The organism is Marivivens donghaensis, from assembly GCF_011806565.1.
Taxonomy (GTDB): Bacteria; Pseudomonadota; Alphaproteobacteria; order Rhodobacterales; family Rhodobacteraceae; genus Marivivens; species Marivivens donghaensis_A.
In genome coordinates, this window is sequence record NZ_JAATOP010000011.1 from 1 (window position 1) to 55,242 (window position 55,242).

At 60.0% G+C, this 55,242-nt stretch carries 57 protein-coding genes (1 of these 57 only partly in view); 28 read left to right on the forward strand and 29 right to left on the reverse strand.

Annotated elements, in window-relative coordinates; genetic code table 11:
* A partial coding sequence (locus HCZ30_RS16535; protein ID WP_217703057.1) for a hypothetical protein occupies positions 1 to 398 on the forward strand: 398 nt, incomplete at its 5' end.
* A gap of 216 nt (positions 399 to 614) precedes the next feature.
* Here HCZ30_RS16535 and HCZ30_RS13905 read toward each other — a convergent pair.
* The 8 genes from HCZ30_RS13905 to HCZ30_RS13940 all read right to left on the reverse strand — a co-directional run bounded on the left by HCZ30_RS13905 (position 615) and on the right by HCZ30_RS13940 (position 9,541).
* Complete coding sequence (locus HCZ30_RS13905; RefSeq protein ID WP_167638909.1) at positions 615 to 2,123, reverse strand: sulfatase family protein; 1,509 nt, start codon at positions 2,121 to 2,123, stop codon at positions 615 to 617.
* Positions 2,120 to 3,502 carry a sulfatase-like hydrolase/transferase gene (locus HCZ30_RS13910; protein WP_167638910.1) on the reverse strand — a complete coding sequence of 461 codons (1,383 nt, stop codon included), beginning with the start codon at positions 3,500 to 3,502 and terminating at the stop codon, positions 2,120 to 2,122. The genes HCZ30_RS13905 and HCZ30_RS13910 overlap by 4 nt, the downstream gene beginning before the upstream one ends.
* A gap of 9 nt (positions 3,503 to 3,511) precedes the next feature.
* Entirely contained in the window at positions 3,512 to 4,264 is a 753-nt protein-coding gene (locus tag HCZ30_RS13915; RefSeq protein ID WP_167638911.1) for a ThuA domain-containing protein, read from the reverse strand.
* A gap of 9 nt (positions 4,265 to 4,273) precedes the next feature.
* Positions 4,274 to 5,278 (reverse strand): Gfo/Idh/MocA family protein, encoded by a 1,005-nt coding sequence (locus tag HCZ30_RS13920; protein WP_167638912.1) that lies wholly within the window; start codon positions 5,276 to 5,278, stop codon positions 4,274 to 4,276.
* An 18-nt stretch (positions 5,279 to 5,296) separates the two neighbouring features.
* Complete coding sequence (locus HCZ30_RS13925) at positions 5,297 to 6,385, reverse strand: ABC transporter ATP-binding protein (RefSeq protein WP_167638913.1); 1,089 nt, start codon at positions 6,383 to 6,385, stop codon at positions 5,297 to 5,299.
* 3 nt (positions 6,386 to 6,388) lie between these two features.
* On the reverse strand, positions 6,389 to 7,288 hold the full coding sequence (locus HCZ30_RS13930; RefSeq protein ID WP_167638914.1) for a carbohydrate ABC transporter permease: 900 nt from the start codon (positions 7,286 to 7,288) through the stop codon (positions 6,389 to 6,391).
* Positions 7,288 to 8,130: a carbohydrate ABC transporter permease gene (locus tag HCZ30_RS13935; protein ID WP_217703058.1), complete on the reverse strand. Its 843-nt coding sequence runs from the start codon at positions 8,128 to 8,130 to the stop codon at positions 7,288 to 7,290. The genes HCZ30_RS13930 and HCZ30_RS13935 overlap by 1 nt, the downstream gene beginning before the upstream one ends.
* A gap of 121 nt (positions 8,131 to 8,251) precedes the next feature.
* Positions 8,252 to 9,541, reverse strand: coding sequence for an ABC transporter substrate-binding protein (locus HCZ30_RS13940; RefSeq protein WP_167638916.1), 1,290 nt, complete (start codon positions 9,539 to 9,541; stop codon positions 8,252 to 8,254).
* A gap of 137 nt (positions 9,542 to 9,678) precedes the next feature.
* On the opposite strand from HCZ30_RS13940, the gene HCZ30_RS13945 reads away from it, so the two are divergent.
* Positions 9,679 to 10,566, forward strand: a complete 888-nt coding sequence (locus HCZ30_RS13945; RefSeq protein WP_167638917.1) for a helix-turn-helix transcriptional regulator — start codon at positions 9,679 to 9,681, stop codon at positions 10,564 to 10,566.
* A 27-nt stretch (positions 10,567 to 10,593) separates the two neighbouring features.
* On the opposite strand, the gene HCZ30_RS13950 is transcribed toward HCZ30_RS13945, so the two are convergent.
* From HCZ30_RS13950 to HCZ30_RS13970, 5 genes are all read right to left on the reverse strand, one after another.
* Complete coding sequence (locus HCZ30_RS13950) at positions 10,594 to 11,607, reverse strand: quaternary amine ABC transporter ATP-binding protein (protein ID WP_167638918.1); 1,014 nt, start codon at positions 11,605 to 11,607, stop codon at positions 10,594 to 10,596.
* Entirely contained in the window at positions 11,600 to 12,490 is an 891-nt protein-coding gene (locus HCZ30_RS13955; protein WP_167638919.1) for an ABC transporter permease, read from the reverse strand. Before HCZ30_RS13955 ends, HCZ30_RS13950 begins: the two co-directional genes overlap by 8 nt.
* Before the next feature lie 84 nt (positions 12,491 to 12,574).
* On the reverse strand, positions 12,575 to 13,588 hold the full coding sequence (locus tag HCZ30_RS13960; RefSeq protein WP_432442770.1) for a glycine betaine ABC transporter substrate-binding protein: 1,014 nt from the start codon (positions 13,586 to 13,588) through the stop codon (positions 12,575 to 12,577).
* 361 nt (positions 13,589 to 13,949) lie between these two features.
* Positions 13,950 to 14,360 carry a homoprotocatechuate degradation operon regulator HpaR gene (hpaR, locus tag HCZ30_RS13965; RefSeq protein WP_246212845.1) on the reverse strand — a complete coding sequence of 137 codons (411 nt, stop codon included), beginning with the start codon at positions 14,358 to 14,360 and terminating at the stop codon, positions 13,950 to 13,952.
* Between the two features lie 569 nt (positions 14,361 to 14,929).
* Positions 14,930 to 15,712: an IclR family transcriptional regulator gene (locus tag HCZ30_RS13970; protein WP_167638921.1), complete on the reverse strand. Its 783-nt coding sequence runs from the start codon at positions 15,710 to 15,712 to the stop codon at positions 14,930 to 14,932.
* Between the two features lie 93 nt (positions 15,713 to 15,805).
* On the opposite strand from HCZ30_RS13970, the gene HCZ30_RS13975 reads away from it, so the two are divergent.
* From HCZ30_RS13975 to yddG, 16 genes are all read left to right on the forward strand, one after another.
* A complete protein-coding gene (locus HCZ30_RS13975; RefSeq protein ID WP_167638922.1) occupies positions 15,806 to 17,926 on the forward strand; it encodes a malate synthase G in 2,121 nt (706 codons plus the stop codon).
* Positions 17,927 to 17,995: 69 nt separating this feature from the next.
* Complete coding sequence (locus tag HCZ30_RS13980) at positions 17,996 to 19,192, forward strand: acyl-CoA dehydrogenase (RefSeq protein ID WP_167638923.1); 1,197 nt, start codon at positions 17,996 to 17,998, stop codon at positions 19,190 to 19,192.
* Positions 19,193 to 19,255: 63 nt separating this feature from the next.
* Positions 19,256 to 20,086 carry a tryptophan synthase subunit alpha gene (gene trpA, locus HCZ30_RS13985; RefSeq protein WP_167638924.1) on the forward strand — a complete coding sequence of 277 codons (831 nt, stop codon included), beginning with the start codon at positions 19,256 to 19,258 and terminating at the stop codon, positions 20,084 to 20,086.
* 99 nt (positions 20,087 to 20,185) lie between these two features.
* Positions 20,186 to 21,115 carry an ABC transporter ATP-binding protein gene (locus HCZ30_RS13990; RefSeq protein WP_167638925.1) on the forward strand — a complete coding sequence of 310 codons (930 nt, stop codon included), beginning with the start codon at positions 20,186 to 20,188 and terminating at the stop codon, positions 21,113 to 21,115.
* Positions 21,112 to 21,873 (forward strand): ABC transporter permease, encoded by a 762-nt coding sequence (locus HCZ30_RS13995; protein ID WP_167638926.1) that lies wholly within the window; start codon positions 21,112 to 21,114, stop codon positions 21,871 to 21,873. The genes HCZ30_RS13990 and HCZ30_RS13995 overlap by 4 nt, the downstream gene beginning before the upstream one ends.
* 42 nt (positions 21,874 to 21,915) lie before the next feature.
* Complete coding sequence (locus HCZ30_RS14000) at positions 21,916 to 22,704, forward strand: S49 family peptidase (protein ID WP_167638927.1); 789 nt, start codon at positions 21,916 to 21,918, stop codon at positions 22,702 to 22,704.
* 162 nt (positions 22,705 to 22,866) lie between these two features.
* Complete coding sequence (locus tag HCZ30_RS14005; protein ID WP_167638928.1) at positions 22,867 to 23,799, forward strand: calcium/sodium antiporter; 933 nt, start codon at positions 22,867 to 22,869, stop codon at positions 23,797 to 23,799.
* A gap of 14 nt (positions 23,800 to 23,813) precedes the next feature.
* Positions 23,814 to 24,593, forward strand: a complete 780-nt coding sequence (locus HCZ30_RS14010) for an SDR family oxidoreductase (protein WP_167638929.1) — start codon at positions 23,814 to 23,816, stop codon at positions 24,591 to 24,593.
* A 297-nt stretch (positions 24,594 to 24,890) separates the two neighbouring features.
* A complete protein-coding gene (gene uvrC, locus HCZ30_RS14015; RefSeq protein WP_167638930.1) occupies positions 24,891 to 26,753 on the forward strand; it encodes an excinuclease ABC subunit UvrC in 1,863 nt (620 codons plus the stop codon).
* Between the two features lie 55 nt (positions 26,754 to 26,808).
* Positions 26,809 to 27,396 carry a CDP-diacylglycerol--glycerol-3-phosphate 3-phosphatidyltransferase gene (gene pgsA / locus HCZ30_RS14020; protein ID WP_167638931.1) on the forward strand — a complete coding sequence of 196 codons (588 nt, stop codon included), beginning with the start codon at positions 26,809 to 26,811 and terminating at the stop codon, positions 27,394 to 27,396.
* A gap of 4 nt (positions 27,397 to 27,400) precedes the next feature.
* A complete protein-coding gene (gene moaD, locus HCZ30_RS14025) occupies positions 27,401 to 27,649 on the forward strand; it encodes a molybdopterin converting factor subunit 1 (protein WP_167638932.1) in 249 nt (82 codons plus the stop codon).
* Complete coding sequence (locus HCZ30_RS14030) at positions 27,649 to 28,089, forward strand: molybdenum cofactor biosynthesis protein MoaE (RefSeq protein WP_167638933.1); 441 nt, start codon at positions 27,649 to 27,651, stop codon at positions 28,087 to 28,089. Before moaD ends, HCZ30_RS14030 begins: the two co-directional genes overlap by 1 nt.
* An 87-nt stretch (positions 28,090 to 28,176) precedes the next feature.
* Positions 28,177 to 28,956, forward strand: a complete 780-nt coding sequence (locus HCZ30_RS14035; protein WP_167638934.1) for an EAL domain-containing protein — start codon at positions 28,177 to 28,179, stop codon at positions 28,954 to 28,956.
* A gap of 139 nt (positions 28,957 to 29,095) precedes the next feature.
* Positions 29,096 to 30,271, forward strand: a complete 1,176-nt coding sequence (locus tag HCZ30_RS14040) for an acetyl-CoA C-acetyltransferase (protein ID WP_167638935.1) — start codon at positions 29,096 to 29,098, stop codon at positions 30,269 to 30,271.
* Positions 30,272 to 30,406: 135 nt separating this feature from the next.
* Positions 30,407 to 31,132, forward strand: coding sequence for an acetoacetyl-CoA reductase (phbB, locus tag HCZ30_RS14045; RefSeq protein ID WP_167638936.1), 726 nt, complete (start codon positions 30,407 to 30,409; stop codon positions 31,130 to 31,132).
* Between the two features lie 60 nt (positions 31,133 to 31,192).
* Positions 31,193 to 32,053: an aromatic amino acid exporter YddG gene (yddG, locus tag HCZ30_RS14050; protein ID WP_167638937.1), complete on the forward strand. Its 861-nt coding sequence runs from the start codon at positions 31,193 to 31,195 to the stop codon at positions 32,051 to 32,053.
* 2 nt (positions 32,054 to 32,055) lie between these two features.
* Here yddG and HCZ30_RS14055 read toward each other — a convergent pair whose 3' ends face one another.
* The 3 genes from HCZ30_RS14055 to HCZ30_RS14065 form a co-directional block, all read right to left on the reverse strand.
* Complete coding sequence (locus HCZ30_RS14055) at positions 32,056 to 32,223, reverse strand: YdcH family protein (protein WP_167638938.1); 168 nt, start codon at positions 32,221 to 32,223, stop codon at positions 32,056 to 32,058.
* A gap of 118 nt (positions 32,224 to 32,341) precedes the next feature.
* Positions 32,342 to 33,106, reverse strand: coding sequence for a methyltransferase (locus HCZ30_RS14060; protein ID WP_167638939.1), 765 nt, complete (start codon positions 33,104 to 33,106; stop codon positions 32,342 to 32,344).
* Entirely contained in the window at positions 33,103 to 33,318 is a 216-nt protein-coding gene (locus tag HCZ30_RS14065; protein ID WP_167639013.1) for a DUF2007 domain-containing protein, read from the reverse strand. Before HCZ30_RS14065 ends, HCZ30_RS14060 begins: the two co-directional genes overlap by 4 nt.
* A 55-nt stretch (positions 33,319 to 33,373) precedes the next feature.
* On the opposite strand from HCZ30_RS14065, the gene HCZ30_RS14070 reads away from it, so the two are divergent.
* Positions 33,374 to 34,372, forward strand: coding sequence for a polyprenyl synthetase family protein (locus HCZ30_RS14070; protein ID WP_167638940.1), 999 nt, complete (start codon positions 33,374 to 33,376; stop codon positions 34,370 to 34,372).
* Here the strand turns inward: HCZ30_RS14070 and HCZ30_RS14075 are convergent.
* The 3 genes from HCZ30_RS14075 to HCZ30_RS14085 form a co-directional block, all read right to left on the reverse strand.
* Positions 34,365 to 35,234: a 4-(cytidine 5'-diphospho)-2-C-methyl-D-erythritol kinase gene (locus HCZ30_RS14075; protein WP_175581052.1), complete on the reverse strand. Its 870-nt coding sequence runs from the start codon at positions 35,232 to 35,234 to the stop codon at positions 34,365 to 34,367. The two genes, HCZ30_RS14070 and HCZ30_RS14075, sit on opposite strands and share 8 nt — an antisense overlap.
* Entirely contained in the window at positions 35,212 to 36,942 is a 1,731-nt protein-coding gene (locus tag HCZ30_RS14080) for a tetratricopeptide repeat protein (RefSeq protein WP_167638941.1), read from the reverse strand. Before HCZ30_RS14080 ends, HCZ30_RS14075 begins: the two co-directional genes overlap by 23 nt.
* 114 nt (positions 36,943 to 37,056) lie before the next feature.
* A complete protein-coding gene (locus HCZ30_RS14085; RefSeq protein WP_167638942.1) occupies positions 37,057 to 38,706 on the reverse strand; it encodes an electron transfer flavoprotein-ubiquinone oxidoreductase in 1,650 nt (549 codons plus the stop codon).
* A gap of 274 nt (positions 38,707 to 38,980) precedes the next feature.
* Between HCZ30_RS14085 and greA the strand changes: the two genes are divergently transcribed.
* The 4 genes from greA (at position 38,981) to HCZ30_RS14105 (ending at position 41,573) form a co-directional block, all read left to right on the forward strand.
* On the forward strand, positions 38,981 to 39,451 hold the full coding sequence (gene greA, locus HCZ30_RS14090) for a transcription elongation factor GreA (protein WP_167638943.1): 471 nt from the start codon (positions 38,981 to 38,983) through the stop codon (positions 39,449 to 39,451).
* Between the two features lie 23 nt (positions 39,452 to 39,474).
* The gene (locus HCZ30_RS14095; protein ID WP_167638944.1) at positions 39,475 to 40,464 is read left to right on the forward strand and encodes a hypothetical protein; all 990 of its coding nucleotides are present in this window, start codon (positions 39,475 to 39,477) and stop codon (positions 40,462 to 40,464) included.
* 78 nt (positions 40,465 to 40,542) lie between these two features.
* Positions 40,543 to 41,250, forward strand: coding sequence for an AzlC family ABC transporter permease (locus HCZ30_RS14100; RefSeq protein ID WP_167638945.1), 708 nt, complete (start codon positions 40,543 to 40,545; stop codon positions 41,248 to 41,250).
* Positions 41,247 to 41,573: an AzlD domain-containing protein gene (locus HCZ30_RS14105; protein ID WP_167638946.1), complete on the forward strand. Its 327-nt coding sequence runs from the start codon at positions 41,247 to 41,249 to the stop codon at positions 41,571 to 41,573. The genes HCZ30_RS14100 and HCZ30_RS14105 overlap by 4 nt, the downstream gene beginning before the upstream one ends.
* Here HCZ30_RS14105 and HCZ30_RS14110 read toward each other — a convergent pair.
* From HCZ30_RS14110 to HCZ30_RS14130, 5 genes are all read right to left on the reverse strand, one after another.
* Positions 41,570 to 42,178: a hypothetical protein gene (locus HCZ30_RS14110; RefSeq protein ID WP_167638947.1), complete on the reverse strand. Its 609-nt coding sequence runs from the start codon at positions 42,176 to 42,178 to the stop codon at positions 41,570 to 41,572. The genes HCZ30_RS14105 and HCZ30_RS14110 overlap by 4 nt on opposite strands.
* A gap of 26 nt (positions 42,179 to 42,204) precedes the next feature.
* On the reverse strand, positions 42,205 to 42,339 hold the full coding sequence (locus HCZ30_RS14115; protein ID WP_167638948.1) for an aa3-type cytochrome c oxidase subunit IV: 135 nt from the start codon (positions 42,337 to 42,339) through the stop codon (positions 42,205 to 42,207).
* 83 nt (positions 42,340 to 42,422) lie between these two features.
* A complete protein-coding gene (locus tag HCZ30_RS14120) occupies positions 42,423 to 42,872 on the reverse strand; it encodes a DUF6173 family protein (RefSeq protein WP_167638949.1) in 450 nt (149 codons plus the stop codon).
* A 44-nt stretch (positions 42,873 to 42,916) separates the two neighbouring features.
* Positions 42,917 to 43,951 carry an MBL fold metallo-hydrolase gene (locus HCZ30_RS14125; RefSeq protein ID WP_167638950.1) on the reverse strand — a complete coding sequence of 345 codons (1,035 nt, stop codon included), beginning with the start codon at positions 43,949 to 43,951 and terminating at the stop codon, positions 42,917 to 42,919.
* Complete coding sequence (locus HCZ30_RS14130; RefSeq protein WP_167638951.1) at positions 43,951 to 45,651, reverse strand: acyl-CoA dehydrogenase; 1,701 nt, start codon at positions 45,649 to 45,651, stop codon at positions 43,951 to 43,953. The genes HCZ30_RS14125 and HCZ30_RS14130 overlap by 1 nt, the downstream gene beginning before the upstream one ends.
* A gap of 109 nt (positions 45,652 to 45,760) precedes the next feature.
* On the opposite strand from HCZ30_RS14130, the gene HCZ30_RS14135 reads away from it, so the two are divergent.
* Positions 45,761 to 46,705 carry an L-threonylcarbamoyladenylate synthase gene (locus HCZ30_RS14135; RefSeq protein ID WP_167638952.1) on the forward strand — a complete coding sequence of 315 codons (945 nt, stop codon included), beginning with the start codon at positions 45,761 to 45,763 and terminating at the stop codon, positions 46,703 to 46,705.
* Here the strand turns inward: HCZ30_RS14135 and HCZ30_RS14140 are convergent, their stop codons facing one another.
* Genes HCZ30_RS14140 through ubiA form a run of 3 tightly spaced genes read right to left on the reverse strand, consistent with a single transcriptional unit; the run spans position 46,706 to position 49,954 of the window.
* Entirely contained in the window at positions 46,706 to 47,023 is a 318-nt protein-coding gene (locus HCZ30_RS14140) for a hypothetical protein (RefSeq protein WP_167638953.1), read from the reverse strand.
* Between the two features lie 11 nt (positions 47,024 to 47,034).
* Entirely contained in the window at positions 47,035 to 48,936 is a 1,902-nt protein-coding gene (locus tag HCZ30_RS14145) for an OmpA family protein (protein ID WP_167638954.1), read from the reverse strand.
* A 58-nt stretch (positions 48,937 to 48,994) separates the two neighbouring features.
* Entirely contained in the window at positions 48,995 to 49,954 is a 960-nt protein-coding gene (gene ubiA, locus HCZ30_RS14150) for a 4-hydroxybenzoate octaprenyltransferase (protein ID WP_167638955.1), read from the reverse strand.
* A gap of 123 nt (positions 49,955 to 50,077) precedes the next feature.
* Here ubiA and HCZ30_RS14155 point away from each other — a divergent pair, with 123 nt between their 5' ends.
* From HCZ30_RS14155 to HCZ30_RS14170, 4 genes are all read left to right on the forward strand, one after another.
* Positions 50,078 to 50,800 (forward strand): 16S rRNA (uracil(1498)-N(3))-methyltransferase, encoded by a 723-nt coding sequence (locus HCZ30_RS14155; RefSeq protein ID WP_167638956.1) that lies wholly within the window; start codon positions 50,078 to 50,080, stop codon positions 50,798 to 50,800.
* Entirely contained in the window at positions 50,797 to 51,615 is an 819-nt protein-coding gene (locus HCZ30_RS14160) for a GNAT family N-acetyltransferase (RefSeq protein WP_167638957.1), read from the forward strand. The genes HCZ30_RS14155 and HCZ30_RS14160 overlap by 4 nt, the downstream gene beginning before the upstream one ends.
* On the forward strand, positions 51,608 to 52,132 hold the full coding sequence (locus HCZ30_RS14165) for a hypothetical protein (protein ID WP_167638958.1): 525 nt from the start codon (positions 51,608 to 51,610) through the stop codon (positions 52,130 to 52,132). Before HCZ30_RS14160 ends, HCZ30_RS14165 begins: the two co-directional genes overlap by 8 nt.
* Before the next feature lie 78 nt (positions 52,133 to 52,210).
* The gene (locus tag HCZ30_RS14170; RefSeq protein ID WP_167638959.1) at positions 52,211 to 53,581 is read left to right on the forward strand and encodes a glutamate--cysteine ligase; all 1,371 of its coding nucleotides are present in this window, start codon (positions 52,211 to 52,213) and stop codon (positions 53,579 to 53,581) included.
* Between the two features lie 31 nt (positions 53,582 to 53,612).
* Here HCZ30_RS14170 and plsY read toward each other — a convergent pair whose 3' ends face one another.
* Both plsY and pyrC read right to left on the reverse strand, forming a co-directional pair.
* A complete protein-coding gene (gene plsY / locus HCZ30_RS14175) occupies positions 53,613 to 54,221 on the reverse strand; it encodes a glycerol-3-phosphate 1-O-acyltransferase PlsY (RefSeq protein ID WP_167638960.1) in 609 nt (202 codons plus the stop codon).
* A gap of 3 nt (positions 54,222 to 54,224) precedes the next feature.
* On the reverse strand, positions 54,225 to 55,242 hold the 3' portion of the coding sequence (gene pyrC / locus HCZ30_RS14180; RefSeq protein WP_167638961.1) for a dihydroorotase. 266 nt of this gene lie beyond the right edge of the window; 1,018 of the gene's 1,284 nt are visible here — the last part of the coding sequence; its start codon lies beyond the right edge, outside the window — the gene reads right to left on this strand; its stop codon occupies positions 54,225 to 54,227.

Genomic DNA, 55,242 nt, shown 5'->3' on the forward strand with positions numbered 1-55,242 from the left:
TCATCGTCATGCCAAGGTCGCGAAGGCCAACTGCGATGGAGTGGAATGTGAAGGCCATGGCTCCGAGTGCGCCATGGCAACGGTGCAATCGCCGCGGGATCGTCGCGCCGCTGGCCGAGTCTATGCGCCTTCAGCCACTCGAGCGAGATCCTACTGACTTCCTGCTCGTTCCACGTCAGGATAAGGTCGGCACCCTGGATCGCCGCCTGCTCTGGTGCGATGTCGAGCGAAACCGACGTCAGATCGAACGTCCGCTCGCCAGTCTACGGGTGAAACCCGCTCGGATCGGTGTCGCGAAGCCAGATGTATGGAAATTCGCCAAGTGTTTTGTCAGGCCAGCAAATTTGAAGGCCATCGTTAAGAGCGGTCAGTGTGGGCTGCATGTGTGCTCCAAATAAAGTCGTTGTCGTACGGTGACCTCATTCTGATTTGGGCGGAGGCCACCATTCGTGCACCTTCGCGTGCGGATGGCCGGGGCATCTTCCCAAAACGGTGCACACGATCGCTATCTCTGCTGTCAGGAACAGCAAGACACGGCGACTGCAAAGCTGGCAAGCGAATGATGAAGCTAACGCGAGATCCAAAAGTATCGGTCGCGCGGAAGACCGATACCATCAGTGAAGCGGCAGGTCGCCGATCTCTGCCATTTTTGCATCAAGAAGGGCCTTCATATCCACGAAAACATCACTGAATGCAGGGTTGTGCGCCTGATTGGTCAGCTCATGCGGGTCGTTCTCGCAGTCGAAGAGTTCCCACTCCGGTGGCTCGTCACCATCGTTCGCACCAATCTGGCCGAGCGCGTCGTTGTACCAGTAGATGAGTTTCCAGCGTGCAGTACGGATGCCGTAGTGGGCGAAAGCGTTGTGCACTTCGTCTTTGTGCATCCAATAGCGGTGATATGCCACGGTCTGCCAGTCTTTGGCAGTGTCATTGAACAGTGGGCGCAAAGACGTGCCCTGCATGTACGACGGGATCTGGATGCCTGCGAAGTCCAGAAAGGTCGGCGCAAAATCCACGTTCATTGCGATACGGTTCGACGTCGAGCCAGCTGCAATGCTCTTTGGGAACCGCACGAGGAATGGCATCTGAAGCGATTCTTCGTACATGAAGCGCTTGTCGAACCACCCATGGTCGCCAAGGAAGAACCCCTGATCCGAGGTGTAAATGACAATGGTGTTGTCCGTCAGCCCTTCGACATCCAGCCAGTCTAAAAGCCGACCGACGTTGTCGTCGATCCCCGCGATGGACCGTAGATATCGCTGCATGTAGCGCTGGTATTTAAATAGGTCGAGTTCGCGTTGGCTATCGAAGGTCAAGCGCTCTCCCGCCCGGCGATCAATCAGCACCAAGTCTTTGTAATCATGCGGAACCTTCCGGATTTCCTGATCGGGCCAGACGCGATCGCCGATGTTCCCGCCGCCCTCTGGCTGCACGAGGCCGAGGTCTTCGTAGAACATGTCCGCCCGTACTTTCATGTTGGCGGCAGACGCGGCAGCGGCGCGGTTCTCATAGTCGTCACCATAGGTGTCGGGGACCGGAAGCGGGTCGGTGTAGAGGTCATCATATCGCGGATGTGGGCCGAAGGGGCGATGCGGCGCCTTATGATGGCACATCAGGAAAAACGGCCGATCAGCGTTGCGGTGTTCAAGGAAGTCGATGCATTTGTCGGCAATCAAATCGCTGACATAACCTTTTTCGACAGACTGGCCCTTAGGGCCAATGAAGCGCGGATCGAAGTAGTCGCCTTGACCCGGCACGACTGACCATTCATCAAAACCGGTCGGCTCGTGCGCTTGGCCTTCGCCCAGATGCCACTTGCCGAAAATGGCGGTCTGATAGCCCGAAGCCTGCAAATGTTTAGCGACATTCGGCAGGCGGTTATCGAGGTGCGTATCCAGTGTCGTGACGCAGTTCACATGGTTATATGTTCCCGTCAGGATCGACGCGCGGCTCGGCGTGCAGATCGAATTTGTGACGTAGCACCGGTCGAGGCGCATCCCCTCATTGGCGATCCGGTCGATATTCGGCGTGTGCGCGACTTTCGAACTATAGGCCGAAATCGCACCGGCCGAGTGATCGTCGGACATGATGAACAGAATGTTGGGGCGGGCGTCTTTCGTCATTCTCCGGCACCTTTCAGGAATTCTCGGGTTCGCTCCGCCAATGGGTCGTTCACGGAACGCTGCCACGCGAAAAGGCTCTCAATAAGGTCCGAACGAACGTTTCGCAGATCCTGTTGTGCAATAAGGTTCGCCATCTCACACGGATCGGAATCGAGATCGAACAACTGCTCAGCGAAGCAGCCGCGGCTCGTCCGCCCGTTCGCAGACGGTCCCATGACCGGCTCGGGGTTCGGCAGGTAGGCGATGTATTTCCAACGCTCGGTGCGGACAGATCGCTGGCTGATCCCATGGACGCCGAACAGATGTTCGGTGTGTGTAGGGCCAATGAGGCTCGTGCCATCGGCCGCGTATTCGGACGGCACTCCTGCGATGTCGAGGATCGTCGCCGCGGTATCCGCGTGCCAGACGAGGTCTTCTCGGACAGTCGGCTTAAACCCGCGACCGTTGATCATCAACGGAACCTGAACCGAGTGCTGATACAGGTTCTGCTTGCCCATCAGCCCGTGCTGGCCAAGAGCGATGCCGTGGTCTGCGGTGTAGATGACCACAGTGTTTTCTCGCTGGCCCGTCTCATTAAGCGTATCGATAATTTTTCCGATCGCATGATCGAGGTGCTGCACCATGCCGTAGTAGTCGGCGATGTGCTGGCGGACGGCTTCAGGGTCGCGAGGGACGGCCTCTAGCAGTTCATCGCGTACCAGCATCTCTCCATTATCGAAGGAGTGCGCGGGAGCGAAGTTGGCGGGCAGCGTGACGGCTTTGGGCGACACCGCAACCTCGAGCGGCGGTGTGCGTGGATCGTGCGGCGCGGTGAACGCGACCTGCATGAAAAACGGCTGATCGTTGGCAGCCTCGCACAAGAATTCGTGAGCAGCCTCGCGGAACAGGTCGGTCGAGAAACCTTCGCCTATGACCGCGTTATTTTCGCTGTATTCACCCGTGGGGTCGAAGTCGTGCAGCGGTACGCGGTCATGGTCGCTCATCCCGCCGAACATGACCTTTGATGCGGACGAGAACGACCGCGCGAATGATGCGCGGTCGTTGTGCCATTTGCCGATAGCGTGCGTCCGGTAGCCTGCTTGCCGCAACAGCTGCGGCATGGTCTGCATATCCTCGGGGATCGCGAATGCTTTGCCGCCGAAATGCAGACCGCCGGGGTCCTGCGACGCGGCAAAGATGTTGCGTCCGGTGAGAAGCGATGCCCGTGACGGCGAACACACCGCCGGATGCATCCCGCCCTGACAATGCGCGCGCATGAAATGCGCGCCGCCGGCAGCCAAGGCATCGAGGTGCGGTGTCGCGATGCCTTCGCAGCCGCTGACCCCGAGCGTTTCAAACCTGTGGTCGTCGGCGATGAGCAGGATGATATTCGGACGCACGCTCGCCTCTTAGCTCTGGGGCGCGATGGTTTCGAGCGGCTCTTCGATGTGGCGATTTACCAGCCGGACACCATCCTCATGGCGCGTGACGCACCAGTGCGCGGCGTTTGCCAGCACCTGCCGGACTTCGGGCATGTAGTATATCGGGAATGCCTCATGGCCCGAGCCGAAGTAGAAGATGCGCCCGCGTCCACGGTGATAGCAACAACCCGAACGGAAGACTTCGCCGCCTTCGAACCAGCTGACAAAGACGAGATGGTCGGGCTGGGGAATGTCGAAGGGTTCGCCGTACATCTCTGATTGCGGGATGAGGATCGACGAGGGCACGCCCTGCGCAATCGGGTGGGCGGGGTCGATGGCCCAGATGCGCTCGCGCTCGCCGCCCGGATGTTCGCGCCAAGACAGGTTGGCATTGGTGCCCATCAGGCGTTTGAAAATCTTGGAGTGGTGGCCGGAATGCAGGACAACCAGCCCCATCCCGTCGAGAACGCGCGCTTGGATGCGGTCAACCAATTCGTCGGGGACCAGTTTGTGAATGCAGTGGCCCCACCAGAACAGCACGTCGGTATTGTCGAGGATGTCGCCACCAAGTCCGTGGTCGTCATCATCGTAAAACGTCGCGGTGCGGATTTCGAAGTCGTCGTTTTCAATCCCGTCGGCGATCACCTGATGGATGCCCGTCGGGTAGACCTCGCGGATGTGTGGGTGCTCACGCTCGTGGTGGCCTTCGTTCCAGATGGTAATGCGGATTTTGTCAGACATTTTCGTCCCTTAAATGCTTGAGGTCAGCGCCAACGCTGCGCTGTTCTGTTCGCTGGATTGTTTGGCGAGGTCCCAAAGTTCGGCGAGGTGAAGGCTTTGTTCGGCAGACGACGGGTTAGGTGCGCCGCCGATTACTTTGATGAAGCTGTCGAGCACAGCGCCGTCGGCCTCGCCGCCCGCATTGCGGATGGTCTGGTTGCCTTGGCGCAGTTCGGCCCACTTGCCCCAGATGTCGATCTTCACGATGGCGTTCTCGAAATAGAGCGTCAGCGCAGACTCGCAGCCTTGGGTCGTGTCACCGCAAAAGCTAAGCGTGACGGGAATATCGCCGTCGAGGCGGGCAAGAACGCCGCCGACGAGTTCGTAGTTTTTCCCGCGATTTCCGAGGTTGGCAGCCACCTGCGTGTAGCTGCGGCTGGTCGCTTGAAGAACGGCGTTGAAAAGGTGCGAGCCGGTGTCACAGATGAACCCGCCACCGGACAGTTCCGGCACCTGCTTCCAATTTCCGACGTAGCGCTCCTGCCAGTGTTCCCAGACCTCGCCGCTGACGGAGAGCAACTCACCGAACTCCCCCGCCGCGATGCGCTGGCGGTAGCTGTCGATGAGCGGGGAGAGCGACGATTGATAGGCCACGACGACGGTCCGACCAGACGCATCACGCGCGGTAAGGATTTCGCGCGCCTCGTCGGCAGTCAGCGCCATGGGCTTTTCCAGCAGGACGTGGAGGCCAGCCGCGAGCGCGGCCTTAGCATATGTCTGGTGGTAGATGTGCGGGGTCGAAATATAGACCGCGTCGATGTTGTCTTTCTCGGCGGCCAGCAGCGCCTCGGCGGTTTCATAGACCTTCGGTGCGTCCGCGCCGGACTGCACGACGATATCGCTGTAGCGCTTGATCGACGACGCGCTGGTGTCGGTCAGGGCCACGATCTGCGGCGCGTCGGCGCTGCCGGTCCACGTGCGGGCATAGCTGGCGGCCTTCAGACCGCAGCCGATAATACCAAGTCTAATGGACATGGTTTTCCTTTCAGTATGTCAGGCGGATTGCGAACGGATCGCCCTGCCGTCGTTATCGAAAATGTGGCAGGCCGACGGGTCCACGGCCAAACGGATGGGCGTGCCAGAGGGCAGCGAATGGTCCCCCGGAACCCGGGCAATGCCGGGCTCGCCGCCCGTTTCGAACGAGATGTACGTTTCCATGCCGAGCCGTTCGGACAGGACCGTGCGTGTCTCGATCTCAGCGGGTTCATGCGGCGCGGCGAGGGTGAGGCTTTCGGGGCGGATGCCAAGCTGCACAGGGCCAGCCCGAAGGCCCTCGATTGCAGGCAAGTCGATTGGCCATCCAGCGTCGGTGCGAATGCGGACAACATCGCCCGCAACGCTCTCAACCTTTGCAGGGAAAAGGTTCATCTTCGGCGAGCCGATGAACTGCGCGACGAACGTGTTTTCGGGCTCTTTATAGAGGCCGATGGGATCGTTGGTCTGCATGACCTGACCGTCTTTGAGAACGACGATCTGATCGGCGAGCGTCATGGCCTCCACCTGATCGTGGGTGACGTAGATGATCGTGGCGCCGGTGGAGCGGTGAAGCTCCTGAAGCTCGGCGCGCATCTGCACACGCAGCGCTGCGTCGAGGTTCGAAAGGGGTTCGTCGAACAGGATGACCGAAGGCTCCTTGATGATCGCGCGGCCAATGGCGACACGCTGGCGCTGGCCGCCGGAAAGGGCGCTTGGCTTGCGGTTCAGGTAGGGCGTCAGTTGCAGGCGCTCGGCGATCTCTCCGACGCGGCGTTTGATTTCAGCCTTGGGGGTCTTCTTCAGATCGAGAGAGAAGCCGATGTTCTCTGCCACCGTCATGTGCGGGTAGAGCGCGTAGGACTGGAACACCATCGCGATGTTCCGCTGCTCCGGCGACACGTCGTTCATGACCTTGCCGTCGAGTAGGAACTCCCCTCCCGAAATGTCCTCCAGCCCCGCGATCATCCGCAGGAGCGTGGACTTCCCGCAACCCGAAGGGCCAACGAAAACAGCGAATTGGCCGTCTTCGATCCGGATGTCCGCACCCTTTATGACCTCGTGGCCGCCGAAGGATTTGCGGACCTGATTGAGTACGATTGTGCCCATGATTTATCCTTTCAAACCGCCGCCGAACGTCTGGACAAGGAACCGGCGCGCGAGCACGAAAGCGATGATGGCGGGCGCGGTGTAGACGATGGCGATGGCGGCCAAGAGGCCGTAGTCGATCTCGTTTGCCCGAAGGAATGCGCTGAAAATACCGATCGGCAGCATCCGCAGTTCGGGCGAGGAAACGAAGGTGAGGGGAACGAGGAAATCGTCCCAGCAAGCGATGAAAGCAAAGAGCCCCGAGGCTGCCAGACCAGGCATCGCGAGCGGCAGAAGCACGCGGCGCAAGCGCTGGCCGAAGGTGGCACCGTCCATGACAGCGGCCTCTTCATACTCGGGCGAAACGCTGTCGAAGTAGGTCTTCATGATCCACAGCGCGAGCGGCAGGTGCATCGTAGCAAGCAGCAGGATGAGGCCCAGATACCCGTCGATGAAGCCGACGATCTGCATCACGTCGCGCATATGTTCACGCGGAACGACCTGAAGCACCAGCCAGCGCATCCCGTTGTTGAGCGCGAGCATGACTTGATACAGCGGCACGATCAGCGCGGGCGGCGGGATGACGCGGATCAGGATGATCGAGTAGAGAAACGGCCGCTTCCACCATGCGTTCGTCCGCGACAGGGCGTAGCCACCGAAGCCGGAGAGCAGCATGACGATCAGCGTCGCACCGCCGCAGACGATCAGTGAGTTGATCAGCCAGCGCAGCCCGTCCTCTTCGGCGAAGACTCGGTAAAAGTTGTTGAGCGATACGCTGTCAGGCGTTTCGAGGAAAAGCCCTGCATTAGTGTCGAATGCCGCGACCAGAAGCCAGACAAACGGCATCAGGCAGTAGATCGACAGGACGATCAGGACGCCGTAGCGGCCTGCCTCTGCTTTCGTGGATGTTTTCGAGAGAGCCATCAGACTTCCACCTTCAATGCGCGGACGTAGAACGTGCCGATGATGAGTGAGAAGATCAGCAGCACCACCGCAATCGCGGAGCCGTAGCCGAGCTGATATGAGCCGAACGACTGGTTATAGATGTAGATGCCCACGATCTCGGTCGCGCCGGCGGGGCCGCCGCGGGTGAGGGCGTAGATCAGAGCGAAGATCGCGATGGTCGTGACGGTCGATACCAGCAGGTAGAGGAAGATCGTCGGGACCAGCAGCGGCAGCGTGATCTTGCGGAATGCCTGCCATGTGGTCGCGCCGTCCATGCGGGCGGCTTCGTAAAGCTCTTCGGAAATCGCTGAAAGGCCGGAGTTCATCAGGATCATCGCAAAGCCGATGCCCCGCCAGATGTTGACCACGATGATCATCGACAGCGGGAACGTGACGAGCCAGCGCTGCGGATCGACGCCGAACCAAGCAACGATCTTGTTCAGTGTCCCATACTCGCCCGACGCCAACATCGAGGACCACATCAGCGCCGCCACTACGCCGGGAACGGCGTTCGGCATCAGGATGATCGCGTTGAAGAACGGGCGGAGTGCGAACTGCCGTTTCAGCAGGATGGCCGACAACAGACCTAGTACTAACTGGCCGATGATGGCCGAGAAAAGTACGAACCAGAAGGTGATGACGAGCGAGCGCCAGAATGTGTGGTCGGAGAAAAGCTTGGTGTAATTGTCGAACCCGATGAAGCGCGGGTTGAGCGCCGCCGGACCAGTGAGCGACAGGTTCGTCATGCTCGTGTAGATCGCGACGCCTGACGGATAGAGCACGAAGGCAAAGAGAAGGATCGCCGAGGGAAGCACGAGCATGCGGTTCCTCAACATCTCCCGACGTTGGTAGGTCGAAGGCATTCTTGGGAAGTCCCTGCGAGCGGAGAAGGGGGAGCGGCGCACGCGGCGCCGCTCTGTTGCTTGCGAGTGGGAGGGGGCGTTACTCGACCATGTCCTCGCCGAGAATGTTGCTCACATAATCAACGAGGATCTGCTGCGCGCCTGCCGCGTCGGCATTGCCGAGCAGGAGCGCTTCGGACCCGCGTCCGATACCTTCCATCACAGTCGAGAAACCGGGCGCAGTTGCGACCGAGCGGCCATCTTCGAGCTGGTCGAGCAGCGGGACGAGGGCGGTCAGTTGCTGGAAGCCGTCGGATTCGATCGCGTCGGCACGCGACGGCAGGTTGCCCGACTTCTGCGCGTAACTGGTCATCAGTTCGATCGAACCCATCGCAGCGAGCACTTTCTTCGACGCTTCGATGTCGACCGCAGAAGAGCTGACCATCCACGGGTGGTTCAGGTTGACCAGAACCGACGGCGCATCGCCGTTCACGTTGGGCACTTTCCACGTACCGACAGCGTTTTCGATATCGGGGATCGGGTTCTTGGACTCGGGGCCCCAGTCAAAGATGTAGCACCACGAGCCGCAGGTGGTCATGAGCAGCTCGCCAGCGGGGAACATCTCGTACTTGGGGATGACCCACGGATCGGGGCCGAGCAGCGGATCGACGGGGACGACTTCGGCTTCGATCATTTTCTGATAGAATTCGAAGACTTCGCGCACGCCATCGCTGGTCAGGTTGAATGTACCGTTTTCGGTGACCAGCTCGGGGGTCGAACTGTTGGCGAGCAGCAGGCGGAAGCTTTCGATATAGGTGCCGCCGCCCCACGTCACGCCCATCGGCATGAGCAGGGAATATTCGCCGGTCTTTTCCTTGGCTTCGATAGCGCGGTTGATCAGCGCATCCCAGTCGGCGGGCTGGTCGGTCGAAACGCCGGCTTCGGTGAGCACGTCATTGCGGAAATAGAACTGCTGCATCGCGAGCATGGTCGGCATCGTGTAGATAACGCCGTCGGTCTCGGCCAGCTCGCGGGCGATCGGGAACATGTTGTCCCAAGCGTCGGAGCCTTTCACCTCTGCGGTGACGTCGACCAGATAGCCTGCGGTCGAGAAGTCCACGATCTCGCCCGACGAGGGAAGAGAGAAGACGTCCGGACCAGTGCCTGCGCGCAGTTCGGTCAGCAGCTTGGAAATGTATTCTTTGTCGGGGCCGGGGTATTCGATGACTTCGATATCGATGCCGGTCTGCTCTTCGATCATCGGCACAACAGCGTTGAGCGCGTCGATACGGGCCTGTCGGTGTTCCGCGATCCGGACGGTATCCGCCCAGACGTTGGTTGCACCGAAGGATGCCAGTGCAATCGCACTGACCATCAATTTGGTCTTCATGATATTCCTCCCTTGAATGATGCCAAACGACTGGCGCCTCCACGCCACCCTTCAATCAAGGGGATGCTTCGCTTGACATTGCTCAATCAGGATATGCACGCTCGCCATGACGTGTCTTGGGAGGTGTTGATACGTTTATGGGTTTATTTGATCTGCCTGAGATTCCGGTCGTCACGCTCGAAGCGGAGATGGGGCCGTATAATTCGTTCCACATCAGCCGCCCGCTCGTGAAAAGCTCGCCGCCCGCGCTGCCGCATAAGCACGAATTCTACGAAGTCTTCTGGATCGCGACCGGCTGCTGCATCCACTTCATCAACAACCACCGCATCGATCTATCCGCTGGAGAATTGGTGTTCATCCGCCCTGACGACGTCCATGCCTTCCAAAATCGCGAAAAAACGCCCTGCCGGATGATCAACGTGGCCTTTTCCAGCCAGACCGCCGATCACCTGCTGGAACGGTATGGAGCCGAATTTCAGGGCCGGTACTTCTGGTCGAACGCTGAAATGCCCGTATCGGTCTCGCTGAACCAGCAGGGGCTGGACGAACTGGCACGGCTCGAAGCGGCGCTTGACCAAGGCGCGCGGTCACTCGCGCGGATCGAAGGTTTTTTGCTAAATTTGACGACCGGCTTGCTGCCGACGGAAAACAACGTGCCCTCCGCGACGCCGCAATGGCTTGCCCGTGCTTGCGAGGGCATGCGCGATCCAGACGCGCTGCGCGAGGGGGTTCCGCTGATGATCAAACGAACGGGGCGGAGCCATGAACATGTCTCCCGCACCTTCAAACGCGTCTTCGGTCAGACGCCGTCGTCGTGGGTCAACGGGCTGCGGATGGAGCTGGCAGCGCGGATGCTGGTCAGCGAGGATTGGCAAATTCCAGAGGTCGCGCTGGCCTGCGGAATCGAGGACCTCAGCCATTTCTATCGCCTCTTCCGCCAGACTTATGGCGTCAGTCCGATGAAGTATCGCAAGCGGGAAAAGGTTGATCTGGTCCACCCACTCCGCAGTCAGAAGCGGGCATGAAAAAGGGCGCTCGCGGCGCCCTTTTCGTTATCCATGGAGTGCTTCGATGGCTTCGGTCAAACTGACCACTCCGCCGAGGCTGCCATCCCGTTTCGTCACGCCAATCGTCTGGTCCGGCGCTTGGGCGAGCGGCTTCAGCGCGTCCTCCAGAACAGTCTCACCGTCGAGCGTCGGCCCTGCAAAGGATTCGACCGGACGGGCCAGCGCGCGGAGTTCGATGACCTTGGCGCGGTTGATGTCCTTGGTGAAGTCGGCGATGTAATCGTCGGCCGGCTGCATGACGATCTGCTGGGCATCGCCCTGCTGGATCATTGCACCGTCGCGCAGGATCGCGATGTTGTCGCCTAGGCGCAGCGCTTCGTCGAGGTCGTGCGTGATGAAGATGATCGTCTTGTTCAGCTCGTCCTGAAGCTGGAGCAGGATCGACTGCATATCAAAACGGATCAGCGGGTCGAGTGCCGAGAAAGCTTCGTCCATCAAGAGGATTTCAGGATCGGTCGCCAGAGCACGGGCAAGGCCCACACGCTGCTGCATCCCGCCCGAAAGCTGGCCCGGATAATGCTCTTCGTAGCCCGACAGACCAACGCGTTCGATCCAGTAGTTCGCGCGCTCACGTGCCTTTGCATCGTCGACGCCCTGAATTGACAGACCGTAGGCGACATTCTCGTGCACACGGCGGTGCGGCAACAGGCCGAATTTCTGGAACACCATCGCGGTCTTGGTGCGGCGCACCTGACGAAGTTGCTTTTCGTCCATCTTCAGGACGTTTTCGCCGTCGATCAGGATTTCGCCGTCCGTCGGCTCGATCAGGCGGTTGATGTGACGGATGAGGGTCGATTTGCCCGAACCCGACAGGCCCATAACCACCTGTATCTGCTTTTCGGGGATGTCGAGCGAAACGTTCTCGATCCCCAGAACATGCCCGTGTTGATCCAGAAGATCAGGCTTCGACATGCCGTTCTTGACCAGAGGCAGAACCTTTTGCGGGTTCTTGCCGAAGATCTTGTAGAGGTTTTTGATTTGTACCTTAGCGTCAGTCATTGCCGTGCCCTTTACGATAGGCTTGCAGACGCTTGCCGTAAGTTTGCGATACGCGGTCGAAGATGATGGCGAGCGCCACAATGGCGAGACCGTTCATCAGACCAAGTGCGAGGTACTGGTTCGAAATCGCGCGGAGCACCGGAACGCCAAGACCCTTCACGCCGATCATCGACGCGATAACAACCATCGACAGAGCCATCATGATGGTCTGGTTGATGCCCGCAAAGATGTTCGGCAGCGCCAGCGGGATCTGAACGCCGAGCATCTTCTGCTTCGGGCTCGCACCAAACGCATCGGCCGCTTCTAGGATATCCTTGTCGACGAGGCGAATGCCAAGGTTTGTCAGGCGTACGATCGGCGGGATGGCATAGATACAGACAGCCAGAAGGCCTGGGACTTTACCGATACCCAGCAGCATCACGACGGGGATCAGGTAAACGAAGGACGGGATCGTCTGCATGACGTCGAGCACGGGCGTAATGATGGCCTGCGCGCGGTCGGAGCGGGACATGAAAATCCCAATCGGAATGCCCAAGACGATACAAAGCAGTGTCGCGACAGAGATAATCGCGAGCGTTGCCATCGTGTCTTCCCACATACCGAGGTAGCCGATGGCGATAAAAGCGAGAACAGAACCAACGGTGATCTTGACCGAACGCGAACCGAGCCACGCCAGACCACCAACAATGATGAGAATAATCGGCCACGGGGTGGCAATCAGAAGCTTCTCGAACCAGACCAGAAACTTGAGCAGCGGGTCAAAGAAGTTTTCGAGTGCCTCACCGTAGGCGCGAGAGAAACCTTTGAAGGCTTCGTCGATCGTTTGTTTAAATTCGCTGAGAGGGCGGCGCCCAAGCGCGGGAAATTCTTCAAACATTTCCATTCATTTTCCGTTCGTAGTGACCGTGCGGCCGATGTGAAACGGGGGGCGCAAACGGCCCCCCGTAACATTGTGTCGATCGAATTCTTACAGTTCGCCGTTGATGGCTTCTGCTGCTTCGTCCGATACCCATTCGGTCCAGATTTCCGGATAGGTTTCGAGGAAGTGCCATGCAGCATCTTCACCGGTTGCCTGGTTGTCGTTCATGTAAACGAGCATCGTGTTCATGAGCGAACCCGGGAATACGCGGTTGCCGAGGTAGTCAACAGCAACGCCACCTTCGTTCATCAGGCGGTCGGTGATGACCGTGTGAACTTCGGACTCGGTGTACGAGGTCGGCTGCGGGTCGAGGCAGTCCTGCTCGGCAAGTGCGATACAGCCATCCCAGTTTTCCGAGCCGCCCCATTCGGACTCCCACTCGAGCAGTTCAAGGTCGTACTTGCCGATCAGTGCAGTCGGAGCCCAGTAGTAGCCGAACCATGCTTCGTCACGCTCGGACGCTTTGGCGATTGCGCCGTCCAGACCGGCAGCCGAACCCGGATCAACCAGAACCCAGCCTTTTTCTTCCATGTCGAAGGCGCGGAAGAGGTTGGCGTTGGTCAGCTGACAACCCCAGCCCGCCGGACAGCCCATGAACGCGCCTTTGGATTCGTCTTCGACATAGGGGAACAATTCCGGATGCTCGATCAGCTTTTCAACCGTGTCGAGATCGGGGTGATCTTCCGCAAACTTGCGGGTAACCCACCAGCCTTCGCCGAGGTCGGTGATCGGGCCCGCGATGACCGAATGCAGGCGACCTTCGTCCATTGCCTTTTCGAGCGGCTCACGAACAGCATTGATCCAGAGTTCGCCAGCAACGTCAGGCTCTGCCTTTTCGTTCATCGAAGCGAAGGTGGTGGTCGTTGCGCCGGGGATTAGTTCGACATCGCAGCCGTAGCCTTCTTCGAGAATGATCGCGTCAACGTTGGCCATGAGCTCGGCCGAAGCCCAGTTCATTTCAGCCATCGTGAGCGAGCCACATTCCTCCTGAGCGCTTGCAGCACCTGCGAGGCCGGTCGTCATTGCCAGAGCGGCGAAAACACTAATTTTCTTGAATTTCACTTGATCGTCTCCCTGTTGTTTTTTGTCCCCACTCACGCGGGGCTCAAGATCGCGTGTAGTCGAAAAACGACATAGTACGCGTCCCATTGTCGTAAACTGAACATAGCGAAAATTGGCTGTAAACAGTAACAGCCATTGTTTTTGGGTATATTAAACTTTCGCAATGCTTATACCACATCACGACCAGATTACAAAATCGCCACTATTTAAACGGCTTTTGCAGAGATAGCTTCGCAACGGGAGGCCGTCAGCCATGATGCAATTTTACAATGCTTGGTGTGGATAAGCGGTCGATTTCACAACGAAAAATCCCGTCAGAAGGGCGGGATGCAATCGACGATAAACTTATAGCTGTGCTGACTTAGTCGTCCTGCTTTTTGTTGAGCGAGAGCCAGACGCTCTCCAACTCATCAAGCAAAGTGCCCAAACGCGTCTCACCGAGTATGTCTTCGATTTCTTCGTAGACGGCGTTGCTGATCGGATCGACATTCTGAACGAAATGCAGACCATCGGCGGTGAGCTTCACGAGCGCGCGGCGACCATCGCTCGGATCGCGGCGAGTGGTGATGTAGCCCTTGGAGTCGAGCGTTTTCATGATGCGCGTTAGCGAAGGCGCCAGCAGGCACGCACGCGCTGCGAGGTCCGACGCATCGGTTTCGCCCGTCTCGTTAAGGACGCGCATCACGCGCCATTGTTGCTCGGTGACGTCGGACTCGACTAGCACCGGGCGAAAGCGCTCCATGACGGCTTCGCGAGCGCGAAGTAACGCCATGGGCAGCGTCCGCTGAACATCGGTCCGCTGCAACTTATCTTTGGTGAATTTCCCCGTCATTCACGCATTCCTCGGTCAATCCGTCTCGCTGTGGTCTAAAATACCTTACTTGACAACAATCAAATGTGTCTTCGTTTCACGATGAGAAAGAGTTTCTATAATTGCGCGTTCGAAGTCGACCGCCCCTTCGGTCAAGTTCTAGAGATGCGCGAGAAGTTGCAACCCGTTCGTGAGACAATTTTGAATTTAATAGAAATGCTGTCTATATTGCCCAATGGTTGTTTATATCACATTCCAGCAGGTGGTGCACTGCGTTGTCGCACGGTTCGACGAAGCGGACATGTTCGCGCGTTGCGACCGGATGGACCGTTTGGCTCTCCGATAATTGCGTGAGGGTTGGTCCGCTGTGAGGCTATTTTTTCTCGCAATTTACCGATTAAATTCGATATAATCTCAGCGTGAGCTCGGTTCTGCGCGATCAGCGAGCGCATGATTTCACAAGCTCATCCAGATTATCCCTTCTGCACATTAATAACCAATAGGTGATTGATTTAGTTACTCAATAGTAACTAATGAACTTCGCCAGAAGACACTCCGCCAAGGCTCCGCGAGAGATCCGCGGCTGAACTCGCAACGATCTTGCCGAGTTGTTCCATCCGCTCGTCGCTCATCCGTGCGGCCAAGCCACTGATAGATATGGCACAAGCGGCTTCACCTTGGGGTGACCACACCACTGCTGCAACGCAACGGAGGCCGGTCACATGCTCTTCATCGTCGTAGGCAAACCCCTTGTTGCGCACCTGCTGGATGTCTTCCAAAGCTGCCTCAATGGTCCGCAAACTGCGGGGGGTCATGGGGTGGAACCCGACGCGCTTTGCAAGCGCAATGATGTCTGAATCTTCCCATGTGGAAAGTATGGCTTTTCCCATGCCGGAACAGAAAACTGGCACCCGCCCACCTGGTGCGGAGATCGCGCGGGTGATTTCGCGGCTTTCGACTTGACTGACGGTCACCAATTCGTCGTGGTCGAGGATGCCGAGGTTGGCGGTTTCCTTTGTCTGATCTCTCAGCCGTCGTAGGAACGGCAGGGCGGGCGCGATGTAATTCTTCCGCTTTCCAAACGCCGCGCCCACCGCAAATGCCTCGCGCCCGACATGCCAGAGGGACGTGGCGCTGTTGAATTGGGCAAAGCCGTGCAGTTCGAGGGTGGTGAGCAACCGGTGCGTCGTCGACACCGCCAGCCCTGACTGTCGTGACAAATCGGACACACGTAGCCCTTCGTCCGATTGCCCGAGCCGCTTCAGAAGATCGAGCGCGCGCCCGACAGCCTGCACTCCGGTTTTTTCCGCCATCGCATAGCCTTTCCACATCGTGGAAAACTAAATTCGATTTCTGCCCCTTTGTCACCCGCTGCGCTACATCGTTGGCAAAGATGGAGGTTTCTCATGACCGAATATGTTGATCGCGCTGGCCTTTCCGTTGCCGCGCCGCTTGCAGAACTGATCGAAAACAACGTGTTGGCTGGCGTGTCCGCCGACAACTTCTGGGCGGGCTACGCAGCCATGCTCCGCGATCTGATGCCAAAAAACGAAGCGCTCCTTGCGAAGCGTGATGCGCTTCAGGCTAAGATCGATGAGTGGCACAAGGCGAATCCGTTCGACGCTGACGCCTACCGCGCGTTTCTGACCGACATTGGTTATCTGGTGGCAGAGCCCGAGGCGGTCGATATCGACGTCACCAATGTTGACCCCGAGATTGCCAAGCTCGCTGGTCCGCAGCTCGTCGTCCCGATCACCAATGCTCGTTTCGCGCTTAACGCCGCGAATGCGCGCTGGGGCTCGCTTTACGACGCGCTCTACGGCACCGACGCCATTCCTGGCGCGGCGTCCGGTAAGGGATATGACGAAGAGCGTGGCGCGAAAGTTATCGCTTGGGCGCGCAAGCACCTCGACAAAGTCGCGCCGCTCGCCGGCGGTTCGTGGGCCAATGTCGAGGCGATGGAAGTGCGCGGCGAGATGCTCTTGATCACCACTGGCGGCGATGAAACGGGCCTCGCCGATCCGTCGCAATTCGCCGGACATGCCGACGGCTCGGTGTTGCTGAAAGCCAACGGTCTGCTCATCGAGATCAAGCAGGATCGAATCTCACCTATCGGTAAGAATGATCCTGCGGACATTTCGGACGTCCGTCTGGAGACCGCGCTGACCGCGATCATGGACTGTGAGGACTCTGTCGCTTGCGTGGATGCCGAGGACAAGGTGCTGGCCTATTCCAACTGGCTCGGCCTGATGAAAGGCGACCTTGAGGCGACGTTCCGGAAGGGCGGGCAGACGATGACCCGCAAAATGGACGACGACCGCACCTTCATCGCGCCTGATCGTTCGACGTTCAATGTTCGTGGTCGCTCGCTGCTGCTCGTCCGTAACGTGGGCCACCTGATGACCACTGATGCGGTGATGTTGGACGGCAAGGAAACGCCCGAAGGTATCATGGACGCGCTGGTAACCGTTGCCGCCGCTATGCACGATCTGCAAAAGACTGAAGGTCCGAAGAATTCGCCGGCCGGTTCGGTCTACGTCGTGAAGCCGAAGATGCACGGCCCCGAGGAAGTTGCGTTTGCCAACGAGCTCTATGGCCGCGTCGAAGATATCCTCGGCCTGCCTCGTTACACCGTCAAACTGGGCGTCATGGACGAAGAGCGCCGCACCTCGGCAAACCTCGCCGCTTGTCTCGAGCAGGTGAAGAACCGTTGCGTGTTCATTAACACTGGCTTCCTCGACCGTACGGGCGACGAGATCCACACCTCCATGGCCGCCGGTCCTGTTATTCCGCGCGGCGAGATGGCGGCGACCCCGTGGCTCAAGGCTTACGAGGCGGGCAACGTCGATACCGGCCTTGCAGCTGGCCTGTCTGGGCAAGCGCAGATCGGCAAGGGCATGTGGGCGAAGCCCGACGCCATGTCCGAGATGCTGCAGGTCAAGATCGGCCATCCGAAGTCCGGTGCGAACACCGCTTGGGTGCCATCGCCGACCGCGGCAACGCTCCATGCCACGCATTACCACGTGGTCGATGTGTTCAAGGTACAGGGCGAACTGCGCAGCCGCGAAAAGGCGAGCAAGGTCGAACTGCTGACGCCGCCGATCATGTCGGGTCGCAATCTGTCGGACGATGAGGTCGTGCGCGAGCTGGACAACGCGTGTCAGTCGATCCTCGGCTACGTTGTGCGTTGGGTCGATCAGGGTATCGGTTGCTCCAAAGTGCCGGACATCAATGACGTGGGTCTGATGGAAGACCGCGCGACCCTGCGGATTTCGTCGCAATACCTCGCCAACTGGCTCAAGCACGGCATTTGCACCGCCAAGCAGGTCGAGGATTCGCTCCGCCGCATGGCTCCGAAGGTGGATGCGCAGAACGAAGGTGATGCCGCTTACACGCCAATGGCGCCGTCGTTCGATGGCGAGGCGTTCAATGCCGCCCGCGATCTGATCTTCAAAGGCGAAGCACAGCCGTCCGGCTATACCGAGCCGCTGCTTCACGCCGCGCGGCGCCGCGTCAAATCGGCCTAACCATTCGGCACGATTGAAAGAGAAACGCTCCTCCGATAAAAGTTTGATCAAATTGTCGGAGGAGTGATCATGGCAAGCGTTAAGGACAGCAATCGTTTCGAGTGGAGCGATCCGTTTCTTCTGGACCAGCAGCTGGGCGATGAGGAGCGGATGATCCGTGACACCGCGCACGCTTACTGTCAGGATAACCTCGCTCCGCGTGTCCGCGACGCGTACCGCAACGAGTCGACCGATCCTGCGATCTTCACCGAAATGGGCGAGCTGGGCCTGCTAGGTCTGACAGTCCCCGAGGAATACGGCGGGGCAGGGGCGTCCTATACGGCCTATGGCCTCGTGGCCCGAGAGGTCGAGCGCGTCGACTCCGGCTATCGCTCGATGATGTCGGTGCAATCGTCGCTCGTGATGTATCCGATCCACGCTTACGGCTCCGAAGAGCAGCGTCAGAAGTATCTGCCGAAGCTCGCGACCGGTGAGTACATCGGCTGCTTCGGTCTGACCGAGCCCGACGCAGGTTCCGATCCGGGCGGCATGAAAACCCGCGCGACCAAGACGGACGGCGGCTACGTGCTAAACGGCGCGAAAATGTGGATTTCAAACAGCCCCATCGCAGATGTGTTCGTGGTCTGGGCCAAGTCCGATGCCCATGATGGCAAGATCCGTGGCTTCGTGCTGGAAAAAGGCATGAAGGGCCTCTCCGCTCCCAAGATCGAAGGCAAGCTGTCGCTCCGCGCGTCGATCACTGGCGAGATCGTCATGGATAACGTCGAGGTCGGTGAGGACGCGCTGCTTCCGAACGCCGAGGGGCTCTCCGGTCCGTTCGGTTGCCTCAACCGTGCGCGCTACGGCATTGCGTGGGGTGTGATGGGCGCGGCAGAGGCGTGCTGGCACGCTGCGCGTCAGTACGGCCTTGATCGCAAGCAGTTCGGTCGCCCGCTGGCGAACACCCAGCTTTACCAAAAGAAGCTCGCCGATATGCAGACCGAGATTACCCTCGGCCTTCAGGCGGCGCTGCGCGTCGGTCAGCTGTTCGACGCGGGCCAGATGGCACCCGAGATGATCAGCCTCATCAAGCGCAATAACTGCGGCAAGGCTCTCGATATTGCGCGGATGTCGCGCGACATGCACGGCGGCAACGGCATCTCGGATTCGTTCCCCGTGATGCGCCACATGGTGAACCTTGAAACTGTGAACACTTACGAGGGCGCACACGACGTTCATGCCCTTATTTTGGGCCGCGCCCAGACTGGCTTGCAGGCGTTCTTCTGACCCCGTTCCCTTTGCGTCCCGAACCTGCTAATGGCGTTCGGGACCGAGGGAATGGAGACCGCTATGACGACCCGCATTGACGCCTGTTTTGAAAAGGCCCGCGCCGAAAATCGTCCTGTTCTGGTGACTTACACGATGGCAGGTGATCCGGATGCGGAAACCTCGCTGGCGGTTCTCAAGAACATCGTTGCTTCGGGCGCCGACATCGTCGAATTCGGCCTTCCGTTTACCGATCCGGTTGCTGACGGCCCCGCCATTCAGGCTGCGGGCCTCCGCGCGATCGACGCTGGTCAGACCGCGAGGAAAACGCTCGAACTGGTCAAGGAATTCCGCAAGGAATGCCCCGACACTCCGGTCATCCTGATGGGCTACTACAACCCGATCTACAGCTACGGCCCCGTCAAGTTCGTGGCCGATGCCAAGGACGCGGGCGTGGACGGTTTCATCGTGGTCGACGTTCCTGCCGAAGAAGATGACGAGCTGTGCCTGCCCGCAATGGAAGCCGGCCTTGCCTTCATCCGCCTCGTTCCGCCGACCGCCGATGACGAGCGCCTGCCTGTCATCCTCAAGAACTCGTCGGGCTTCGTTTACCACGTGTCGATCAACGGCATCACCGGTTCGGCCACGCCGGACTATTCGGTCGTCTCGAGCGCACTTGCCCGCATCCGCAAGTACACCGATCTGCCGATCGTCGTCGGCTTCGGCGTAAAAACCGGCGAGCACGCGGCCGCGCTGGGCGAACACGCTGACGGCGTTGTCGTTGGCACCGCGCTCGTGAACCAGATCGCGTCGACCTTTGCGGACGGCAACAAGGCCACTGACGCGACCGCAACTTCGGTCAATCATATGGTCGCCGATCTTGCCGCTGGTGTGCGCAAGGCGAAGAAGTCGTAAACTTCAGCCACCATTCTGCGCGAGAGCGCACAATTCTGCCTGTAGCCCACGGTCATTCCGTGGGCTATTTTGCTGCGCCTAACTGAAAGGGCTGTATCAATGGCACCGATTGTTAAGGTCAACGACCTTCGCAAAAGCTACGACTCTGGGTTCGAAGCCCTCAAAGGCGTAACTCTCGATATTGAAGAAGGCGAGATTATCGCCCTGCTCGGGCCGAACGGCGCGGGTAAAACCACACTTATTTCTACCATCTGCGGTATCACGCGCCCAACTTCCGGCACCGTTACCGTCAGTGGCCACGACATCATCAAAGATTACCGCCAGGCGCGTTCGCAGATCGGTCTGGTCCCGCAAGAACTCTCTCTCGAACAATTCGAGACCGTCATGAACGCCGTCCGCTTCTCGCGTGGTCTGTTCGGAAAGCCGAACGACGATGCGCTCGTGGAAAAGCTGCTCCGCCAGCTGGGTCTGCATGACAAAAAGGACTCGAAGATCATGGCGCTTTCGGGCGGTATGAAGCGCCGTGTCCTGATCGCCAAGGCGCTCGCCCACGAGCCGCGCGTTCTGTTCCTCGACGAGCCGACCGCCGGCGTGGACGTGGAACTCCGCAAGGATATGTGGCGCGTCGTGGATGAGCTGCGCAAAACCGGCGTGACGATCATCCTGACCACCCACTACATCGAAGAAGCCGAAGCGATGGCCGACCGTATTGCGGTGATCGAAAAGGGCCAGATCCGTCTGGTTCAGGGAAAGGTCGAACTGATGGCTCACCTCGGCAAGAAAGAGGCGATTATCCACCTGACGGCTCCGCTCGCCGAGGTGCCCGCATCGCTGGCTCACTACAACGTTGAATTGGTGAATAACGGCAGCGCGCTGCGCTACGTGTACGACGTGCGGGCAGAGCGGACGGGGATCACCTCGCTTCTGAACGATCTGCAAACTGCCGGACTGCAAATGTCCGATATCGAAACCCGTCAGAGCAGTCTCGAAGAGATCTTTGTCGGCCTCATCGAAGGAGACGCCGCATGAATTATCAGGCGATCCGTTCCATCTACTTCTTCGAAATGGCAAGGTTCTTCCGCACCTACCGCCAGAGCCTTCTGGCCCCTGTCATTTCGACGTCGCTCTATTTCGTGGTCTTCGGCGCGGCTATCGGCAGCCGCATCAACTCGGTCGAAGGCGTGCCCTACGGTGCGTTCATCGTGCCCGGCCTCATCATGCTCAGCGTGATGACACAGTCGACCTCGAACGCCTCGTTCGGGATATATTTTCCCAAGTTTACAGGGTCGATATACGAGCTCTTATCGGCGCCGGTGAACTTCTTCGAAGCGACCGTGGGCTACGTCGGCGCAGCGGCGACCAAGGCGCTGATCATTGGTCTAATCATCCTCGGCACGTCGTACTTCTTCGTCGATCTGACCATCGCGCATCCCTTTGCGATGGTGGCATTCCTGCTGCTGACGTGTCTGTCCTTCGCGCTGCTCGGTTTCATCATCGGTATCTGGGCGGGCAACTTCGAGCAGCTCAACCTGATCCCGATGCTGATCATCACGCCGCTCGTCTTCCTCGGCGGTAGCTTCTACTCGACCTCGATGCTGCCGCCCGTGTGGCAGGCGATCACCATGCTGAACCCCGTTCATTACCTGATTTCGGGCTTCCGCTGGGCGTTCTTCGAGCAAGCAGACGTGCCGGTCGGTATCTCGCTGGCGGCCATTGCGGTGTTCACGGGGCTTTGCCTTGCGGCAATTGCGTGGATTTTCCGGACGGGTTGGCGGATTAGGCAATAACGCCGCTTGTCCGCCCTCGCGGGTCCACCTATCTCAGATGACATGAGACGCTGGATACCGTTTATGAACAAAGATCCTGTAGTCGCCGTTGTGCGGCTACAGGGCACCATTGCCACCTCGGGCCGCAGCCTGAACGATGCTTCTCTGGCGTCGATCATCGAAAAGGCGTTCAGCGGCAAATCCGTTGCGGTGGCTCTGCAAATCAACTCGCCGGGCGGATCGCCCGTGCAGTCTTCGCTGATCGCTGCGCGCATCCGCCGGTTGGCCGAAGAAAAGAACATTCCCGTTTATGCGTTTGTCGAAGATGTGGCTGCCTCTGGCGGTTACTGGCTTGCCTGCGCTGCGGACGAGATCCTGATCGACCGCGGGTCGATCGTCGGCTCGATCGGTGTGATCTCCAGCGGCTTTGGCCTTTCGGACTTCATCAGCCGTCACGGCGTCGAGCGCCGCGTGCACACAGCCGGACAGTCCAAATCGCAGCTTGATCCGTTCAGGCCCGAAAAGCCCGAGGATGTCGAACGCCTCGAAGGCTGGCTCACGGACCTCCACGCGTATTTCATCGACTGGGTCAAATCGCGCCGTGGCAGTAAGCTTCCTGATGAGGATCTGTTCACCGGAGATATCTGGATCGGCGACCGCGCTGTGGAAAAGGGCCTTGTCGATGGCATCGGCCATCTCGTCCCCGAGATGAAGCTGCGCTTTGGCGACAAGGTGAAATTCCGCCGGTATTCGCAGAAGAAATCCATTCTTCGCCGCTTCGGAGCTGAAATTGCCTCCGACGCTATCGGCGGCATCGAGGAGCGGGCCGCCTACGCCCGCTTTGGTCTCTGATGCTTCTGAAAATCGTGGCCCTCTTCCTCGTCGGGATGATCGTCCTGTCGATGTTCGGGAAATGGAAATTTCCGGGCCAGCGAAAACTTGAATCCATGAAATGCCGTTCCTGCGGGCGCTACCGCATCGGCAAGGGGCCATGTCCCTGTAAACGAGGATAATATGATCTGGATAATGACGATCGCCGGCCTGATCCTTCTGGTTCTCGCCGGTGACGCCTTGGTCAAGGGCGCGGTCAATACATCGCTTCGCCTTGGCATCCCGCCGCTCATCGTTTCCCTGACCATCGTTGGCTTCGGCACCTCGGCGCCGGAGCTTTTGGTGTCGCTGCAATCCATGTTCGCCGGCGTGCCCGAGCTCGCGCTTGGTAACGTGGTTGGCTCGAACGTGGCGAACGTTCTGCTGATCCTTGGTGTTCCTGCGCTGATCAGTGTGATGCACACCAGCGAGGTACGCACGCGGAACAGCTACCTCCAGATGCTCGCCATGTCGGTGATCTTCATCGCGCTTTGCTGGGACGGTATGTTGAACCTGCTGGACGGGTTAATCCTCGCGGTGCTGATGCTGGTGTCGATCCTGCATTCGATCCGCGTCGCGCGCCGTTCGCGGTATAATCGCGATGAAGAAGAGGTCGAAGGCGCCGACGACAAGATGTCGTGGGCCAAGATCGCGTTCTTCCTCGTCGCTGGTATCGTTGGCCTTCCCCTTGGTGCGCAGTTTCTGATCAACGGTGCGACTGCGGTGGCAGAGCAGTTCGGCGTTCCGGAGGCGGTCATTGGCCTCACCCTCGTGGCACTGGGCACGTCGTTGCCCGAGCTTGCGACGACCGTGATGGCAGCGATCCGCAAGCAGGCAGATGTCGCGATCGGGAACGTCATAGGCTCCAACATGTTCAACATTGGCGCGATCCTTGGCATCACCGCGATGACCGGAAATATCCCCGTCTCCAAAGAGTTCATGCACTTTGATCTGTGGGTGATGCTGGCGGCGTCGCTTGTACTGATCCCGTTCGTGTTCATGCGCGTAGATATCGGAAGGGTCTGGGGCGCGGTGTTGACGGCGCTCTATGTGACCTACATCTGGGTTCTACTTTAAAGGAGGTTGGAGCAATGACGCGAGCTCTAGTTACCGGTGCCGGTGCCCGTCTGGGGCAGGCTATGGCGATCTATCTGGCCAAGCGCGGCTATGATGTGGCCGTGCACTACGCCTCCAGTTCTGACGGCGCCGAGAAAACGGCTGACGCTATCCGTGCCGAGGGCCGCAAAGCCGTCACGCTCCAAGCCGACCTGCTGGATGAGGACGCAACCGCGTCGCTTCTGCCGCGCGCGGCAGAGGCGCTCGGCGGTCCGATCACCTGTCTGATCAACAACGCGTCCATCTTCGAGTACGACAATATCTATACCGCGACCCGCGAACACTGGGATCGTCACATGGGGTCGAACCTGCGCGCGCCGTTCATCCTCATTCAAGCGATGGCGAAGCAAATCCCCGATCCAGAGATCGACGCGAACGGCGAACCCGTTGCCAAAGGTCTGGTGGTGAACATGGTCGACCAGCGCGTGGAGAAACTCACGCCGGAGTTTTCGACCTACACGCTGGCCAAGATGGGGCTGTGGACTTTGACCCAGACGGCAGCCCAAGGGCTGGCCCCGAAAATTCGCGTAAACGCGATCGGCCCCGGCCCGACACTGAAGGGCGCGCGCCAGTCCGAAGAGCACTTCCGCAACCAGCGTAGCAACACTGTGCTGGAGCGTGGATCGGACCCCGAAGACATCGTTGCGGCGCTGGGTTTTCTCATCGATTGCAAGGCTTACACGGGGCAGCTGCTCTGCGTTGACGGTGGCCAGCACCTCGGGTGGAAAACGCCGGATATCCAAGGCGTCGAGTGACAATCCCATACGGATATGTGACAACTTGTACACCGTGTCGGTATCTTGACGCTCTCAGGAGTGCAAAGGCGTGGAAAACCAGACGTTTACATTGTTGTAATAAATTTTGTATTTAAAAACAATGACTTGTTTTGGTGCTCAAAAAATGGGCAAACCGCTGAGGTGTCAGTAAAACAAGGATATTTTGCAGATGCCCATAGATAACACACAGACTTATCCACAGATTCCGTGGATGTAATATCCCTTGAAGGGAAGTTGTGGACGTGGCAGCGCCAATGCAGAATCAAAGGTCCGGTTTTGAGTGAAGAGCAAACAGAACAACTGACAGGCTACGAGCGGATCGCGGCATACCTGAAACTGCTGGATTCATCGCCCGGCGTGTACCGGATGCTCGATGCCGAAAGCCGTGTTCTTTACGTCGGCAAGGCGCGGAACCTGCGCAACCGCGTGTCCAATTATTCGCGTCCAGGTAATCACTCGGCCCGTATCGCGCGGATGATTTCCGAGACGGCATCCATGATGTTTCTCACCACGCGGACGGAAACCGAAGCGCTACTGCTCGAACAGAACCTCATCAAGCAGCTCAAGCCGCGCTACAACGTGCTGCTACGCGACGATAAGTCGTTTCCAAATGTGCTGGTGACCGACCACCCCTATCCGATGGTCAAAAAGCATCGTGGTGCGAAAAAGGAGAAGGGCGAATACTTCGGCCCCTTCGCCAGTGCGGGTGCAGTGAACCGGACGCTCAGCCAGCTTCAGCGCGTGTTCTTGCTGCGGAACTGTACGGACAGCGTGTTCGAAGCGCGCACCCGTCCTTGTCTTCAGTACCAGATCAAGCGCTGCACTGCGCCGTGTGTCGGCTACATCAGCGAGGCGGACTACGCCAAGTCGGTGAAGGACGCGGCCAATTTCCTATCCGGCAAGACCAAGGAAATTCAGGAGTCGCTGGCCGAGCAGATGATGGACGCGTCCGAAGCGATGGAGTTCGAACGCGCCGCTGCGATGCGTGACCGCATCAAAGCACTGACGCAGGTCCAGACCGCGCAAGGCATCAACCCGCGCACAGTGGCCGAGGCCGACGTTATCGGCCTGCACATCGAAAACGGTCAGGCTTGCGTGCAGGTGTTCTTTGTCCGCGCGAACCAGAACTGGGGCAACCACGATTTCTACCCGCGCATCAGCGGCGAAGAAGACGCGTCCGAAGTTATGGAGGCCTTTGTCGGCCAGTTTTATTCCGACCGTGAACCGCCCCGTCAGATCATCCTGTCGCATGGGCTCGATAACCCCGACCTGATGGCAGAGGCGCTGTGCGAGAAGGCAAAGCGCAAGGTCGAGGTCGTCGTGCCCCAGCGCGGGGAGAAGGCGGAACTGGTGGAAGGCGCGCTCCGCAACGCCAAGGAATCGCTCGCCCGCCGCATGTCGGAAAGCGCCACGCAGGCTAAACTGCTGCGCGGTATCGCGGAAGCTTTCGACCTTGATGAGGCCCCGCAGCGGATCGAAGTTTACGATAACTCGCACATCCAAGGCACCAACGCTGTCGGCGCGATGATCGTCGCCGGTGCCGAGGGGCTGATGAAATCGCAGTACCGCAAATTCAACATCAAGGGCGATGCGCTGACGCCGGGCGATGACTTCGGCATGATGAAGGAAGTGCTAACACGCCGCTTTAGCCGCCTGCTGAAAGAAGATCCCGAGCGGACGTCCGGCACATGGCCTGACCTGCTGCTGATCGACGGCGGTGCGGGGCAGGTCTCTGCCGTTCAGGAGATCCTCGACGAGCTTGGCGTCGAGGGCGTCGATATGGTCGGCGTCGCGAAGGGTGAATTCCGCGACCACGGTAAGGAAGAGTTCTACCGGACCGGCGAGAAGCCGTTCGCCCTGCAACGCAACGACCCTGTTCTCTATTTCATTCAGCGTCTCAGGGACGAAGCCCACCGCTTTGCCATCGGCACGCACCGCGCCAAACGGGCCAAAAGCTTTGTTGCGAACCCGCTGGACGAGATTGCTGGCATCGGTCCGACGCGCAAACGCGCTCTGCTCGCCCACTTTGGTAGTGCAAAGGCTGTGAGCCGTGCCAATCTTGCCGACCTGAAAGCGGTTGATGGCATCTCTGCCGCGATGGCAGAAACGATTTACGGGCATTTCCACGAGGGGCGCTAGATTACAGTGCAGCAACTTGTGGCGCTGCCACAGGCAAGGCGCTAAAGGTTTCATTATGACTTGGACATTACCGAATATTCTCACTGTATTGCGCCTGATCGCAGCCCCCGGCGTTGCGATCATGTTCCTGTATTTCGCTCGCCCGCTCGCGGACTGGTTCGCGCTCGTGCTATTTGTCGTGGCGGCTGTGACCGACTTCTTTGACGGTTATCTGGCGCGCGCATGGAAGCAGGAAAGCAAGATCGGCGCGATGCTTGATCCGATTGCCGACAAGGCGATGGTTGTGATCGCGCTGATGGTCATCACCGGCTTTTCCGGCATGGACCCGTGGTTCCTTCTGCCCGCGACGGTCATCATGTTCCGCGAAGTTTTTGTCTCCGGCCTGCGGGAATACCTCGGTGATACTGCGGGTCTGTTAAAGGTGACCAATTTGGCAAAGTGGAAGACCACCGCGCAGATGTTCGCCATCGCGATCCTCTTTTCGACCGGCGCCCTGCGCTATCACGCGATCAAGGCCCCGGCTTTCGAGACCTACGCCAGCGCATCGTGGTGGATCGGTGTCGTGCTGCTTTGGATCGCCGCTGCGCTCACTTTTGTGACCGGAATGGACTATTTCCGCAAAGCCATGCCGTATCTAAAGTGACCCCATGATTGATGTTCTTTACTTCGCATGGGTCCGTGAACGCATCGGTCTGCCGAAAGAGCAGGTCGAGACGTCGGCGGCAACTGTAGCCGAGCTGGTCGATGAACTCCGCCAGCGCGAAGAGCGCTATGCGCTGGCGTTTTCGGACCTTCGCGCACTACGCGTTGCGATCGACCAGGAACTGACCGAATTCGACGCCCCGCTGGCCGGCGCTAGGGAAGTCGCGTTCTTTCCGCCGATGACAGGTGGCTGATGACCGTCCGCGTTCAATCCGATGAATTCGACGCTGGTGCTGAACTGAACGCCTTCACCGGCGAGGTCGCAGGCGCTGGCGCGATTGTCAGTTTCACGGGCGTTGTTCGCGACGTGGATGGCGGTCTCACCGCGATGGAGATCGAGCACTATCCGGCAATGACCGAACGCGCGATCGCCAAGATCGTCGAGGAAGCGCAGAGCCGCTGGAGCCTCGCTGGTGCGCTGGTCATTCACCGCTACGGCCGTCTCGAGACCGGTGCGCAGATCATGATGGTCGCAACTGCCTCGCGCCATCGCGTTGATGCGTTTCAGGCTGCCGAGTTCCTGATGGATTACCTTAAATCCCGCGCGCCGTTCTGGAAGAAAGAGCTGACGAAGGACGGCGAGGCATGGGTCGAGGCCCGCGACGAAGACGAAGACGCGCTGGGCCGCTGGTAAACTACTTCGCATTTTAGGCACCCCGCCGATTTTTACCGACTGTTAGGCTGCCGCCCTCATCCTGCCCTCGATCCAGAGGACCCAGTGATGTCATTCCAAAGCCGCCAGCCCCAAAACCCACTCGAATACGTCAAGGCAGAGTGGGAGCGGGATATCCCGTCGATGGTTCGTTCCGCATTGGCGGAGAACAGGGCGCAGCTCGCGTTCCAGCGGATCGTGCCCGCGCACAACACAGGCGTAACCGCCTTCTTCGAAGGGCTCATCCGGATCAAAGACGGGCACGGCCACATGATCCCCGCGCGCCACTTCATGACCGACATTGAAGAAACCGCGCTCGGGAGGGACATCGACTGCGCATCCCTTCGCCTTGGGATCGAAATGCTCAGGCAGAACCCGACAACGCAAATCGCCATCAACATGTCGGCCCGTTCGCTGGCTGACGGCAAATGGCGCAATATCCTGATCCACGGGTTGCAAAACTACAAAGTCGGTCGCCGCCTGATTCTCGAGATCAGTGAGAGTTCCGCCATGTCGCTGCACGAAAACGTTGTTCGTTTCATCGAGGAGTGTCGGCCATATGGGGTCTGCTTTTCGCTCGACGATTTCGGTGCCGGGGAGATTGCGTTCCGCAGGCTCAAGGATTTCCATTTCGATATGGTGAAGATCGATAAATGCTTCATCCGCGACGTACATAATTCCGCCGACAATCAATCGTTTGTCAAAGCGCTGGTTTCGGTGGCGCACCAGTTCGATATGGTGGCAGTTGCCGAAGGTGTTGAGAGCAAAAATGAAGCGCAGTTTCTACAATCTGTTGGCGTAGACTGCCTGCAAGGGTATCTCTTTGGTGTACCGCGGCTGAAGCTCTGACAGTCGACTTGCGGCGCAAAGCTGCGGTGCAGCGAAATTTTGTTGCTTACTCGACCGCCGAACTTTAACACTTCGGACGAGCGGAGGAGGAGCCGCCGGCTGGCGCTCCGCCCCAGACCGTTAAAAGAGAGGAATTCCCATGACCAACGTCGTTATCGCCTCGGCTGCCCGTACGCCCGTCGGCAGCTTTCTTGGTTCGTTTGCGAACACCCCCGCCCATGATCTGGGTAAGGCCGTTATCGAAGCCGTCGTCGCACGCGCCGGTATCGAAAAGGCCGACGTCAGCGAAACGATCCTCGGTCAGGTTCTGACCGCAGGTCAGGGTCAGAACCCCGCCCGTCAGGCCCACATCAACGCCGGTCTTCCAATCGAGAGCGCGGCTTGGGGTATCAACCAAGTGTGTGGTTCGGGCCTTCGCGCCGTTGCGCTTGGTGCACAGCACATCCAGCTCGGCGATGCAGAGATCGTTGTCGCTGGCGGTCAGGAAAACATGTCGATGTCGACCCACTGCCAGAACCTGCGTTCGGGCCAGAAGATGGGCGACATGAAGCTGATCGACACCATGATCAAGGACGGCCTCTGGGACGCGTTCAACGGCTACCACATGGGTCAGACCGCAGAGAACGTCGCCGCCAAGTGGGAAATCAGCCGCGAGATGCAGGACGCATTCGCCGTTGCTTCGCAGAACAAAGCCGAAGCCGCGCAGAAGGCAGGCAAGTTTGTCGACGAAATCGCGCCTTTCACCATCGTAACCCGCAAGGGCGAGATCGTCGTCGACGCTGACGAATATATCCGTCATGGCGCAAGCATCGAGTCGATGCAGAAACTGCGTCCGGCCTTCACTAAGGACGGCACTGTCACTGCTGCGAACGCTTCGGGCCTGAACGACGGTGCGGCTGCAACCCTGCTGATGTCGGCCGACAACGCTGAAAAGCGCGGCATCGAGCCGCTCGCCCGCATCGTGTCTTACGCAACCGCCGGCCTCGACCCGACCATCATGGGCTGCGGCCCGATCCCCGCATCGCGCAAGGCGCTGGCCAAGGCTGGCTGGACCGTCGACGACCTGGACCTGGTCGAAGCCAACGAAGCCTTTGCCGCTCAGGCTTGTGCCGTCAATAAAGAGATGGGCTGGAACCCTGACATCGTCAACGTCAACGGCGGTGCCATCGCGATCGGTCACCCGATCGGCGCTTCGGGCTGCCGTGTTCTCAATACGCTGCTTTTTGAACTGAAACGCCGCGGCGGTAAGCGTGGACTTGCTACTCTTTGCATTGGTGGCGGTATGGGCGTTGCTATGTGTGTTGAACGGCTGTAACAAATTCGTTCTACTAAATGTTGAAAGGGGCTCGGACTTCCGAGCCCCTTTTTGATGCGGCATTGCGGCGCAATATTATTGCTAAAGGGTGTGGTATCGAGTAACAAGATTGCGAATTGATGGAAGGAGATATCTATGTCGCGCGTTGCATTGGTCACTGGTGGTTCCCGCGGAATCGGCGCAGCAATTTCGAAAGCACTGAAAGAGGCAGGTTACAGCGTTGCGGCGAATTACGCCGGTAACGACACCGCAGCAGCTGCATTCACCGAAGAAACCGGAATTCCGACCTACAAGTGGTCGGTCGCAGATTACGACGCTTGCGCTGAGGGTATCGCCAAGGTCGAAGCTGATCTGGGTCCGGTCGATGTGCTCGTGAACAACGCCGGTATTACCCGCGATGCGATGTTCCACAAGATGACCCGTGAGCAGTGGCAGGAAGTCATGGACACCAACCTGACCGGCCTGTTCAACATGACCCATCCTGTCTGGCCGGGAATGCGCAACCGCAAGTTTGGCCGCGTGATCAACATCTCGTCGATCAACGGTCAGAAGGGCCAAGCCGGTCAGGCGAACTACTCGTCTGCAAAGGCGGGCGACCTCGGCTTTACCAAGTCGCTGGCTCAGGAAGGTGCTCGCGCCGGTATCACAGTGAACGCGATTTGCCCGGGCTACATCGGTACCGAGATGGTTCGCGCGATTGACGAAAAGGTTCTGAACGAACGCATCATCCCGCAGATCCCCGTTGGTCGCCTTGGCGAGCCGGAAGAAATCGCGCGCTGCGTGGTGTTCCTTGCTGACGACAATGCCGGTTTTATCACCGGTTCGACGATCTCGGCTAACGGCGCGCAGTTCTTCGTCTAATCACTTGAGTATCCGCCGCTTTTAGGCACATTGGGCCGGTCAACTGACCGGCCCTTTTTCATGTCAAAGCGCACCTACACATCCATCGGCTTCATCGCGGTCCTGTTATGGGCGCTGCTCGCATTGTTCACGGTCGGCTCGTCGCCCGTTCCGCCAATCCAGCTCAACGCCATGACATTCGCGGTCGGCGGTCTCATCGGCGTGGTCTGGCTGCTCGCAACAGGATCGGTCGGGCAACTGAAGTCGGTGCCGCTGCACGTCTACGTCATCGGAACCTTCGGTCTTGCGGGCTACCATTTCCTATATTTCTCGGCCCTACGCATGGCACCTGCGGCGGAGGCAGGGCTGATCGCATACCTCTGGCCGCTCCTAATCGTATTGTTTTCGGGCATGTTGCCTGGGGAAAAACTGCGCCCGATGCACGTCCTTGGCGCGGTCATGGGGTTCGCAGGGGCGGCGACGATCATCGTGAGCGGCGCGACGTCTTTTGATAGCGCGGCACTTCCCGGATACGGGCTCGCTTTCATCGCGGCGCTGTTCTGGTCGGGCTATTCGGTGATCTCGCGCAGCTTCGGCAAAGTCCCCACGGCATCTGTCGTCGTCTTCTGCCTCGCGACCTCGATCCTGTCGGTGCCGCTGCACCTCTTGGTGGAGCAAACCATCTGGCCTGCCGATACGATCACTTGGGCGTCGATCGCGTTGCTTGGCATTGGCCCTGTGGGAATCGCATTCTTCGTCTGGGATGTGGGCGTCAAAAAAGGCGACATCCAACTGCTTGGTGTCGCCTCCTACGCTGCGCCGGTCCTTTCGACGGCTGTACTGATTCTGGCTGGGATAGCGGCCCCCTCGTGGACCCTTCTGGTTGCTGCGATTCTCATCACGTCGGGGGCCGCGCTGGCGGCAAGGGCCAGCACTACTTGAGGTCAGTGGGCGCCGAGGCGCGAAATTTCCTGTTTCAGGACAAGTTTTTGCTTTTTCATTCGACTTATTTCGAGAGCATCAACAGCCGGATTGCGTTGTGCATCCTCGACAGCTTGCGAGAGAGTCTGGTGCTTTTTTCGCAGTTCGGCGATGTGCGAAGTCAGGCTCATAGTCTTCTCCTCTGAATGAATATGACAGAGGTAGTGCACCACAGTTTTACAAATCTGTCACGAAAAACCGTACCTCTCGCAATATTCGGCAATTTTTGACCGATGCGGAGAAACTATCTTAAATTGTAACGGGAAGTGTGCCGGAAAACCGTAGGATTTCCGTTGCCATATTATTATAGTCGTCACGATCACTGCTGTGTTCAAGGCCGTCGTGCATAATGAATGGCGGGGACAGGCGGAATGCCGCACGGCCGTTCTTACGTGCCTGAAGAATGAACAGAGACGGCTCACGATTGAGGCGTGCGGCAATCGGGCGGACCACAAGCGAGCCAAGGCATTGATGCGCAGCGGCGAGCGACTCAGGCAGGCGGTCAATCCTTTGGATCATGGTCAGGTAACCTTTGGGCGCGAGCCGTTTGGCGCCGATGGTGATCCAGTCGGCTAGCGGCGTATCACCGCCACGCCCTGTATCCCGCCCATCGTCGAGCGCTTTTGACGAGGCGCTACGATCATAATAAGGCGGGTTCATAATGACATGGTCGAACTGCCGGTTGCGGATATCGGCAGGCAGGGCGCGGAGGTCAGCGTTGATGACCTCGAACGCAGTGTCATTCTTTGCCGCGTTCTTTTCGGCCAACTCTGCATATTCTGCCTGCAACTCGACACCGGTGAGTGAGAGCCCCTCAACCCGCGCGCCGAGGCACAGCGATGCCGGACCGGAGCCGCAACCGAACTCCAGCACGCGCTGGCCCGCTACAGCCGGAACGGCAGCCGCGAGAAGCACCGGATCAACACCTGCACGATACCCGTGTTTCGGCTGGTACAAACGTACGCGGCCGCCGAGGAAATCGTCACAAGTCAGTTGATCGTCGGCAAAACTCACAAACCCGGTTCCACCTCATTGTCGCGAAGAATGGCAGTTGCGATGAAATGATCGGCATCTGCCACCATCAAGCGGCGCGGCAATATGCCGACACCTCCATCGAGGACGCTCATATTTACGTCGAACTCGAAGCAAGTTATATCCTCGCCGGCGAGGAGCATTTTTGCATAAGCGATGACCGTCGGGTCCGTGGTGCGAAGAAGCTCTTTCATATCCAACAGGTAAGGCCGTTCCGCGTCTTTGCCAATAGACTCAACGGAGCCCGGCATGAGCCTTGATGTGACCGCGACCAAACCGCACGAGCGTCTCGCAAAGGCACTTTCCGCAGAGATGGACGCGGTCAATGTGATGATCCGCGACCGCATGTCCTCGGAACACGCGCCGCGCATTCCCGAAGTGACCGCTCACCTGATCGAAGCAGGCGGCAAGCGCCTCCGTCCGATGCTGACGCTCGCTGCGGCGAAGCTGTGCGGCTACGAGGGGCCTTACCACGTCCACCTCGCGACGACGGTGGAGTTCATCCACACCGCCACGCTGCTGCACGACGATGTTGTCGACGAAAGCGAACAGCGCCGTGGCCGCCCGACTGCCAACCTGCTCTGGGACAACCAATCGTCGGTTCTGGTGGGTGACTACCTGTTCTCCCGCTCGTTCCAGATCATGGTCGAAACCGGTTCGATCCGCGTGCTCGGCATTCTCGCCGATGCGTCCGCGACGATTGCAGAAGGCGAAGTCCTCCAGCTGACCGCTGCGCGCGACCTCAGCACTTCGGAAGACACCTACCTGAAGGTGATCCGCGGCAAGACCGCCGCGCTATTCTCTGCCGCGACTCAAGTCGGCGGCGTGATTGCGGGCGTCGACGAGAAGATCGAGAACGCACTTTATGCCTACGGTGATGCGCTTGGTATCGCGTTCCAGATGGTCGACGATCTGCTCGACTACGGCGGCACCGAGGCGATCGGCAAGAACATCGGTGACGATTTCCGCGAACGCAAACTGTCGCTGCCGCTCATCAAAGCTGTCGCGAAGTCCGACGCCGAAGAAATGGCGTTCTGGACCCGCGCGATTGCTAAAGGCAAGCAGCAGGACGAAGACCTGCAAACCGCGCTCGACATCATGCGCAAGCATGGCGCGCTTGACGCAGTGCGTGATGAGGCACTGGCGTGGGTGGAAAAGGCCAAGAGCCATTTGTCCGACCTGCCGGAGCACGAGATCCGCGATATGCTCTCGGATCTAGCAGACTACGTGGTCGCGCGGATTAGCTAAGCAGCGGGGTGGGAACGACCCACCAGCTTTGTTCCCTGATCTGGATGGCGCGCGCGACCTGACGCGCGACGCCCATGTCCTTGACCAGTGCGACACAAGTCGCGCCCGATCCCGACATGCCTGCCCACTGCACGGTAAGTTGCTGGTTCAGCATCTTCAGCGCGTGCGTAATCTCTGGCGCGACCTTTTCGGCAGGTGCTTGCAGGTCGTTGCGCTGACCTTTCAGCCATTCGAGAAACTCGGGCAACAGATACGTATCCGGCATGTCGGCCATCGGCGCGTTGCTCCGCTGCTCCAGTCCGGCAAAGGCTTGCGGGGTCGGCACTTCGACGCCCGGATTGACCAGCACCATCGCGGCGCGGGGCAGTTTGGGGCCCTCGTGCAAGTCCTCACCAATGCCGCGCATGCGGATCGGCTTGGGAGCACGGGCACAAACCGGTACGTCAGCACCGAGAGCCAAGACGGCGGGGTGATCGGGGCCCAGCGGCTCTACGTCCCAAAGCTCCGCCAGCAGTTTCAGCGTAGCCGCAGCGTCAGACGAGCCGCCGCCGATGCCTGCCGCGTGGGGCAGGTTCTTTTCAAGATGCAGGTGCGCACCCATCTTGACGCCGCGAACCTCGCGGAGAGTCTCGGCAGCCTTCATCATCAGGTTGCTGCTGTCGGTCGGAACGCCAACCGCGAACGGGCCGGAGACCGTCAGACGCATGTCCACGGCGCGGGTCGCGGTGATGTTGTCACCGACCTCGGCGAACACAACGAGCGAATCGAGTTCATGATAGCCGTCGTCGCGCTGCCCCGTCACATGGAGGGTCAGGTTGATTTTGGCGGGGGCGGTTGTCTTAATTGTTGTCACGATTGCCATGAAGCGGCGCTGCGCCTTCCTGTTCGAGCACGACATCAAGGCCAAGCTCCAACTTCAGGCGGATACGCTCTGCTTCCTCTTCTTCAGGGCTGAAAGATAGGGCGCGCTGCCACTGGAAACGGGCTTCGACCTTGCGGCCAATAGCCCAGAGCGCGTCGCCAAGGTGATCGGTCACAACCGGATCGGTCGCTTCGAGTTCGGTCGCACGTTCGAGATACTGCGCAGCCTCCTCGTATTGGCCGAGGCGGAACAGCGCCCAACCAAGGCTGTCGATTATCGCGCCGTTCGACGGCTGCATCGCCGCTGCGCGTTCGATCAGATCGAGCGCTTCGTCCAGCTTCATGCCTTTTTCAACCAGCGAATAGCCGAGGTAATTCAGCAGCGAAGGCTGGTTCGGATCTTGCGCCAGAGCCGTGCGGAAATCGGCCTCGGCTTCGTCCCACTTGTCCTGCCGCTCCAGCACGATACCGCGTGCGAAATAGACGAACCAAAGGTTCAGAGGCGTCTCGCCGTAGAGGTCGAGCGCTTTGGTGTAGGCAGCTTCCGCTTCGGCGTATTGACCGCCGGCGCGCAAGTAGTCGCCAAGGATCGTCGCTGGGTAGGGCTCTTCGGGGAAATGACGCGACAGTGCTTGAAGCACCTCGATTGCGGTCTCAAGCCGACCCGCAGCACGCAGCGACTCCGCGCGGCCCAGTTCGGCAGTCATGAAGTCTGCGCTTTGCGCGGGCACTTCGCTATAGACCTGCGTCGCAATCGCGTGCTGGCCCATCGATTCAAACAGACGCGCGGTGAGCAGGATGGCTTCAGTATTGCCTGGTGCCAGCTCTTGCGCCGCACGCGAATAGATCAGCGTGAGGGTCGGGCTGCCTTGATCTTCGATCAGGTAGCCGATCGTCAGAAACACTTCGGACATCGCATCTTCGGGCGAGGTCACGCGGTCGAACGTCAGGGTCTCGCCTGCGTTCAGGCGGCTGAGAAGCGACTGCACCTCGGCGTCGATCTGCGCGGGGTCCCAGCTGCGCAGCATGGCCACCGCCTCATCGTCGCGTCCGAGTTGGCTCAGGATCTGGGCGCGTGCCAGAACCGCGCTGCCGTTGCGCATGATGTCGGCGTTCGCTTCGTCGGACAGGACGGCCTCGGCGCCTTCGAAGTCGCCGACCATCGCGAGGGCCATAGCCTTCTGGTAGTTGCCGAAGCTGCCAAGGCTGCCGTCTTTCGACATCTCGTCGAACAGGGCGATTGCGTCGGTCATCTGGCCACGATCAACGGCCGCCCACGCCTCCAGCGCACCGTCGAGAAGCGGGCTGAGCGTCATGCCGTCGTTGAGTGCCGCAGTGATCTTTTCCCACTCGCCGTTCTTGATGGCGTTGACCACGAATACGACGGTCGAAATCTGGCTCGGATCGTTCTCGCCGATCATCCTGTCTGCGAGCGGAGCCGCTGCATCCCACTGGCCCGCACCGACGAGGCTCGCCAAGGCGTTTTCCATCAGGGCGATGTTGTCGGGGTCAGTTTCCAGCGTCCGCTGGTAGAACTCCGCCGCGCTGACGAAGTCGCCGTTCAGGCCCGCTTCGCGTGCTGCGAGGTAAGCGCCCGCGTTTACTTCCAGCCCTTCGAGAGGCTCGCCCGATTGCGCGGACACAAGACCCGGAGTGAGAAGGGCAAGGGCGCTGACCAGAGCTGAGGTGCGGAGATACTGGAAGTTCAATGCATTGATCCGAATGTGGGTTTTGTCCGCACCCTAGTAAAAGGACCCGCCGCCTGCAATCAGACGACGGGTCCTCTACGCGGTTTCCCGCAATCGTGAAGGCGGAGACCCGCCTTACATGTTCGGATAGTTCGGGCCGTCGCCACCCTGCGGGACAGTCCAGTTGATATTCTGGCTCGGGTCCTTGATGTCGCAGGTCTTGCAGTGGACGCAGTTCTGGAAGTTGATCTGGAACTTTGGTCCGTTCTCGCCCTCGAGCACTTCGTACACGCCTGCCGGACAGTAACGCTGCGCCGGTTCGTTGAACTTCGGCAGGTTCACGTCGATCGGAACCGACGGGTCCTTGAGTTTGAGGTGGCAGGGCTGCGATTCTTCGTGGTTGGTGAAGCTGTAAGACACGTTGGTCAGGCGGTCGAACGACAGCTTGCCGTCGGGCTTGGGGTAGTCGATCGGCTTGTGCTTGCTGGCTTCTTCGGTGCTGGCCGCGTCGGTCTTGCCGTGGCGCAGGGTGCCGAAGAACGATTTGCCGAACAGGTTGTTGGTCCACATATCCAGACCGCCGAGGCCCAGACCGCCGATAAGGCCGTACTTCGACCACATCGGTTTGACGTTGCGCACAGGCTTGAGGTCCTGACCGATGACGCCTTCACGGATGCGGGTGTCGTAGTCCTGAAGCACGTCGCCCGAACGGCCAGACTGGATCGCAGCGAACGCGCTTTCCGCCGCTTCGATGCCCGAGTGCATGGCGTTGTGGTTGCCCTTGATGCGCGGGACGTTGACGAGGCCCGCCGAGCAACCGAGCAGCGCACCACCGGGGAATGCGGTTTGCGGGATCGACTGGAAGCCGCCTTCGGAGATCGCGCGCGCGCCGTAAGCCACGCGCTTACCGCCCTTGAGCAGGTCAGCGATCATCGGGTGATGCTTGAAGCGCTGGAATTCCATGTACGGATACAGGTGAGGGTTCTTGTAGTTCAGGTGAACCACGAAACCGACAAACACCTGATTGTTGTCGAGGTGGTAGATGAACGCGCCACCGCCGGCCTGCTTGCCCAGCGGCCAACCCATGGTGTGGGTGACAGTGCCTTCTTTGTGCTTCTCGGGATCGATTTCCCAGATTTCTTTCATGCCGAGGCCGAACTTCTGCGGGCAGTGGCCCTTGGACAGTTCGTACTTCGCCATGACCTCTTTCGACAGCGAACCGCGGACGCCTTCCGACAGGAACACGTACTTGCCGTGCAGCTCCATGCCCGGCTCGGTGTCGGGACCGTAAGAGCCGTCGGCTTCGAGGCCGAAGACACCGGCGACGACGCCTTTGACTTCGCCGTTTTCGCCGTAGACCAGTTCGGACACCGACATGCCCGGGAAGATCTCGACGCCGAGCTCTTCGGCCTGTTCTGCCATCCAGCGGCAGACGTTTGCCATCGAGACGATGTACTTGCCGTGGTTGTTCATCAGCGGGGGCATCACGAAGTTCGGAATGCGGGTGCCGCCACCTTCGCCGAGCATGTAGAAGTTATCTTCCTTCACCTCGGTGGTGATCGGCGCGCCCATCGACTTCCATTCCGGAAGCAAGCGATCAAGGCCGCTGGTGTCCAGCACGGCACCCGACAGGATGTGCGCGCCAACTTCCGAGCCTTTTTCAAGCACAACGACATTCAGGTCAGCGTCGAGTTGCTTCAGACGGATCGCCGCCGAAAGCCCCGCAGGGCCGGCACCGACGATAACAACGTCGTATTCCATTGTTTCGCGTTCGATGTCGGTCATGTCCGTTCCCTTTATTCGCGTCTGGCCATTTGTTTGTAACAATCTTGCGTTCGGAGTTATTACATGACGAACGTTCAAGCAATCACGACACGGCGTAATATCGCTGCAATGCGACATAGGCACAGTTCACTTGAGCGCGACGTACGGTTTTCTGCCAAAACTTTAGTCGCCCCCTTTAACCGATCCAAACCACTGTACATTTGGGGGCTATTGACTTTTTATTCCCCGAATACGTTATGACGCGGACTACACAAGAAAAACGACGGAGGTCCCAATGGAAAAGATCCCGCTGACTCGGGCCGGTTTCGACAAGATCGATGCAGAGCTGAAAAACCTGAAATCCGTCGAGCGCCCTGCGATCATTCAGGCGATTGCCGAAGCTCGCGCGCTCGGTGACCTTTCGGAAAACGCCGAATATCACTCGGCCAAGGAAAAGCAGTCGTTCATCGAGGGCCGCATCAAGGAACTCGAAGGCGTGCTTTCGCTGGCAGAGGTCATCGACCCCAAGAAGCTGAACGGCACCATCAAATTCGGCGCGACCGTCGAACTGGTCGACGAAGACACCGATGAAGAGAAGACCTACCAGATCGTTGGCGAATACGAAGCCGACATCGAAAACGGTCGTCTGAACATCAAGTCGCCACTCGCTCGCGCTCTGATCGGTAAGGACGAAGGCGATAGCGTCGAAGTCCGTACGCCGGGCGGTGAACGCAGCTACGAGATCCTCAAAGTCTCCTTCATCTAAGGTCCGCCTGCGCGGAGGGTGCGATGCTATCCGACAAAGATCATTCGCTCCCTGTCGCGGGCGAGTCCCCCACCACTTCCGGCGCCGAACGCTTTGCCATAGCGATCGGCGCTTTGTGGTTCATCGGCGCCGGCGCGTATCTGGTGTTCGGTCCCGATACTGCCGAAGGCTTTGATCGCGCTGAGTTTTTGCTGACTGCGGTCACGCTGCTCACCCCACTTGCTGCGCTCTTTGTCGGCCTCGCCTCCGCGCGTTCGGCCCGCATTTACCGTTTCGAAGTTGCGGCCCTTCGCCAGTCGATCGAAGGATTGCGCAAAGAGGTCGCCGCCGACAGCGACGCCCGCGCGAAGATCAAACAGCCCGACATCGAGAAGAAACTCGACGCGCTCATGAAGGCCACGCAGAAGACCGAAGAGACGGTTCGCGCGACCTTCACTTCGGCCCGTGCGTCGGGGGCTCCAATTCTGCCGCTGGCCAAGGGCGGTCCCGAGGAAGCACAGCCGCTGCTCGCGCTGGGTACGCCGGTCGACGATCTGCACCCGCCGATTTCGAACAAAGACCTCATTCGCGCATTGAACTTCCCCGAGAGTGATTCCGACAAAGAGGGCATCGCCGCCATGCGTGCCGCGCTGAAGGACCGTCAGGCCCGTCAGGTCGTCCACGCGAGCCAGGATATCCTGACGCTTCTGTCGCACGACGGTATCTACATGGACGACATGCGTCCCGACCGCGCACGGCCCGAACTGTGGCGCCGTTTTGCCAAGGGTGAGCGCGGAAAGACCATCGCCGCGCTGGGCGGTATCCGTGACCGCTCGTCACTCGCTCTGACGTCGGCCCGTATGCGTAACGATGCGATCTTCCGTGATACAGCACATCACTTCCTGCGCCGCTTCGACCAGCTTCTGCAAAGTTTCGAAGAAACCGCGACCGATCAGGAAATCGCGTCACTCACCGAAACACGCACAGCAAGGGCGTTCATGCTGCTTGGCCGCGTCTCGGGGTCGTTCGACTGATTTGTGCGCTGACGCGGGGTTGCCAATGGCTGCGCGTCGGGCAAATGTCTGCCGGAACTTCGAACCAGCAGGCATTCCATGACATCCCCGATCCGCGCGGCCTACTTCGAAGGATTTCGAAGCGGCATCCCGTTCTTCCTCGTCATCATCCCGTTCGGGATGCTCTTTGGCGTCGTCGCATTGGATGCGGGCATGGCGCTCGGGCAGGCGATGGCGATGACGATGCTGGTGATTGCAGGCGCGTCGCAGTTCGCGGCGCTGCACATGATGGCAGATAACGCAGGCGTTGCGCTGGTCGTTTCGGCTGCGCTAGCGGTGAACCTGCGCATGGCAATGTATTCGGCAGCGCTGGTTCCGCACCTTGGCGCTGCGCCGCTGTGGCAGCGAGCGCTGGTGTCCTACGGCAACTTCGACCAGACCTACGCCGTATCGATCGCGAAATACGAAGAACGCCCCGACTGGACGCCGCGTGAAAAGTCCGCGTTTTTCCTCGGCGTGGCCACTCCGATCATTCCCGCGTGGGGCGCGGCCTCGCTGGTCGGTGCGTTGATCGGCTCGGGCATACCGGCCGACTGGGGCCTCGATTTCATGTTGCCGATCACCTTTATTTCGCTGATCGGCCCGATGCTACGGACGTTGCCGCAGGTGCTAACCGCGCTGGCATCGGTGATCTTCGGCCTCATCTTCAGCGGCCTTCCGTCGGGCACGGGGCTGCTTCTCGCAGGCATCATCGCGATGTTTGTCGGCGCACTCAGTGAAATGGCGATGGAGCGCCGCGCAGCATGATGAACGATCCCGCAAAAATCTGGCTGATCATCGCGCTTCTCGGCGTCGGCACCTACCTCATCCGCTTTTCGTTCCTCGGCCTCATCGGTGATCGCCCGATCCCGCCGTTCATCACGCGTCTGCTCCGCTTTACCCCTGTTGCGATCCTGCCGGCTATGGTGGCGCCGCTCGTCATCTGGCCGTCGGCTACAGGCGGGCAAACCGAGCCGGTCCGCCTGATCGCGGCACTGGTCACGGTCGTTGTGGGTCTCACAACGCGCAAAGTGATCCTGTCACTGGTGGTCGGTGCTGTGGTGTTCGAGCTCGGGCTCCACCTGCTTTAACGCTGGGGATTAACCACGATTTCGTTCAGGACGCCGCTGTTGTTGTCCGAGTCGCTCTCGCGATATTCGCGGGTGCGCACGCCCGGCACTTCGGCAAACTGCGCTGCAAGCTTTTCGGGGAACATCACGGGGCGGATGAACTCGAAACCCGGAAGCTGCTGAAGAATGCGACCGGTCGCGGTCGAACACTGCGTCTTCGGCACTGCGCCGTAGGCGTATGCCAACTGGAGCGCCTGTTCGGCGACTTCGAGCGGCACGTCGACTTCTTGGATCTCGGTGTAGAACGTCTCGCGCGAATGGTACGAGATGTAATACTGCTCGATCTGGGGCGTAACGCCGATGATGACGTCGTTCCGCTCGGGGATCGAGGGATGCTTGAACGAGCCCGCAGGGTCCCAGATGACCCGTTCGCGCGCGTTGATCATCAGCGCGGAGTGGGCACCTTTGCCGGAGCCCACATTGCGCATCGTCAGTAGCGTGAGGCGGGGCGGACCGTTGTGACGGTAGCGCATACGCTGCACAAGATCGTCCGGTGCCCAGACAGGTTCAGCCGCGCAAGCAGCCAGCGCCAGCGGCGCACCAAGTACGAAAAAGCGTCTGCGCATTGAGGCGCCCCCTGCCTCTGAAAGGATCAGCCGTTAACCAGCGTCAGCACGATCAGCGCGACGATGATCACAATGCCGGTGCGGGTCGCGAATTTGACGAAACCGTTGTAGGTTTTTTCCTGAGCGCTGTAGTCCATGGTGCCATGTTCGTGTTCGGCCATGATCGGATTCCTATCCCTGAATTCTGTTCGCTTGCGGTCAATAGACGATTCAATTGAACCTGTCATCCCGTACGATTGCCGCATCAGCTGCTTGTTGTGATTGATTTCATCAACTCGAACCCGATACGCGTCGGCTCTTCTTTTTCACTTTGTTTCGGCATGGCTTTGAGCATCATGCTTAGCTGACTGACGTGCTGGACAAGCTGCGTGCGCGCGCCGTCCGAAGTCTCGCCGTAGAAGGTCAGGATGTCAGGGTCGAAATAGCCCATGCCCTCGATCCGTAGCACGCCCGCGTCCGATCCGGCAAAGCCCATCGCGATCTCTTGGTCGGCGTTCAGCGTTTCTTCGAATTTCTTGATGTAGAGCGCGAGGCGTTCGTAGGCCCAGCGGGCAGGGCTCTTGGCCTCGCCTTGGCCCATGTTGGCAGGCACATCGGCGGTGGTGACCGATTTGGTCTCGCGCGCGTGCACTTCGTAGAGGGTCGGCAGAAACGCGTTCTCGGCAATTTCGGCAGAGGTGTCGATATCGGTCATGGGATCATTCATGCGCTGAACGATAGCGCGCGGAATGGCGAAGGCTAGACGGCACTCCACCACCAGACGCCGTTGTCATCCATTTGGCGCGTCGCGCGGCCCTGATACAGCAGGTGGTTTAAGTGGGCGACCGCCTCGACAAAGGCCAGCCCGTAGGTTTCCGGCCCGATAGTGCGTTTGAACAGCGGCGCGAAGCAGTCACCACCTTTGCGCGGCTCTGCGAGGTGTTTGACCAGCCGGTCGAGCGCGCTGTGATGGTTTTCCTCCATCTGGATGAGGCGCAGCGGCAGACCCGTATAGGGCAGCTTATGCCCGCCGAGGATCAACTGCGTGTCGGTCGCAAACTGGCCGAGCCGTTCACAGCTTTCGATCCATTCAGCCAGCGGATCGGCATCGGGTTCGGTCGGGTAGACCCCGATGTTCGGACTGATCGACGGCAAGAGCTGGTCGCCGCCAATGACGAGGTTGTCGTCACGGCTCCAGAACGTCGCGTGCTCCGGCGCGTGGCCGTTCCCCATGCGGATGTCCCACGTCCGGCCACCCATCGTGATCGTATCGCCTTCGGACAGGCGGGTGAACCCAAGGGGCAGCGGTGTGACGGCATCGGCAAAGTTGAAGGGCCGCTCTGCCGAGCGTTTCGCCAACACCTCTTCGTCCATACCGTTACGCTTGTAGAAATCCAGCGTGCGGGCAGGATAGGTGGGCTGCTCGTCCAGTGTCAGCATCCGCGCGGTGAGCCATGCGATGCGCGGCATCGCGAGCTCCGCGCCATTCTCCACAAACCAGCCAGCCAGACCCACGTGGTCGGGATGGTGGTGGGTGACAACGAGCCGATGCACGGGCTTCCCGCTCAGCGGGCCGCTCAGGATCTTGTCCCAAATGCCCCGCGTTTTGCGCGTATCGAGGCCGGTGTCGATCACCGTCCACCCGTCCCCATCATCGAGCGCGTAGACGTTCACATGGTCCAGCGCCATCGGCAGCGGAATCCGGAACCACAGAACGCCCTCGGCAACTTCGATGCATTCGCCCGAAGCTGGCGGCTCTTCGTGAGGATAACGGATCGGGGCGTGATCGCGCATCAAACGGCCAGATCGTCCGGCGTGATCGCCATCAGATCCGAAGCGCCTTCGCGAACATGGGCAAAGAGGCCGACGTGCTCGGGGAGCATCCGATTGATGTAGAACGACGCCAGACGCTTGCGCGCATCGTCGCCGGCCAGCGCGGCGGTCAGGTGGTAGTGGCCACCCAGAACGCGGGCGAAACCCTTGAGGAACGGCACGGCAACCGCAAAGCGCTCGGTGACGTCCTGCGCGACGAGCCACTCGATGGTCTCGCGTAGATCCTCGGCGGATTGCCAGACAGCTTCTGCCAGTTCGGGCATCTCGGTCTTGGCCTTGTCCGCACCTGCTTCGATTTCGTCGAGCAGACGGAACGCAGCCTCGCCGCCGTCCATCATCTTACGGGCTACGAGGTCCATTGCCTGAATGCCGTTGGTGCCTTCGTAGATCGCGGTGACGCGGACATCGCGGAGGTACTGCGCGGCGCCGGTCTCTTCGATAAAGCCCATGCCGCCGTGCACCTGAATGCCCGTGGTGGCGACTTCGATGCCGGTGTCGGTGCCGAACGCTTTGGCAATCGGGGTGAGCAGCGCGGCGCGTGCTTTCCATTTGTCGCTGCCGGTTGCGTTGCCCATGTCGATCGCAACGCCGCAAGCCAGAGCAATCGAGCGGGCCACAAAGATATCGGCCTTCATGGTCGCCAACATGCGCCGCACATCCGCATGTTCGATGATCGTGCCGGTGCCGCCAACGCGGCCCTGCTTGCGCTCCATCGCGTAGGCATAGGCGGCCTGATACGCGCCTTCAGCCGCACCGATGCCTTGGGTGCCGACGCCGAGGCGGGCGTTGTTCATCATTGTGAACATCGCGGCCATACCGCCATGCTCAGGCCCGACGAGCCAGCCGGTCGCACCCTCATAGCTCATGACGGCAGTCGGCGAGCCGTGGAGGCCGAGCTTGTGCTCGAGGCTCACCACGCGCAGCGAATTACGCTCGCCCAGCGTGCCGTCCTCGTTCGGAATGAACTTCGGGACCATGAACAGGCTAATGCCCTTCGTCCCCGGAACGCCATCAGGCAGACGGGCGAGGACGAGGTGGCAGATGTTTTCCGCAAAATCGTTGTCGGCCCAAGTGATGTAGATTTTTTGTCCCGTGATCGCGAAACTACCGTCGCCGTTCGGCTCTGCCTTGGTCGAAAGCGCACCGACGTCCGAACCGGCCTGCGGTTCGGTCAGGTTCATGGTGCCGGTCCATTCGCCCGAAATCAGTTTCGGCAGATAGGTCGCTTTGATCTCTTCGCTGGCGTGCGCCTCAATCGCTTCGATCTGCCCTTGGCTCATCAGTGGGTTCAGTTGCAGCGCGAGGCAGGCGCCCGACATCATGTCGTTGACGGCGGTCGCGATGGTCAGCGGAAGGCCCATGCCGCCCTCTTCTTCGGATGCGCAAATGCCGATCCAACCGCCTTCGGCGATGGCCTGATAACCCTGCGCGAAACCGGGCGACGTGCGGACATTGCCGTTCTCCAGCTTGGCAGGGTACAGATCGCCGCTGCGGTTCAGCGGAGCGATCTCGTTGTCGCAGAGCTTTCCGGCCTCATCCAGAATCGCATCCACCGTGTCCTTCGTCGCTTCGGCAAAGGCTTCGGTCTCGCTGACCTTGCTGTAGTCCACGACGTTTTCGAGGATGAAACGGAAATCGGCGACGGGGCTACGATATGGCATGGCGGACGGTCCTGATGGGGTGACGCCACGGGGCAGCGTCACGTCTATTTCACTTTTCGCCGCGACAGGGTATCCAAGCCCCCTGACCTCGCAACTGAAACGCCACGTCATGAATTCGATCAATACGCGCGTCCTATCACCACACTCCGAAGGTATTAGTGAGGCTGCCCGCATCCTTGCAGGTGGCGGGCTCGTGTCTTTCCCAACAGAGACGGTCTACGGCCTGTTCGCCAATGCGACGGACGATACCGCCGTTGCGCGGATCTACGAGGCCAAGGGGCGTCCGGCTTTCAATCCGTTGATCGTCCATGTGCCGGACATTGAAGCGGCCAAGAAATACGTCGAATTGAATGATGATGCCGAGCGTCTGGCAGCGGCCTTCTGGCCAGGAGCCATCACGCTGGTGCTGCCGCTAAAGGCCGACGCGGGCATTTCAAAGCTGGTGACGGCTGGCCTGTCGACTTTGGCGGTGCGGGTCCCTCATGGAGACGCCGCGCAAGCTGTCTTGCGTGAAAGTGGATTGCCGCTGTCAGGCCCGTCCGCGAATCCGTCGGGCCGTGTCAGTCCGACATCTGCGCAGCATGTCATCTCTGGTCTGTCGGGCCGTATCGAAGCGGTTGTGGACGGCGGCACCTGCGCAGTCGGCGTCGAATCAACGATCATCGGGTGCGTGGGCGAGCCGACCTTGCTCCGCGCTGGCGGAACACCTGTCGAAGTGATCGAGGACTGCCTTGGCCGCAAGTTGGGCGTTGCGGGCGAAGCAATCGTAGCGCCGGGACAATTGGCGTCACACTACGCGCCGCAGGGTGCCGTGCGGCTCAACGCGACCGATAAACGCGACGGCGAAACGCTGCTTGGCTTCGGGGAGGTTGTCGATGCCGACCTGAACCTGTCACCTTCGGGTGATCCGGTTGAGGCCGCGGCAAACCTCTTCGCCTGCCTGCATCAGCTGGACGCGATGAACGCTCAGAACATCGCGGTCTCGCCCATTCCCGAAATGGGTTTGGGGCAAGCGATTAACGACCGTCTGCGCCGCGCCGCTGCGCCGCGCTAATCAGTCCTGTTCGTGGCGCTGACGTAGCTCTGCCGCTTCCTGACGCGCATCGCGAAGGCCTTCCATTGCAGCGCGAAGCTCGGCCTCGGTCTGCGCCAGTTGGTTCGTCATGTCCGCTTCACGCTGCTGCATGTAGGTGATCGCCTGATCGCGGGTCTCCTCGGCTTCGTGCAGGGCCTGCGCCATGCGATCGAGTTCGCCGATGTCCGCGCGAGTCACGCGGGTGAAGCGGTTGACCAGCCAGCTTGCGAACCAGCCAAGAGCGAATGCCACGAAAAGGATGATGGCGGTTGCGAGAATGAGTTCTGTTCTGTTCACAGCGATCGTCCTTATTCGGCAGCCGCTTCGGGCTCGGCTGGTGTTTCTTCGGCGGTTGCGTCCGCGTCTTCTTCGGCAGTGGCTTCACCGTCTTCGGCGGCCTCATCCTCGGTCACAAGACGGAACTCGATGCGGCGGTTCGCCTCGCGGCCTTCTTCGGTGCCGTTGTCGGCAATCGGATCGGCCTCGCCGTAACCGATTGCATTGAAGCTGGAGGTCGGCACGCGGCGGGCACGCAGGGCGGACAGAACCGCTTCGGCGCGTTCCTGCGACAGAGCGAGGTTCATCTCTTCGCGGCCCTGGCTATCGGTATAACCCGCGATTTCGATGCTAAGGTCGATACACTGGCTGAGGATCTCGGCGATGTCGTTCATCGTCGCGCCAGCTTCGGCGGTCAGCGTGGCCGAACCCGGATCAAAGGTGATCTTACGATTCGCGGTTACGATGTTGATCTGCGACACGCACTGTTCCGGCGAGGGGCCCGCGACGACCAGATCGAGCTCCGGCAGATATTCGACGTTGATGCTGAAATCCGCGTCCGGTCCGAGCTTGTTCACAAGAAGGCCGGAGATGTCGGCGGATGCCTCTTCGTTGCCAGTGGTGCCTGACACGACGATGCTATCAGGCTCCACGGTCAGCGAACCTTCTTTCAGGCGAGAGAGAGCTTCGAGACCAGCCAGAATGCGGACCTGCCAGTCGGTCGGCAGGTTTTCGTCGGTGAGCGTACCCATCTCGACCTCGCTACCGGGGAAACGGGCTTGCGCGAAGTTCTCGACAAGCGTCGTCGTAAGATCGTTCGGGAGGCGTCCGGTCAGTGTCACACCGTCATCGTCGGTCAGCGCGGCAATGAACTGCGGCGGACCGGTCTCGGATTCGACTTCCGGCTCTGGCAGCGTGGCGCTGAGCGCGAATACTTCGGGAAGACGGTTTTCGAGGCGGCCAACGACTTCATCGAAAGTGTCCTGCGGGGTGTCGATCAGCGCTTCGATGGTCACATCGGCATCGCTCACCGTCAGGGTGCCGCCGCCGAGAGACGCAATCGCCTCGATCGACTGGGATACAACGTTGCCCCACTGGCGCGATGGGGAGCCGAGGCCGAGCGTACAGCCGCTGCGACCTTCGAAACCGGCGTTGGCTGCGGCTTGCAGGATTATGTCCTGCGCTTCGGCGGTGTCAGCGGTGCACGCTTCAAAGCGGGCGCCATTGGTGTCGAGGATAAAGCGGGTGATAAACGGGCTGACGACGGGGCGCGGCGCTGTGATATTCAGCTGCATCGCGACGCCTTCGGGCTTCATCGCACGAATCCGGCGTTCCAGTTGGGCACGTTGTTCAGGGCTGTCAGAGCTAGCTGTGATCTGGACCAGACCAGCCGATACCGAGATTTTCGAGCGGGGAAGGATATCCATCGCGCGGACGCCAAAGTGCATCGACGCGCGCCAACTGGACGGAACGGGGTAGTCCGCGGTTTCCAGCAGGTCGGTCACCGGATCACCTTCGGCCATGTCTTGCAGGTCGTCGGTCAGGCTTTCGCGATCGGTATCTGCGGGAATGAGGCCGATCAGGGATACGCCGCTTTCGTTGCGGAGCATCTCGATCGCAAAGTCAGGGGCTACGGCGCGGCTGGTGTCTTTGACGCTGGCGTTGTTGATCACGCGGCTCGCATCGACGACCCCGCCAGCAACAGTCACCGCGCGGAGGCGTGCGACTTCCGTCGGCGCTTCGCCCTCAATGACAATCTGGAGGCCGTCCGCAATCACGCGCGACCACGCCATGTTCGCGTCGATCAGCGCTTCCTGCACCGCCATGCCGGATCGTTTTTCAAGCAAACTGACAGAGGTGCTCGAGCCCACATAGGCGACGAGTGCCGCTGCGCCGAAAGTTGCGACGCGGATGAGAATAGAAGAAAGCCGCATGAATTGCCGTTCTTGAGTGTCCCGCAAGGTGTGTAGGACGCAACAGGCGGTAGTTCAATCAAATGAGCAGTGCGCAGGCGAAAAACAGCACAGGGATCAGTCCCGCATTCCGGTTCGAGCGGAAAAGCATGAGCAGACGGTCGTTATCTTCGGGAGCGAAGCGCGTGAGCTGCCACATCAGGTGCCACCCCAGCGCCCAAACGCCGCAAAGCGCGACCACCAGCGAAAGCGGGTTCCGGTCGAGCGTGGCCAGGATCGTCGCTGCCATCGCGAAGAGCACCGTAAGAACAAGGAAGCGGCGGAGCCACTGCGCGGACTGTTCGCCAAACAGGCGTGCCGTGGATTTCACGCCGATCAGCGCGTCGTCCTCGGTGTCTTGGTGCGCGTATATGGTGTCGTAGAATAGCGTCCACCAGATGCCCGCGAAGTAGAGGATCACGGGCGCCGCGCTCAGGCTGCCCGTATGCGCCGCCCATCCGACCAGAGCGCCCCAGTTGAACGCAATGCCGAGGAAGACCTGCGGCCACCATGTGAACCGCTTCGCAAACGGATAGATCGCCACGGGGCCGAGCGACAGGACGCCAAGCGCGATAGCGAACGGCGGGAAGGTCAGCAGGATACCGAGCGACACGAGCGACTGGATCGCCATCCACGCGGCCGCTTGCTTTGTCGTGACCTGCCCCGAGGGGATTGGTCGCGAACGGGTCCGCGCGACCTGCGCGTCGATCTTGCGGTCGGTGATGTCATTCCACGTACAACCCGCGCCGCGCATCAGGAACGCTCCGGCAGCGCAGCCGACAGCGATCCAGAGGTCATACCAGCTCGCCGTATTGGTGCTCAGCATGGCGAGCAGCAGGCTCCACCAGCATGGCAAAAGCAGCAGCCACGTCCCGATCGGGCGGTCGGCGCGGGACAGGCGCAGGTAAGGGCGGCTCCATGCCGGAGCGATGGTATCGACCCAGTTTCCCTTGACCGCATCCGCGACCGTGCCTTGCGGTGTTTGGCTCTGTTCCGACATCTGGATTGCCCCGTGACTGCGAAATTCGGTCCTATGTAGAGCAACCCCGCCGTGAAGAGCAAATCGTCAATGCTGCGCCATTGGCCTCTGGCAATCGGGGAGGGGCAAACATATTGTCCGGCTATGGCTTCGAAAGTACGTCTCTTTGTCGATTGCCCTCTGGCTGAGGGTCTGGATGTTCCGCTTGCGAAAGAGCAGGCGCATTACCTGTTCGGCGTCATGCGCCTCGATGTCGGGACGGTGATTTCACTGTTTAATGGCAAGGACGGCGAATGGGATGCCGAGGTCGTTCAGGCCGGAAAGAAAAGTGGGTCTCTGCGCTGCGTAGTGCAAACGAAGCCGCTGCAAATGCCGCCGGACCTGTGGTTCTATTTTGCGCCGATCAAGAAAGACCGCACCGACTTCATCGTCGAAAAAGCCGCAGAGATGGGCGCGGCAAAGATCATTCCCGTGCAGACCGAATTCACCAACTCCGCCCGCATCAATCAGGAACGCCTGCAAGCGCACGCTTTGGAAGCCGCCGAACAATGCGGCGGGACTTTTGTGCCTGAGGTGATGGAGTTGCAAAAGCTGCCCAAGGTGCTCGACCACTGGGATGCGAGCCGCCAGCTGATGTTCTGTGACGAAACGCTGGTCGGCGCCAAAGAGGCGCTGGGCAACGTGCCGCGCGGTCCTTGGGCGATACTCATCGGGCCGGAAGGCGGGTTCTCGGAAAGCGAACGCGAACGGCTGAAGCGTCAGCCCTATGCGCATTCGGTGAGCCTCGGCCCGCGTATCCTGCGTGCCGATACCGCTGCCGTTGCGGCGGTGACCGTCTGGCAACAGCACCTCGGTGACTGGGAATGAAGGCGACCGAAGCCGATGTGCCGGAGATCATTGCGTTTCTGAACCAAGCGCCGCATCGCGCCATGTTCCCGCTGTCCAACCTGTTCAATCACGGGATCGGTGCCGACGGGCCATATGGCACGCACTGCTATCTGGTGCGGAATGCAGCAGGCGAGATCACCGACCTCATCGCGCTCACGAACGAAGGCAACGCGATGCCGTGTTGCCCGACGGGTCCGAAGCCCGAACTGCTCGCCGGTAACACGGTCAAAGGCGTCCTCGCCCCGACCGATGAGGCCCGCCCGTTGATCGACGCGCTCGGGCTGGATAATCCGACCTTGGTCAGCCGCGATGAGCCGCATTTCCTGCTCGACCTCGACAAGGTGGTCACTCCAGACGGTGACACCCACGTGGTCCACATCAGCGAAGCGCCGAGCGAGGTCGCGGAGTGGTTCCCGCCCTACATGCAGGAAGTCCTTGGCCGCGATCCGGTCGATGCGATGGAGGAGGGGCGGCAGACCTACCTCAAGGCACTATCGGGCCGCGACTACATCGTGCTCATGGATGGTGAAACGCCTGTCGCGATGGCAAACCTCAACGCGCGACTGACGGATATCGTGCAGGTCGGCGGTGTGTTCACGCCGCACGCCCACCGTGGTCGCGGCTACGCCAAACGCGTGACGGCCCTCCTGATGGAACGGGCCCGCAACGAAGGTGTCCGCCACGGAACGCTGTTTGCCGCCAACGAGTCGGCGGCGCGCGCCTATCAGGCCATCGGGTTCGAACGCATCGGTGACTTCACCCTGTTCATCATGAAAGAGCCGCAAATTGTCTGAGTTTCTACGCCCCGAAGTCCGCGTCTTTCTCGCTCGATATGCACAGGCAATGTTCGGCTGCGCGATCGTGCTGTTCGGCGTTTGGTGGATCACGATCAGCTTCGGGATGATGCGCGGGCTTGGTGTGGCGATCGTGGTGGCCGGTTTCGGCCTCGCTGTCGAAGGGCTGCGCCGCGCGCGTCTGACGGGCAAGTCGACCGGAAAAGGCCCGGGCATCGTCGAAATCGACGAGCGGCGTATCACATGGATGTCGGGCCATTTCGGCGGCTCCATCGCGATGGACGCCCTTGCTACGGTGGACATTCAGATCACGCCCGAAGGCGAAGCGCTCTGGGTTTTCCTGCAAACCGACGGCGAACGTCTGGTGGTTCCGGCCAGCGCCAAGGGCGCGGAAAAGATCGTAGATGTGCTCTCCGCTCTCAAGGGGCTCGACTACGATGCGGCGCTGCGTGCTATGTCTTCTGACGAAGCGGGGCGTTTTCACCTGTGGCGTTCGCAGCAGAGGCAGCTCGATTAACGCTGGCGGTCGGGTTGACTTGGCCACCGTTTGACTACACCTGTTTGTTCCCGACACAGCCAACGATCGAGGCTTTCCATGTCTATTCCCCAATCCGGCGGCGGCCTCATCGAGCGTCACGAAGACCTCGCTGAGTACCTTGCATCCGGCTGCAAGCCCAAGTCCGACTGGCGGATCGGGACCGAGCACGAGAAGTTCGGCTACTGCAAAGACAACCTGCGCCCGCTGCCTTACGACGGCCCGCGCTCGATCAAGGCCGTGCTGGAGGCGCTTCAGTCCCGCTATGACTGGGATCCGGTTTTTGAAGGCGACAACATCATTGGCCTGACAAAGGACGGTGCGAACGTCAGCCTCGAACCAGGTGGACAGCTGGAACTGTCGGGCGCGCCTCTCGAAACCATTCACCAGACCTGCGACGAGGTGAACACCCACCTGCGCGAAGTCAAAAGCATCGCGGACGAGATCGGTGTCGAATTCATCGGCCTCGGCGCTGCGCCGATCTGGTCGCACGATGACATGCCGCGTATGCCCAAGGGCCGCTATGCCCTGATGACCGATTACATGGATCGCGTCGGCACCCACGGCAAACAGATGATGTACCGGACCAGCACGGTTCAGGTGAACCTCGACTTTTCGTCCGAAGCGGACATGATCCAGAAGATGCGCGTGTCGCTGGCACTTCAGCCGCTCGCAACTGCGCTGTTTGCGAATTCGCCGTTCCTCGACGGTAAGGTGAACGGTCACAAGTCGTGGCGCAGCCGTGTTTGGCGCGGCCTCGACGATTCCCGCACTGGTATGCTGCCGTTCGTGTTCGAAGAAGACTTCGGCTTCGAGCGTTACGTCGAATATGTGCTCGATGTGCCGATGTACTTCGTCTACCGCGACGGCAAATACATCGACGCGCTGGGCCAGTCGTTCCGCGACTTCCTCAAGGGCGAGCTTCCCGCGCTGCCGGGTGAAAAGCCGACGATGTCGGACTGGGCGGACCACTTGACCACTGTCTTCCCCGAGGTGCGCCTGAAGAAGTTCATCGAAATGCGCGGCGCCGATGGTGGCCCGTGGCGTCGCCTATGCGCGCTGCCTGCGTTCTGGGTTGGTCTCCTGTACGACCAGTCCGCTATGGATGCCGCTTGGGATATCGTCAAAGGCTGGGATGCCGAGACCCGCGAGACGCTGCGCGTTGCGGCGTCCGAACAGGGGCTTCAGGCGCAGGTCGGCGATATCAACATGCACGAATTGGCTCGCGAAGTCGTTTCGATCGCCGAAGGTGGCCTCAAGGCCCGCGCCCGTACCGGAGCGAACGGCCTGATCCCTGACGAGACCCACTTCCTTAACGCGCTGAAAGAAAGCGTGGAGAGCGGCAAGACACCTGCGGACGAACTGCTCGACCACTACAACGGTGACTGGGGCGGTGATCTGACAAAGATCTACGAAGCCTACCGCTACTAATGAAAAAGGGCACCTTCGGGTGCCCTTTCGTCTAGCCTTTGTTGCCGATCTTGCTTTCCTGACCGGAAAGAAGCCGCTCGATATTCGTCTTGTGCCGCACGTAAATCACGAGCGCGAGCAGGATGAACAGCAGCACCATCTGACCGAAGCCGAGGAAGTACGCGATGAACGGGGCCAGCGTGGCTGCCGCCAGCGCCGAAAGCGACGAGTAGCGGGTCACGACGGCGACGACGAGCCATGTCAGACAGACCAGCAGGCCAACGGGCCATGCAATCGCGAGCGCGATACCGATAAAGGTCGCGACGCCTTTGCCGCCTTTGAAGCCGATGTAGATCGGGAAGCAGTGACCGAGGAACGACGCAAATGCCGCGACTTGCGCAGCGCTGTCACCTGCCAGTTCACGCGCCAGAAGCACGGCAACGGCACCCTTGCCACCATCGAGGATCAGCGTTGCGAAGGCGGCTTTCTTATTGCCAGTACGCAGGACATTGGTTGCGCCGATGTTGCCCGACCCGATGCTCCGCAGATCGCCGAGGTTCATCAGTTTGGACAGGATCATCCCGAACGGGATCGACCCCAGAAGGTAGCCGACAACAGCCCAGAGGAGCAGAACAAGCGGCGCTTCGGTGAGGGTGGGCATTGATTACTCCTCGACGATGCGGCGACCCGCAACCCATGTTCCGGCGACAGTACCCTGCATGCGGGCCCCGTCAAACGGTGTGTTCTTGGATTTGGATTTCAGGTTCGCACGGTCGAGGATAAACGGCGCATCCGGATCGAACAGCACGAGGTCGGCAGGCGCACCTTCAAGCAGGCGACCACAGTCCAGACCCAGACGGCGCGCAGGGTTCAGCGACAAGGCGCGGAATAGCTTCGGCAGGGTCAGCTGTTCGTTGTGATAAAGGCGCAGCGCTGCGGGGAGGAGCGTCTCAAGACCAACGGCACCCGATGCGGCATCCTCGAACGGCAGGCGCTTGGACTCTTCGTCCTGCGGGGAGTGCATGGAGCAGATGATGTCGATCAGCCCGCTATCCACCGCGTCGATAACCGCCTGACGGTCGTCCTCGCTCCGCAGCGGCGGGGTCAGTTTGAAGAACGTGCGATAGTCGGCAACGTCGAACTCGTTGAGCGTCAGGTGATGGATGCTGACACCTGCGGTGATGTCGAGGCCATTGCGCTTTGCCCGTTCCAGCGCAGGCAGGGCGCGGGCGGTGGTGATCTGGTCAGCGTGATAGCGGGCGCCGGTCATCTCCAGCAGGGAAATGTCGCGGTCGAGGCCCATACGCTCTGCCATCGGGGAGACGGCAGGCAGGCCGCGGAGCGAGGCGAACTTGCCCGAGGTCACAGCCGCACCTTTCGACAGCACAGGCTCCTGCGGGTGACCGACCACCAGAGCGCCGAGGCTGCGGGCATAGGTCAGGGCGCGGGTCAGAACCTTGGTGTCGGTCGTGACATTATCGACGTCAGTAAAGGCGACAGCGCCGCCATCGAGGAGGAATCCGATCTCGGTCATCTCGCCGCCAGCGCGACCTTTGGTCAGCGCCGCCATGTGGAGCACGTTGACCTTGCAGTCCTGCTGCGCACGGCGGGCGACGAATTCCAGCGTTTCGGGGTTGTCGATGGGTTGCGACGTGTCGGGGCGTGTCACGATGGTGGTAACG

What these genes read in the sequence shown, in the direction of transcription:
- HCZ30_RS13955 (WP_167638919.1), bottom strand. Translation starts at nt 12,490, where the DNA reads ATGGAAATGTTTGAAGAATTTCCCGCGCTTGGGCGCCGCCCTCTCAGC.
- HCZ30_RS14125 (WP_167638950.1), bottom strand. Translation starts at nt 43,951, where the DNA reads ATGCGCGATCACGCCCCGATCCGTTATCCTCACGAAGAGCCGCCAGCT.
- HCZ30_RS14085 (WP_167638942.1), bottom strand. Translation starts at nt 38,706, where the DNA reads ATGACCGACATCGAACGCGAAACAATGGAATACGACGTTGTTATCGTC.
- HCZ30_RS14170 (WP_167638959.1), top strand. Translation starts at nt 52,211, where the DNA reads ATGTCTATTCCCCAATCCGGCGGCGGCCTCATCGAGCGTCACGAAGAC.
- HCZ30_RS14145 (WP_167638954.1), bottom strand. Translation starts at nt 48,936, where the DNA reads ATGCGGCTTTCTTCTATTCTCATCCGCGTCGCAACTTTCGGCGCAGCG.
- HCZ30_RS14160 (WP_167638957.1), top strand. Translation starts at nt 50,797, where the DNA reads ATGAAGGCGACCGAAGCCGATGTGCCGGAGATCATTGCGTTTCTGAAC.
- HCZ30_RS14040 (WP_167638935.1), top strand. Translation starts at nt 29,096, where the DNA reads ATGACCAACGTCGTTATCGCCTCGGCTGCCCGTACGCCCGTCGGCAGC.
- HCZ30_RS13915 (WP_167638911.1), bottom strand. Translation starts at nt 4,264, where the DNA reads ATGTCTGACAAAATCCGCATTACCATCTGGAACGAAGGCCACCACGAG.
- HCZ30_RS13905 (WP_167638909.1), bottom strand. Translation starts at nt 2,123, where the DNA reads ATGACGAAAGACGCCCGCCCCAACATTCTGTTCATCATGTCCGACGAT.
- pgsA (WP_167638931.1), top strand. Translation starts at nt 26,809, where the DNA reads ATGACTTGGACATTACCGAATATTCTCACTGTATTGCGCCTGATCGCA.
- HCZ30_RS14155 (WP_167638956.1), top strand. Translation starts at nt 50,078, where the DNA reads ATGGCTTCGAAAGTACGTCTCTTTGTCGATTGCCCTCTGGCTGAGGGT.
- HCZ30_RS13980 (WP_167638923.1), top strand. Translation starts at nt 17,996, where the DNA reads ATGGCAAGCGTTAAGGACAGCAATCGTTTCGAGTGGAGCGATCCGTTT.
- HCZ30_RS13990 (WP_167638925.1), top strand. Translation starts at nt 20,186, where the DNA reads ATGGCACCGATTGTTAAGGTCAACGACCTTCGCAAAAGCTACGACTCT.
- HCZ30_RS13925 (WP_167638913.1), bottom strand. Translation starts at nt 6,385, where the DNA reads ATGGGCACAATCGTACTCAATCAGGTCCGCAAATCCTTCGGCGGCCAC.
- HCZ30_RS13995 (WP_167638926.1), top strand. Translation starts at nt 21,112, where the DNA reads ATGAATTATCAGGCGATCCGTTCCATCTACTTCTTCGAAATGGCAAGG.
- HCZ30_RS14065 (WP_167639013.1), bottom strand. Translation starts at nt 33,318, where the DNA reads ATGAAAGAGCTTCTTCGCACCACGGACCCGACGGTCATCGCTTATGCA.
- HCZ30_RS13940 (WP_167638916.1), bottom strand. Translation starts at nt 9,541, where the DNA reads ATGAAGACCAAATTGATGGTCAGTGCGATTGCACTGGCATCCTTCGGT.
- HCZ30_RS14105 (WP_167638946.1), top strand. Translation starts at nt 41,247, where the DNA reads ATGATGAACGATCCCGCAAAAATCTGGCTGATCATCGCGCTTCTCGGC.
- HCZ30_RS14070 (WP_167638940.1), top strand. Translation starts at nt 33,374, where the DNA reads ATGAGCCTTGATGTGACCGCGACCAAACCGCACGAGCGTCTCGCAAAG.
- HCZ30_RS14035 (WP_167638934.1), top strand. Translation starts at nt 28,177, where the DNA reads ATGTCATTCCAAAGCCGCCAGCCCCAAAACCCACTCGAATACGTCAAG.
- yddG (WP_167638937.1), top strand. Translation starts at nt 31,193, where the DNA reads ATGTCAAAGCGCACCTACACATCCATCGGCTTCATCGCGGTCCTGTTA.
- HCZ30_RS14115 (WP_167638948.1), bottom strand. Translation starts at nt 42,339, where the DNA reads ATGGCCGAACACGAACATGGCACCATGGACTACAGCGCTCAGGAAAAA.
- HCZ30_RS13975 (WP_167638922.1), top strand. Translation starts at nt 15,806, where the DNA reads ATGACCGAATATGTTGATCGCGCTGGCCTTTCCGTTGCCGCGCCGCTT.
- moaD (WP_167638932.1), top strand. Translation starts at nt 27,401, where the DNA reads ATGATTGATGTTCTTTACTTCGCATGGGTCCGTGAACGCATCGGTCTG.
- greA (WP_167638943.1), top strand. Translation starts at nt 38,981, where the DNA reads ATGGAAAAGATCCCGCTGACTCGGGCCGGTTTCGACAAGATCGATGCA.
- HCZ30_RS14075 (WP_175581052.1), bottom strand. Translation starts at nt 35,234, where the DNA reads ATGGCAATCGTGACAACAATTAAGACAACCGCCCCCGCCAAAATCAAC.
- HCZ30_RS13970 (WP_167638921.1), bottom strand. Translation starts at nt 15,712, where the DNA reads ATGGCGGAAAAAACCGGAGTGCAGGCTGTCGGGCGCGCGCTCGATCTT.
- trpA (WP_167638924.1), top strand. Translation starts at nt 19,256, where the DNA reads ATGACGACCCGCATTGACGCCTGTTTTGAAAAGGCCCGCGCCGAAAAT.
- HCZ30_RS13945 (WP_167638917.1), top strand. Translation starts at nt 9,679, where the DNA reads ATGGGTTTATTTGATCTGCCTGAGATTCCGGTCGTCACGCTCGAAGCG.
- HCZ30_RS14120 (WP_167638949.1), bottom strand. Translation starts at nt 42,872, where the DNA reads ATGACCGATATCGACACCTCTGCCGAAATTGCCGAGAACGCGTTTCTG.
- HCZ30_RS14135 (WP_167638952.1), top strand. Translation starts at nt 45,761, where the DNA reads ATGAATTCGATCAATACGCGCGTCCTATCACCACACTCCGAAGGTATT.
- HCZ30_RS13950 (WP_167638918.1), bottom strand. Translation starts at nt 11,607, where the DNA reads ATGACTGACGCTAAGGTACAAATCAAAAACCTCTACAAGATCTTCGGC.
- HCZ30_RS14000 (WP_167638927.1), top strand. Translation starts at nt 21,916, where the DNA reads ATGAGACGCTGGATACCGTTTATGAACAAAGATCCTGTAGTCGCCGTT.
- ubiA (WP_167638955.1), bottom strand. Translation starts at nt 49,954, where the DNA reads ATGTCGGAACAGAGCCAAACACCGCAAGGCACGGTCGCGGATGCGGTC.
- HCZ30_RS14100 (WP_167638945.1), top strand. Translation starts at nt 40,543, where the DNA reads ATGACATCCCCGATCCGCGCGGCCTACTTCGAAGGATTTCGAAGCGGC.
- phbB (WP_167638936.1), top strand. Translation starts at nt 30,407, where the DNA reads ATGTCGCGCGTTGCATTGGTCACTGGTGGTTCCCGCGGAATCGGCGCA.
- HCZ30_RS13920 (WP_167638912.1), bottom strand. Translation starts at nt 5,278, where the DNA reads ATGTCCATTAGACTTGGTATTATCGGCTGCGGTCTGAAGGCCGCCAGC.
- hpaR (WP_246212845.1), bottom strand. Translation starts at nt 14,360, where the DNA reads ATGGCGTTACTTCGCGCTCGCGAAGCCGTCATGGAGCGCTTTCGCCCG.
- HCZ30_RS14130 (WP_167638951.1), bottom strand. Translation starts at nt 45,651, where the DNA reads ATGCCATATCGTAGCCCCGTCGCCGATTTCCGTTTCATCCTCGAAAAC.
- HCZ30_RS14030 (WP_167638933.1), top strand. Translation starts at nt 27,649, where the DNA reads ATGACCGTCCGCGTTCAATCCGATGAATTCGACGCTGGTGCTGAACTG.
- HCZ30_RS14110 (WP_167638947.1), bottom strand. Translation starts at nt 42,178, where the DNA reads ATGCGCAGACGCTTTTTCGTACTTGGTGCGCCGCTGGCGCTGGCTGCT.
- HCZ30_RS14095 (WP_167638944.1), top strand. Translation starts at nt 39,475, where the DNA reads ATGCTATCCGACAAAGATCATTCGCTCCCTGTCGCGGGCGAGTCCCCC.
- HCZ30_RS13935 (WP_217703058.1), bottom strand. Translation starts at nt 8,130, where the DNA reads ATGCTCGTGCTTCCCTCGGCGATCCTTCTCTTTGCCTTCGTGCTCTAT.
- HCZ30_RS14055 (WP_167638938.1), bottom strand. Translation starts at nt 32,223, where the DNA reads ATGAGCCTGACTTCGCACATCGCCGAACTGCGAAAAAAGCACCAGACT.
- HCZ30_RS14010 (WP_167638929.1), top strand. Translation starts at nt 23,814, where the DNA reads ATGACGCGAGCTCTAGTTACCGGTGCCGGTGCCCGTCTGGGGCAGGCT.
- HCZ30_RS13930 (WP_167638914.1), bottom strand. Translation starts at nt 7,288, where the DNA reads ATGGCTCTCTCGAAAACATCCACGAAAGCAGAGGCAGGCCGCTACGGC.
- plsY (WP_167638960.1), bottom strand. Translation starts at nt 54,221, where the DNA reads ATGCCCACCCTCACCGAAGCGCCGCTTGTTCTGCTCCTCTGGGCTGTT.
- HCZ30_RS14005 (WP_167638928.1), top strand. Translation starts at nt 22,867, where the DNA reads ATGATCTGGATAATGACGATCGCCGGCCTGATCCTTCTGGTTCTCGCC.